Origin of the sequence: Teichococcus aestuarii (genome assembly GCF_003116135.1) — a bacterium.
GTDB classification, from domain to species: Bacteria; Pseudomonadota; Alphaproteobacteria; order Acetobacterales; family Acetobacteraceae; genus Pseudoroseomonas; species Pseudoroseomonas aestuarii.
In genome coordinates, this window is the sequence record NZ_PDOA01000010.1 from 1 (window position 1) to 54946 (window position 54946).

52 protein-coding genes, 3 tRNA genes and 2 pseudogenes (1 of these 57 cut by a window edge) are annotated in these 54946 nt (G+C 72.1%); 35 read left to right on the forward strand and 22 right to left on the reverse strand.

Annotation, left to right across the window (positions count from 1 at the left end; all coding sequences use genetic code 11):
- Positions 1–239 (forward strand): annotated as a pseudogene (locus tag CR165_RS14765) (TolC family outer membrane protein); the annotation flags it as partial.
- 57 nt (positions 240–296) lie between these two features.
- Here CR165_RS14765 and CR165_RS14770 read toward each other — a convergent pair.
- The gene (locus CR165_RS14770; RefSeq protein ID WP_109517774.1) at positions 297–1412 is read right to left on the reverse strand and encodes an NAD(P)/FAD-dependent oxidoreductase; all 1116 of its coding nucleotides are present in this window, start codon (positions 1410–1412) and stop codon (positions 297–299) included.
- A gap of 181 nt (positions 1413–1593) precedes the next feature.
- Between CR165_RS14770 and CR165_RS14775 the strand changes: the two genes are divergently transcribed.
- Positions 1594–3402 carry an ABC-F family ATP-binding cassette domain-containing protein gene (locus CR165_RS14775; protein ID WP_109517872.1) on the forward strand — a complete coding sequence of 603 codons (1809 nt, stop codon included), beginning with the start codon at positions 1594–1596 and terminating at the stop codon, positions 3400–3402.
- 12 nt (positions 3403–3414) lie between these two features.
- On the opposite strand, the gene CR165_RS14780 is transcribed toward CR165_RS14775, so the two are convergent.
- Complete coding sequence (locus tag CR165_RS14780; protein WP_109517775.1) at positions 3415–4950, reverse strand: sensor histidine kinase; 1536 nt, start codon at positions 4948–4950, stop codon at positions 3415–3417.
- Positions 4951–5189: 239 nt separating this feature from the next.
- Between CR165_RS14780 and greB the strand changes: the two genes are divergently transcribed.
- On the forward strand, positions 5190–5720 hold the full coding sequence (gene greB, locus CR165_RS14785; protein ID WP_219929762.1) for a transcription elongation factor GreB: 531 nt from the start codon (positions 5190–5192) through the stop codon (positions 5718–5720).
- Positions 5721–5844: 124 nt separating this feature from the next.
- Positions 5845–6777: a DMT family transporter gene (locus CR165_RS14790; RefSeq protein ID WP_109517777.1), complete on the forward strand. Its 933-nt coding sequence runs from the start codon at positions 5845–5847 to the stop codon at positions 6775–6777.
- 35 nt (positions 6778–6812) lie between these two features.
- Here the strand turns inward: CR165_RS14790 and CR165_RS14795 are convergent, their stop codons facing one another.
- From CR165_RS14795 to CR165_RS14805, 3 genes are all read right to left on the reverse strand, one after another.
- Positions 6813–8087 carry a M20/M25/M40 family metallo-hydrolase gene (locus tag CR165_RS14795; RefSeq protein WP_109517778.1) on the reverse strand — a complete coding sequence of 425 codons (1275 nt, stop codon included), beginning with the start codon at positions 8085–8087 and terminating at the stop codon, positions 6813–6815.
- A 167-nt stretch (positions 8088–8254) separates the two neighbouring features.
- The gene (locus CR165_RS14800) at positions 8255–9244 is read right to left on the reverse strand and encodes a tripartite tricarboxylate transporter substrate binding protein (RefSeq protein ID WP_109517779.1); all 990 of its coding nucleotides are present in this window, start codon (positions 9242–9244) and stop codon (positions 8255–8257) included.
- 96 nt (positions 9245–9340) lie between these two features.
- Complete coding sequence (locus tag CR165_RS14805; protein WP_109517780.1) at positions 9341–10162, reverse strand: aspartate dehydrogenase; 822 nt, start codon at positions 10160–10162, stop codon at positions 9341–9343.
- 98 nt (positions 10163–10260) lie between these two features.
- Here CR165_RS14805 and CR165_RS14810 point away from each other — a divergent pair, with 98 nt between their 5' ends.
- Complete coding sequence (locus tag CR165_RS14810) at positions 10261–11325, forward strand: LysR substrate-binding domain-containing protein (protein WP_181378181.1); 1065 nt, start codon at positions 10261–10263, stop codon at positions 11323–11325.
- A 115-nt stretch (positions 11326–11440) separates the two neighbouring features.
- Here the strand turns inward: CR165_RS14810 and clpA are convergent, their stop codons facing one another.
- From clpA to CR165_RS14825, 3 genes are all read right to left on the reverse strand, one after another.
- Complete coding sequence (gene clpA / locus CR165_RS14815; RefSeq protein WP_109517782.1) at positions 11441–13807, reverse strand: ATP-dependent Clp protease ATP-binding subunit ClpA; 2367 nt, start codon at positions 13805–13807, stop codon at positions 11441–11443.
- Positions 13808–13991: 184 nt separating this feature from the next.
- Entirely contained in the window at positions 13992–14378 is a 387-nt protein-coding gene (gene clpS, locus CR165_RS14820) for an ATP-dependent Clp protease adapter ClpS (protein WP_109517783.1), read from the reverse strand.
- A gap of 331 nt (positions 14379–14709) precedes the next feature.
- Complete coding sequence (locus CR165_RS14825) at positions 14710–15306, reverse strand: phasin family protein (RefSeq protein WP_109517784.1); 597 nt, start codon at positions 15304–15306, stop codon at positions 14710–14712.
- A 371-nt stretch (positions 15307–15677) separates the two neighbouring features.
- Here CR165_RS14825 and CR165_RS14830 point away from each other — a divergent pair, with 371 nt between their 5' ends.
- Positions 15678–16928: a D-alanyl-D-alanine carboxypeptidase family protein gene (locus CR165_RS14830; protein ID WP_245906450.1), complete on the forward strand. Its 1251-nt coding sequence runs from the start codon at positions 15678–15680 to the stop codon at positions 16926–16928.
- A gap of 124 nt (positions 16929–17052) precedes the next feature.
- Entirely contained in the window at positions 17053–17619 is a 567-nt protein-coding gene (locus tag CR165_RS14835; RefSeq protein ID WP_181378182.1) for an EF-hand domain-containing protein, read from the forward strand.
- A gap of 161 nt (positions 17620–17780) precedes the next feature.
- Here CR165_RS14835 and CR165_RS14840 read toward each other — a convergent pair.
- Positions 17781–17855, reverse strand: a tRNA-Val gene (locus CR165_RS14840).
- 104 nt (positions 17856–17959) lie between these two features.
- Here CR165_RS14840 and CR165_RS14845 point away from each other — a divergent pair.
- The gene (locus CR165_RS14845; RefSeq protein WP_109517787.1) at positions 17960–18733 is read left to right on the forward strand and encodes a DUF3108 domain-containing protein; all 774 of its coding nucleotides are present in this window, start codon (positions 17960–17962) and stop codon (positions 18731–18733) included.
- On the opposite strand, the gene gph is transcribed toward CR165_RS14845, so the two are convergent.
- A complete protein-coding gene (gene gph, locus CR165_RS14850; RefSeq protein ID WP_109517788.1) occupies positions 18706–19389 on the reverse strand; it encodes a phosphoglycolate phosphatase in 684 nt (227 codons plus the stop codon). The two genes, CR165_RS14845 and gph, sit on opposite strands and share 28 nt — an antisense overlap.
- A 90-nt stretch (positions 19390–19479) precedes the next feature.
- Here gph and glmU point away from each other — a divergent pair, with 90 nt between their 5' ends.
- From glmU to CR165_RS14865, 3 genes are all read left to right on the forward strand, one after another.
- Entirely contained in the window at positions 19480–20817 is a 1338-nt protein-coding gene (gene glmU, locus CR165_RS14855; protein ID WP_109517789.1) for a bifunctional UDP-N-acetylglucosamine diphosphorylase/glucosamine-1-phosphate N-acetyltransferase GlmU, read from the forward strand.
- Positions 20817–22640, forward strand: coding sequence for a glutamine--fructose-6-phosphate transaminase (isomerizing) (gene glmS, locus CR165_RS14860; protein ID WP_109517790.1), 1824 nt, complete (start codon positions 20817–20819; stop codon positions 22638–22640). Before glmU ends, glmS begins: the two co-directional genes overlap by 1 nt.
- Before the next feature lie 311 nt (positions 22641–22951).
- Positions 22952–23380, forward strand: coding sequence for a hypothetical protein (locus tag CR165_RS14865; protein ID WP_109517791.1), 429 nt, complete (start codon positions 22952–22954; stop codon positions 23378–23380).
- Between the two features lie 47 nt (positions 23381–23427).
- Here the strand turns inward: CR165_RS14865 and CR165_RS14870 are convergent, their stop codons facing one another.
- A complete protein-coding gene (locus CR165_RS14870; RefSeq protein ID WP_099094782.1) occupies positions 23428–23580 on the reverse strand; it encodes a DUF3309 family protein in 153 nt (50 codons plus the stop codon).
- 196 nt (positions 23581–23776) lie between these two features.
- Here CR165_RS14870 and CR165_RS14875 point away from each other — a divergent pair, with 196 nt between their 5' ends.
- Entirely contained in the window at positions 23777–25255 is a 1479-nt protein-coding gene (locus CR165_RS14875) for an NAD-dependent succinate-semialdehyde dehydrogenase (protein WP_109517792.1), read from the forward strand.
- Between the two features lie 172 nt (positions 25256–25427).
- Here the strand turns inward: CR165_RS14875 and CR165_RS14880 are convergent.
- Positions 25428–25501 (reverse strand) — tRNA-Gln (locus tag CR165_RS14880).
- Positions 25502–25681: 180 nt separating this feature from the next.
- Here CR165_RS14880 and CR165_RS14885 point away from each other — a divergent pair.
- The 9 genes from CR165_RS14885 to CR165_RS14925 all read left to right on the forward strand — a co-directional run bounded on the left by CR165_RS14885 (position 25682) and on the right by CR165_RS14925 (position 32968).
- Complete coding sequence (locus CR165_RS14885; RefSeq protein ID WP_245906452.1) at positions 25682–26740, forward strand: Ppx/GppA phosphatase family protein; 1059 nt, start codon at positions 25682–25684, stop codon at positions 26738–26740.
- Between the two features lie 58 nt (positions 26741–26798).
- A complete protein-coding gene (locus CR165_RS14890; RefSeq protein ID WP_408887540.1) occupies positions 26799–27464 on the forward strand; it encodes an RlmE family RNA methyltransferase in 666 nt (221 codons plus the stop codon).
- A gap of 171 nt (positions 27465–27635) precedes the next feature.
- Positions 27636–29159 carry an IMP dehydrogenase gene (gene guaB, locus CR165_RS14895; protein ID WP_109517795.1) on the forward strand — a complete coding sequence of 508 codons (1524 nt, stop codon included), beginning with the start codon at positions 27636–27638 and terminating at the stop codon, positions 29157–29159.
- A gap of 93 nt (positions 29160–29252) precedes the next feature.
- Positions 29253–30572, forward strand: coding sequence for an RsmB/NOP family class I SAM-dependent RNA methyltransferase (locus CR165_RS14900; protein ID WP_109517796.1), 1320 nt, complete (start codon positions 29253–29255; stop codon positions 30570–30572).
- Positions 30573–30613: 41 nt separating this feature from the next.
- Positions 30614–31177, forward strand: coding sequence for a GNAT family N-acetyltransferase (locus CR165_RS14905; protein WP_109517797.1), 564 nt, complete (start codon positions 30614–30616; stop codon positions 31175–31177).
- A gap of 172 nt (positions 31178–31349) precedes the next feature.
- A complete protein-coding gene (locus tag CR165_RS14910; RefSeq protein ID WP_109517798.1) occupies positions 31350–31658 on the forward strand; it encodes an integration host factor subunit alpha in 309 nt (102 codons plus the stop codon).
- 36 nt (positions 31659–31694) lie between these two features.
- Positions 31695–32135, forward strand: coding sequence for a MerR family transcriptional regulator (locus CR165_RS14915; RefSeq protein WP_109517799.1), 441 nt, complete (start codon positions 31695–31697; stop codon positions 32133–32135).
- 184 nt (positions 32136–32319) lie between these two features.
- Positions 32320–32393, forward strand: a tRNA-Pro gene (locus tag CR165_RS14920).
- A 305-nt stretch (positions 32394–32698) separates the two neighbouring features.
- Positions 32699–32968 carry a hypothetical protein gene (locus CR165_RS14925; protein WP_109517800.1) on the forward strand — a complete coding sequence of 90 codons (270 nt, stop codon included), beginning with the start codon at positions 32699–32701 and terminating at the stop codon, positions 32966–32968.
- Positions 32969–33046: 78 nt separating this feature from the next.
- Here CR165_RS14925 and cysK read toward each other — a convergent pair whose 3' ends face one another.
- Positions 33047–33976, reverse strand: coding sequence for a cysteine synthase A (cysK, locus tag CR165_RS14930; protein WP_109517873.1), 930 nt, complete (start codon positions 33974–33976; stop codon positions 33047–33049).
- A gap of 116 nt (positions 33977–34092) precedes the next feature.
- Between cysK and CR165_RS14935 the strand changes: the two genes are divergently transcribed.
- From CR165_RS14935 to CR165_RS14960, 6 genes are all read left to right on the forward strand, one after another.
- Positions 34093–34548 carry an Rrf2 family transcriptional regulator gene (locus tag CR165_RS14935; RefSeq protein WP_109517801.1) on the forward strand — a complete coding sequence of 152 codons (456 nt, stop codon included), beginning with the start codon at positions 34093–34095 and terminating at the stop codon, positions 34546–34548.
- 128 nt (positions 34549–34676) lie between these two features.
- Positions 34677–35453, forward strand: a complete 777-nt coding sequence (locus tag CR165_RS14940; RefSeq protein ID WP_219929764.1) for an ABC transporter ATP-binding protein — start codon at positions 34677–34679, stop codon at positions 35451–35453.
- On the forward strand, positions 35446–36150 hold the full coding sequence (locus CR165_RS14945; RefSeq protein WP_109517802.1) for an ABC transporter ATP-binding protein: 705 nt from the start codon (positions 35446–35448) through the stop codon (positions 36148–36150). The genes CR165_RS14940 and CR165_RS14945 overlap by 8 nt, the downstream gene beginning before the upstream one ends.
- Before the next feature lie 139 nt (positions 36151–36289).
- Entirely contained in the window at positions 36290–37546 is a 1257-nt protein-coding gene (locus tag CR165_RS14950) for an ABC transporter substrate-binding protein (protein ID WP_109517803.1), read from the forward strand.
- 87 nt (positions 37547–37633) lie between these two features.
- Positions 37634–38521, forward strand: coding sequence for a branched-chain amino acid ABC transporter permease (locus CR165_RS14955; protein ID WP_109517804.1), 888 nt, complete (start codon positions 37634–37636; stop codon positions 38519–38521).
- 3 nt (positions 38522–38524) lie between these two features.
- Positions 38525–39529: a branched-chain amino acid ABC transporter permease gene (locus CR165_RS14960; RefSeq protein ID WP_408887538.1), complete on the forward strand. Its 1005-nt coding sequence runs from the start codon at positions 38525–38527 to the stop codon at positions 39527–39529.
- A gap of 29 nt (positions 39530–39558) precedes the next feature.
- Here the strand turns inward: CR165_RS14960 and CR165_RS25405 are convergent, their stop codons facing one another.
- The 6 genes and pseudogenes from CR165_RS25405 to osmF all read right to left on the reverse strand — a co-directional run bounded on the left by CR165_RS25405 (position 39559) and on the right by osmF (position 44991).
- Complete coding sequence (locus CR165_RS25405) at positions 39559–40341, reverse strand: methyl-accepting chemotaxis protein (RefSeq protein ID WP_219929765.1); 783 nt, start codon at positions 40339–40341, stop codon at positions 39559–39561.
- A 106-nt stretch (positions 40342–40447) separates the two neighbouring features.
- Positions 40448–41053: pseudogene (locus tag CR165_RS26125) on the reverse strand (PAS domain-containing protein); the annotation flags it as partial.
- A 137-nt stretch (positions 41054–41190) separates the two neighbouring features.
- Positions 41191–41913: an ABC transporter permease gene (locus tag CR165_RS14970; RefSeq protein WP_109517806.1), complete on the reverse strand. Its 723-nt coding sequence runs from the start codon at positions 41911–41913 to the stop codon at positions 41191–41193.
- Positions 41910–42842: an ABC transporter ATP-binding protein gene (locus tag CR165_RS14975; RefSeq protein ID WP_109517807.1), complete on the reverse strand. Its 933-nt coding sequence runs from the start codon at positions 42840–42842 to the stop codon at positions 41910–41912. Before CR165_RS14975 ends, CR165_RS14970 begins: the two co-directional genes overlap by 4 nt.
- The gene (locus CR165_RS14980; protein ID WP_109517808.1) at positions 42839–44032 is read right to left on the reverse strand and encodes an ABC transporter permease subunit; all 1194 of its coding nucleotides are present in this window, start codon (positions 44030–44032) and stop codon (positions 42839–42841) included. The genes CR165_RS14975 and CR165_RS14980 overlap by 4 nt, the downstream gene beginning before the upstream one ends.
- Positions 44033–44034: 2 nt before the next feature.
- Positions 44035–44991, reverse strand: a complete 957-nt coding sequence (gene osmF, locus CR165_RS14985; RefSeq protein WP_109517809.1) for a glycine betaine ABC transporter substrate-binding protein OsmF — start codon at positions 44989–44991, stop codon at positions 44035–44037.
- A gap of 432 nt (positions 44992–45423) precedes the next feature.
- On the opposite strand from osmF, the gene CR165_RS25675 reads away from it, so the two are divergent.
- The 3 genes from CR165_RS25675 (at position 45424) to ada (ending at position 47686) form a co-directional block, all read left to right on the forward strand.
- Positions 45424–45768 carry a hypothetical protein gene (locus tag CR165_RS25675; protein WP_245906455.1) on the forward strand — a complete coding sequence of 115 codons (345 nt, stop codon included), beginning with the start codon at positions 45424–45426 and terminating at the stop codon, positions 45766–45768.
- Between the two features lie 181 nt (positions 45769–45949).
- Positions 45950–46525, forward strand: a complete 576-nt coding sequence (locus tag CR165_RS25680; RefSeq protein WP_109517810.1) for a tetratricopeptide repeat protein — start codon at positions 45950–45952, stop codon at positions 46523–46525.
- 63 nt (positions 46526–46588) lie between these two features.
- Positions 46589–47686, forward strand: a complete 1098-nt coding sequence (ada, locus tag CR165_RS15000; RefSeq protein WP_281262104.1) for a bifunctional DNA-binding transcriptional regulator/O6-methylguanine-DNA methyltransferase Ada — start codon at positions 46589–46591, stop codon at positions 47684–47686.
- 52 nt (positions 47687–47738) lie between these two features.
- Here the strand turns inward: ada and pyk are convergent, their stop codons facing one another.
- Positions 47739–49172: a pyruvate kinase gene (pyk, locus tag CR165_RS15005; RefSeq protein ID WP_109517811.1), complete on the reverse strand. Its 1434-nt coding sequence runs from the start codon at positions 49170–49172 to the stop codon at positions 47739–47741.
- Positions 49173–49259: 87 nt separating this feature from the next.
- On the reverse strand, positions 49260–50558 hold the full coding sequence (locus CR165_RS15010; RefSeq protein WP_109517812.1) for a glycerate kinase type-2 family protein: 1299 nt from the start codon (positions 50556–50558) through the stop codon (positions 49260–49262).
- Positions 50559–50736: 178 nt separating this feature from the next.
- Between CR165_RS15010 and CR165_RS15015 the strand changes: the two genes are divergently transcribed.
- Together CR165_RS15015 and CR165_RS15020 are read left to right on the forward strand one after the other, a co-directional pair.
- The gene (locus CR165_RS15015) at positions 50737–51045 is read left to right on the forward strand and encodes a con-10 family general stress protein (RefSeq protein ID WP_245906457.1); all 309 of its coding nucleotides are present in this window, start codon (positions 50737–50739) and stop codon (positions 51043–51045) included.
- A gap of 77 nt (positions 51046–51122) precedes the next feature.
- The gene (locus CR165_RS15020) at positions 51123–51452 is read left to right on the forward strand and encodes a hypothetical protein (RefSeq protein WP_181378184.1); all 330 of its coding nucleotides are present in this window, start codon (positions 51123–51125) and stop codon (positions 51450–51452) included.
- A 42-nt stretch (positions 51453–51494) separates the two neighbouring features.
- Here CR165_RS15020 and CR165_RS15025 read toward each other — a convergent pair whose 3' ends face one another.
- Positions 51495–52394, reverse strand: coding sequence for a branched-chain amino acid aminotransferase (locus CR165_RS15025; RefSeq protein ID WP_109517814.1), 900 nt, complete (start codon positions 52392–52394; stop codon positions 51495–51497).
- Between the two features lie 114 nt (positions 52395–52508).
- On the opposite strand from CR165_RS15025, the gene CR165_RS15030 reads away from it, so the two are divergent.
- The 3 genes in view from CR165_RS15030 to CR165_RS15040 are tightly spaced (each overlapping or abutting the next) and all read left to right on the forward strand, a layout consistent with a single transcriptional unit that may run on beyond the window.
- Positions 52509–53057 carry a MarR family winged helix-turn-helix transcriptional regulator gene (locus CR165_RS15030; RefSeq protein WP_109517815.1) on the forward strand — a complete coding sequence of 183 codons (549 nt, stop codon included), beginning with the start codon at positions 52509–52511 and terminating at the stop codon, positions 53055–53057.
- A complete protein-coding gene (locus tag CR165_RS15035; RefSeq protein ID WP_109517816.1) occupies positions 53054–53773 on the forward strand; it encodes a response regulator in 720 nt (239 codons plus the stop codon). The genes CR165_RS15030 and CR165_RS15035 overlap by 4 nt, the downstream gene beginning before the upstream one ends.
- On the forward strand, positions 53770–54946 hold the 5' portion of the coding sequence (locus CR165_RS15040; protein WP_109517817.1) for an ATP-binding protein. Its footprint extends 206 nt past the window's final position; 1177 of the gene's 1383 nt are visible here — the first part of the coding sequence; its start codon is at positions 53770–53772; the stop codon falls past the right edge of the window. Before CR165_RS15035 ends, CR165_RS15040 begins: the two co-directional genes overlap by 4 nt.

Sequence of the window (54946 nt, forward strand, 5' to 3'; positions counted from 1 at the left end):
TGGTGGGCAGCCGCACCACGCTCGACGTGCTGAACGCCGAGCAGGAGCTGCTCAACGCCCGCGTCACCCTGGTGCAGGCGCTCTCCAGCGTCGTCACCGCCAGCTACAACCTCGCCGGCGCCGTCGGGCGCCTCACCGCCCGCGACCTTGCCCTCCCCGTCGCCCAGTACGACATGGAGGCCTACTACAACACCGTCCGCTCCCGCTGGTTCGGCACAGGGGATTACTCGGGCCAGTGAGCCGCCCGGGCGGGAGGGCCACAGCCCCTCCCGCCGTTCATCCGGCTCCCGGCCGGGTCAGGCCGGCTCCATCACCAGCATCTCGCCCACCAGGGCGCCGATGGCCAGCGAGGCGGTCAGCCCCGGGCTCTCGATGCCGAACAGGTTCACAAGGCCGGGCTGGCCATGCGTCTCCGGCCCCTGGATGACGAAATCCTGCGCCGCCTGCCCGGGCGGCACGATCTTCGGGCGGATGCCGGAATAGCCCGGCTGCAGCGCGCCCTCCGGCAGGCCGGGCCAGTAGCGGCGGATGGCGGCGTAGAAGCTGTCCCCGCGGCGCGGGTCCACCTCGTATTCCACCTTCTCCACCCACTCGACATCCGGGCCGAAGCGGCACTGGCCGCCGAGGTCGATGGTCAGGTGGGTGCCGAGACCGCCCGGCACCGGCACCGGATAGATCAGCCGCGAGAAGGGGGAGCGCCCGGCCAGGGTGAAGTAGTTGCCCTTGGCGTAGTAGGCGGTGGGCACATGGCCGGCCGGCATGCCTTCCAGCGAGCCGGCGAGGCGCGGTGCGTAGAGGCCGGCGGCGTTCACCAGCAGGCGGCAGCGCAGCTCCATCGGCTCGGCGCCACCGACGCGGATCTCGGCGCCGCCCTCCGGCAGCAGCCGCCCGCCCAAAACCGGGCTGTGGAAGACGAACATGGCCCCCGCATTCTCGGCATCGCCCTGCAGCGCCAGCATGTAGGCGTGGCTGTCGATGATGCCGGTCGAGGGCGAGACGAGGGCGGCGGTGCAGGAGAGGGACGGCTCCATCTCCAGCGCCTCCTCGCGGCTGACCAGCCGCAGGTCCGGCACGCCATTGGCGGCCGCGCGCTCGCGGATGGAGGCGAGCTTGCCCGTCTCCTCCTCGTTGGTGGCGACGATCAGCTTGCCGCAGTTGCGGTGCGGCACGCCGCGCTCGGCGCAGTATTCGTAGAGCCGGTGCTTCCCCTCGACGCAGAGCCGCGCCATCAGGCTGCCCCTGGGGTAGTAGATGCCGGCGTGGATGACCTCGCTGTTGCGCGAGGAGGTCTCGGTGCCGATGCCCTCGGCCGCCTCCAGCACCAGCACCTCGCGGCCCGCGAGAGCCAGGGCGCGCGCCACGGCCAGCCCCACCACGCCCGCGCCGACGACCACGCATTCGACCTGATCCAAGGCCATTTCCTCCGGGGATGACAAGCGGGCCCTGGTTCTACCGCGCCGCCGCCCCGCCGTCGCGCGCCGGTTGAGGGAAAGGGCGCGGAAACCCGCTCAAAAATGCGATGGCGGGCTTCCGGCGGCTTCTTTGGGCGCAGGGCGCTTGACGCGCCGCCGCCGCCGCTCCACGCAGCCGGGCATGGCCGCTCCCCCGCTTCTGCTCCTCCAGGATATCCGCCTCGGCTTCGGCACCACGCCGCTGCTGTCGGGCGCCACGCTGTCCGTCTCGCCAGGGGAGCGCCTGGCGCTGATCGGCCGCAACGGCTCCGGCAAGTCCACCCTGCTGAAGATCGCGGCGGGGCTGGCGCAGCCGGATGGCGGCAGCCGCTTCCTCCAGCCCGGCGCCACGCTGCGCTACCTGGAGCAGGAGCCGGATCTCGGCACCTTCCCCTCCGTGCTGGCCTATGTCGAGGCCGGGCTGACGGCGGGGGACGACGAATACCGCGCCCGCTACCTGCTGGAGCAGCTCGGCCTCACCGGCGAGGAGAAGCCGGCCAACCTCTCGGGCGGCGAGGCGCGCCGCGTGGCGCTGGCCCGCGCGCTGGCGCCGTCCCCGGACATCCTGCTGCTGGACGAGCCGACCAACCACCTCGACCTGCCGGCCATCGAGTGGCTGGAGCAGGAGATCGGCGCCATGCGCTCGGCGCTGGTGCTGATCAGCCACGACCGCCGCTTCCTGGAGACGATGACGCGGGAGATGGTGTGGCTCGACCGCGGCACCACCCGCCGCCTCGGCCGCGGCTTCGCGCATTTCGAGGAATGGCGCGACGAGGTGCTGGAGCAGGAGGAGAAGGAGGCCCACAAGCTCGACCGCCAGATCGTCCGCGAGGAGGACTGGATGCGCTACGGCGTGACGGCCCGCCGCAAGCGCAACGTGCGGCGCGTGGGTGAGCTGGCCGGGCTGCGCCAGCAGCGGCGGGAGCGCCGCGCCGCCCAGGGCGGCGTGAAGATGGCGGTGGCCGAGGGCGAGGCCTCCGGCACGCTCGTCATCGCTGCCGACGGCATCAGCAAGAGCTTCGGCGAGCGGGCGGTGGTGCGGGAGTTCTCGACGCGCATCATCCGTGGCGACCGGGTCGGCATCGTCGGGCCGAACGGCGCGGGCAAGACCACGCTGCTCTCCATGCTGACCGGCGTTCTGGCGCCCGATTCGGGCGAGGTGAAGCTCGGCACCAACCTGCAGATGATCAGCCTCGACCAGCGCCGCGCAGCACTCGACCCCACCGCCACGGTGGCCGAGACGCTGACCGGCAAGCGTGGCGACCAGGTGTGGGTGAACGGCCAGCCGCGCCACGTCATCGGCTACATGAAGGACTTCCTGTTCCTGCCGGAGCAGGCGCGCACGCCGGTGGTGGCGCTCTCGGGCGGCGAGCGGGGGCGGCTGCTGCTGGCCCGCGCCTTCGCCACCCCCTCCAACCTGCTGGTGCTGGACGAGCCGACCAACGACCTCGACCTCGAGACGCTCGACCTGCTGCAGGAGCAGATCGCCGAGTATTCCGGCACCGTCATCGTGGTCAGCCACGACCGCGACTTCCTCGACCGGGTGGCGACCAACGTCATCGCCTGGGAGGGGGAGGGGCGCTGGCAGGACTATGCCGGCGGCTATTCCGACATGGTGACGCAGCGCGGCCATGGCGTGCGCGCCCGCGCCGAGACGGTGGCGAAGCCCGCCACGGCGGCGAAGCCGGCCGCCGCCCCGCCGCCGGCCGCCCGGAAGAAGATGTCCTTCAAGGAGCAGCACGAGCTGGAGACGCTGCCCGCCCGCATGGCCAAGCTGGAGGCGGAGGCGGCCAAGCTGCGGGAGATCCTGGCCGACCCTGGCCTCTATACGCGGGACCGGGCGCGCTTCGACAAGGCCACCGAGCTGCTGGCCCGCGCCGAGGTTGGGCTGGCCGAGGCGGAGGAGCGCTGGCTGGCGCTGGAGATGCTGCGCGAGGAACTCGGCGGCTGAGCCGCCGGGTGCTCAGGCGGCGCCCTTCTGCAGGGTGAAGGTGGAGGGCTGCACGCCGCCGGCGCGGAAGCTGACATCGTATTGCAGCCCCGCCTGCTCGAAGCGCAGCTCGGCCCGCGCGCCCTGGCCCAGATCATGCGCCAGGCCCCGCTCCAGGAAGCGGAGCCCGAAGCCGCGCTGCGCCGGCGCTTCCCGCAGCCGCAGCTTGCCATGCTCGTGCCAGGAGAAGTGGATCACGCCGTTCGGTGTCGCGCGCCAGGTCAGGGTGACGCGGCCATCATGCGCCAGCGCGCCGTGCCGGCTGGCATTGCTGGCCAGCTCGGAGATGGCGATGACCATGGCCTGCGCCTGGGCCGGGCGCACCACCACGCCGGAAGGCCCGTGCATCACGAGCTGCCCGGTGGCCAGCCACACCGCCTTCCAAGGGGCCAGCGCCGCCTCGATCGCGCCGTCGAGCGTGGCCTTGGACCAGCCGACCGAGGCGAGCAGCTCGTGCGAGCGGGAGAGCGCGCCCAGCCGCGCGCTGAAATCGGCGGCGAAGCGGTTGGGGTCCTGCCCCGCGCCGCGCATGGTCTGCGCCGCCAGGGACTGCACGGTGGACAGCGTGTTCTTCACCCGGTGGTTCAGCTCGGCCACCAGCTCCTTGCGCCAGCTCTCGATGGCCGCCTTGTCGCTGATGTCCATCACCACCAGCGAGAGGCGGGCCTCGGCCCCGCCGCCCAGCACCGGCTCCGCGGCGATGAAGTAGTGCTGGCTGCGCCCGCCCGGGGCCATCACCTGCACCTCCTGCCCCGGCAGCCCCTCGCCGCGGGCCAGGGCGCCGCGGAGCATGGGCAGCAACAGGCCGCCCAGCAGCGGCATCGCCTCCGCCAGATGGCGGCCGACCAGCCGCGCCTCCGGCTGCCCCGCCAGGGCGGCGAAGCCCGGGTTGATCTCGCGCAGGCGGCACTCGCCGTCCAGCAGCGCCAGCCCGGCCGGCGTGGCCTTGCAGATGGCGCGCAGCTCGGCCCCCTTGTGCTGTGCGCCGCGCGCCTGCTGCCGCTCCCGCCACCGCGCCGAAAACAGCCCCGCCAGCAGCAGGGAGCCACCCGCGCCCATGCCGGCCAGGCCCAGGGAAAGGCTGACGCGCTCCTGATGGCGCTCCTCGGCGCGCAGCCGCCGCATCTCCGTGCGGATGGTCCGCTCCAGCACCAGGCCCGCCATGTCGACCATGCCCGTGTCGGGAGCCCCCTGCAGCCGCGCGACGGCCGCGGCCAGGCCGCGCTGGGCGGGCGCCAGAGGCGGCTCCGCCGCCGCCAGGCGGGCCAGGGAGGCGAGCACCGCCTCGAGCGAGCCGCCACCTTCCCGTCGTTCGTCCAGCAGGGCGAGCAGACGCTCGGTGTCCTGCAAGCCGCCCTCCAGGCTTTGCAGCCGCTGCTCGTTCTCCCCGTTGCGGTAGAGCAGCTGGTAGCTGGTGGCCGCCATGCCGGCGAACAGCAGGCCCACGGCGAGCCCTGCCGTCAGCCAGAGCCGGGAGTCCTGGCCCGCCTGCTTCAGGAAGGGAGTCATGCGGGCCGCCGGAGGGCAGGACCACCTGCGGCACGGCGGGAGACATCCAGCCCGCATCCGCGTGGAATGTGGTCTGGTGCGGGTTCACTGGCCGTCGGCACGATCATGTGCTGCATGGCAGGGAGTGAAGCGCGATTTCGCCAACAACGCGATAGGGATGCCCTGCTTGTTTTACAAAATGTTGCATGAATGCACGGCCTTGCGGTAACCCCGCCCGCCACTGTGGGAAGGAAGCCGCCATGGACGAGGACGACGACGAAGCCCCGCCCGGCCTGCCCGCCGGCACGCCGTTCTACATGACGCCCGCCGGCCACGCCGCCCTGCAGGCGGAGCTGCGCGCGCTGTGGAGCGAGGAGCGGCCGAAGGTGGTGGAGATCGTCTCCTGGGCCGCCAGCCTCGGCGACCGCAGCGAGAATGCCGACTACCAGTACGGCAAGCGCCGGCTGCGCGAGATCGACCGCCGGGTGCGCTTCCTGCGCAAGCGGCTGGAGCGGGTGCAGGTGGTGGACGCGGCGACGCAGCCGCGGCGCGACCAGGTGTTCTTCGGCGCCACCGTCACCTATGCGCGGGAGGACGATTCGGAGGTCACCGTCACCATCGTCGGCGTCGACGAGACGGATCTCGACCGCGGGCACATCTCCTGGGTCTCGCCGGTGGCGCGGGCGCTGCTGAAGGCCCGGGTGGGGGATCTGGTGAAGCTGCGCACCCCGGCGGGGCCGGAGGAGCTGGAGGTGGTGGCGATCCGCTATCCGGCGCCGGGCGCAGCCTAGGCTCGCTTTCGCGCGAGACGGCGCAGGGGCGCGCCGTATTCCCCTGGCGGAGGCGGGCGGCCGGCGCCATGCTGCCCGGCGTGGCCTTGCCTGCCACCGATGGAAACGCCGGAACCTTCCAGCCATGTCGCAGCACGCCGTCCGCCCGCCCGCCACGCCGGGACTCCGGCTGCGCCTGGGCACCGCCTGGGGCGGCCTCTCGCCCACGCTGCGGGGCATGGTGTGGATGAGCCTCTCCGGCCTGCTGTTCAGCCTGCTCAACGCCATCATGAGCGGCATGACGCGGGAGATGCACTCCTTCCAGGCGCAGTTCCTGCGCTACGCCTTCGGCTTCGCGGTGATGCTGCCGCTGCTCTGGCGGGAGGGGCCGCGCGCCTATGCGCCGAACGGCCTCTCCGGCCAGCTCTGGCGCGGCGTGGTGCACACGGCGGGGCTGCTGCTGTGGTTCCTGGCGCTGCCGCACATCCCGCTGGCCGATGTCACGGCGCTGGGCTTCACCGGGCCCATCTTCATCATGGTCGGCGCCGTGCTGTTCCTGGGCGAGAAGGTGGTGGCGGCGCGCTGGGTGGCGGCGCTGGTGGGGCTGGTCGGGGTGGCCATCGTGCTGGCGCCCAAGCTCTCCGGCGGCGGCGGGCTGTGGAACCTGGTGATGCTCTCCGCCTCGCCGCTCTTCGCCGCCTCCTTCCTCATCACCAAGGCGCTGACGCGGCGGGACCGGCCGGATGTCATCGTCATGTGGCAGGCCATCACCATCTCGCTGTTCACGCTGCCCTTCGCGCTGGCCTCCTGGCAGGCGCCAACGCTGGTGCAGCTGGCCTGGTTCGCGGTGGCGGGGCTGCTCGGCACGCTGGGCCACTGGTGCCTGACGGAGGCGTTCCGCCTCGCGGACGTCTCCGCCACCCAGCCGATCAAGTTCCTCGACCTCGCCTGGGCGGCGATGCTGGGCTTCCTGCTGTTCGGCGACATCCCCGGCTGGACCACGCTGGCCGGCGCCCTGGTGATCTTCGGCTCGGCGAGCTGGATGGCCCGCCAGGAAGCGCGCGCGCCGAAAGCGTGAGGAGCGCGGGCCGCCGGCCACGCGCCCCCCGCGGCTCAGTTGCTGGCAACGCCCGCCAGGGTGAGGATGGTGCCGAGCGCCGTGGCGACCCCCTTCACGCTGGCCGTCTGCTCCACGTCGATCCATTCCTCCAGCGAGTGCTCCCGCCCGCCGCTGCCGCCGGTGCCCAGCGTCACGGCCGGGATGCCGAGGCTGATCGGGATGTTGCTGTCGGTCGAGGAGGCCTCGTGCTTCAGCGCGTAGCCCTGGGCGCCGATGGTGGCCGCCGCGACGCGGGCGATGCGGCTCTCGCGCGCCGTGGTGCCGGCCGGGCGGTCGCCGATCTGCTTCACCTCGACGCGGATCTCGCCGCGCGCCGTGTCGCGCGCCGCGTTCTCGTCCGCCGCCGCCTGGGGCAGCGTCTCCAGGAAGCGCGCCTCCAGCACCGCCAGCGCCTCGGCCGAGGCGGAGCGGAGATCGACCTCCATCCACATTGCTTCGGGGATGGCGTTGATCGAGGTGCCGCCGCCGATGCGGCCGATGGAGAAGGTGGTCTTGGGATGGCTGGGCACGCGGATGCGGCCGAGGTCGTCGGCCGCGCGGGCCAGGGCGAAGGCCGGGTTCACCAGCCCGAAGGCGCCGAAGGAATGCCCGCCGGGGCCGCGGAAGGTGATGCGGTAGCGCTTGCTGCCCACCGCCCCATGCACCAGCCGGGCGGGGTCGATGCCGTCCATGGCGATGAAGCCGGCCACCTGGTCGCGCCAGCGGTTGGCGCGGAAGAAGTGCTTCACGCCGCGCAGGTCGCCGGCGCCTTCCTCGCCCACCGAGGCCAGGAGCAGCAGCCCGGCGCGGGTGCGGATGCCCGCCGTGTCCAGCGCCCGCGCCATGGCCAGCAGCACGGCCAGGCCGCGCGTGTCGTCGCCGACGCCGGGGGCGCGCAGGATGGTGCCCTCGCGCTTCACCGTCACGTCGGTGCCCTCGGGGAACACCGTGTCGAGATGCGAGCAGAGCACGATGACGCCGGCCGAGGGGTCGGTGCCCGGGCGCAGCGCGGTGACGTTGCCTTCCTCGTCGGTCTCCACCTGCTCCAGCCCCTGGTCGCGCAGCAGGCCGGCATAGGCGGAGGCGCGCGCCGCCTCGCCGAAGGGGGGCGAGGGAATCTGAGTGAGCGCGATGAGCTGCTGCACGAAGCGGTCGTGGTCCGCCTCCAGCGCCGCCACGATGCGGGCGAAGGCGGGGCTGGCCAGCAGATCCTGCACCTCGGCGGCCGGGTCGGCGCCGCCGGTGGCGGAGAGCAGGGCGCGCAGGGCAGGGGCGGCGTCGTCGGGCATGGGAGTCGGGCCTCGGCAATCAGGGGTCGGAAAAGGGCGCGGACGTTCCGCCCGGGCGCGCGCCGGGTCAAGGGGGCGGGCCGGGGATGCGGCCGGCCCCCATGAGCCGGCCCCCATGAGCCGGCCCCCATGAGCCGGCCCTCGTGAGCCGGCGGGCGCCGCCCCGCTCAGCTCGCCTTGATGCCGGCGCGGACGATCAGCGCCTCCCACTTCTCGATCTCGGCGCGGAGGAAGGCAGCGCTGCTCTGCGGCGTGCTGTCGGACACGATGTCCATGGCCTGCTTGCGCAGCGTCTGCCGCACCCCTTCCTGCGCCATCACGGCGTTGATCGCGCGGTTCAGCGTGGCCACGGTCTCCGCGGGCGTGCCGGCGGGGGCCAGCACCATATGCCAGGTGAAGGATTCATAGCCCGGCACCGTCTCGGCCACGGTGGGCAGGTCCGGATAGAGGGGCGAGCGCTCCCGCGCCGTGATGGCGAGGCCGCGCATCTCGCCGCGCTCGATGAAAGGCATGCCGCTGGAGATGACATCGACCATCATCGAGACATTGCCGCTCAGCAGGTCCGGCATGGCGGCGGTGGAGCCGCGATAGGCCACGTGGTTGACCTCCAGCCCGCCGGCCATGGCGAGCAGCAGCTCGGTGGCGAGATGGATGGAGCCGCCATTGCCGTTGCTGGCGTAGTCGTACTTGCCCGGATTGTCGCGAAACAGCTTCAGCAGTTCGGGAAGGCTCTGCGCCGGCACCGCCTTGTTCACCATCACCACGTTGTGGATGCGGCCGATATGCGCGACGGGCTGGAAATCCGCGATCGGGTCGAAGGGCAGATGCGGGAAGAGGGCGCGCGCCACCGAATGCCCGACGGTGGTGTAGAGCAGGGTGTGGCCATCCTTCGGCGCCTTGGCCACCGCGTCGCTGGCGACGATGACGCCGGAGCCGGTGCGGTTCTCCACCACCACCCGCTGGCCGAAGGATTTCGAGAGTTCATCCGCCACGAGGCGGGCGGGCAGGTCGGTGGGGCCGCCGGCCGAGAAGGGCACCAGCAGGCGGATGGGCTGGCTCGGCCACGCGGCGGCCTGGGCGCGCGCGGCGGCGGGCCACAGGGCGGGCGCCGCCAGCGGGGCGAGGGCGGGGAGGCGCAGAAGCGTACGGCGATGCATTGGAAGGCCTTTGCGGTTCGGGAGTCGCGCGGGCCGTGTGGGGCGTGTTTTTTTATGGGTGGGCCGCGCCCCGGAAACGGGGCGCGGCCGGGCCGTTCAGGTGCCGACGCGCAGCGGCGCGCCCAGCTTGCGCAGGCAGGCGATGACAGAAAGCGCGGTGATCTTCCCCGTCTTGGGATTCTCGCTCGGGATGTTCTCGATGGTCATGGAGAAGCTGGCCGAATCCGCCTCCACCTCGATGCGGTGGGTGTTGCGGGTCAGCGCCGGGTCCGCCCAGATCTCCAGGCTGGTGCGGTCCGGCCCGATGCCGGCGAGCGAGAGGGCCACCGCCACGTTGAGGTTGGCGGGGAAGCCGATGGCGGCCTCCCGCGGCGTGCCCTGGAAGATCCGCAGCGGCTCGCGGATGTCCTCGATCCGGATGCCGTGCTCCTCCAGATAGGGGGCGCCCACCAGCCCGCGCACCGGCTTGCGGGTGATCATGCGTACCGCGTGGATCTCCCCCTCGGCGGCGGCGGAGACGGCATCCAGCCCGAGCAGCGCGCCGGTCGGCACGATGATCTGCCCGCCATGGCGGCGCGCCGCCTCGACCAGCCCCTCATGCGAGAGCAGCGCGCCGGCGCTCAGCACCACCGCCTTCTTGCCGGCCTCGACGAAGGGGCCGACGATCTGCGGCAGCAGCGCCGCCGGCGCGCATTCCACCACCAGGTCGGCCAGCGGCGGCAGCTCGGCGATGTCGACCACCGGCACAGGGTGGCGCAGCGTAGACAGGGTCCGCGCCGCCTTGGCCTTGTCCCGCGCCGCGACGGCGGACAACTCGCAGCCGGGAATGCCGGCATCCAGCGCCTCGGCCAGGCGCTGGCCCACCGCCCCGAGTCCGGCGATGGCGACCCGCAGCGGGCGGGGCCGCGGCTGTGACATGACATTCATCCTGTATACCTCTCGGTGGTGAGCAGAGCGCCGGGGCAGGATACTGGCAAACGAATTCCCGGTCGGCGATGCATGCGCTAGGCTCATGCATGGCCCGGCGAACCCTTCCCCCCCTGGCGGCGCTGCGCGGCTTCGACGCCGCGGCGCGCCACCTCTCCTTCACCGGCGCGGCGGCCGAGCTGGGGCTGACCCAGGGCGCCGTCAGCCGGCAGGTGAAGGCGCTGGAGGAGGATCTCGGCCAGCCCCTGTTCCGGCGCCTGACCCGCCGCATCGTGCTGACGCCCGAAGGCACGGCCTTCCACCGCACCGTGGAGGAGGCGCTGGCACTGCTGGCCGAGGGGGCGGGGCGGCTGCGTGGCGGGCCGCCGCGGCGGCTGACGCTCTCCGCCCTGCCGACCATCGCCTCTGCCTGGCTGATGCCGCGGCTGGATGGCTTCGCACGCCGGCATCCGGGGCTGGAGGTGCGGCTGCTCTCCTCCATCGAGCCGGTCTCGCTGGCGGGAGGGGAGGCGGACCTGGCGATCCGCGTCGGCCGGCTGCCGGGCCAGCCGCAGCACCGGCTGGCGCCGCGCATCGAGCTGGAGATGGTGCGGGACTGGCGCGGGCTGGAGGCCATGCCCTTCCTGCCGGATGTGCTGGTGCCTGTCTGCCGCGCCGAATGGCTGCCGAACGGTCCGCTGGAGCCCGCCGCCCTGGCAGCCCTGCCGCTGATCCATGTCTCCACCCGCCGCCATGCCTGGCCGGACTGGCTGCGCGCCCAGGGTGTGCGTCTGGCCCCGCAGCGCGTGCAAGGCGGCCTATCCTTCAGCCATTTCTTCATGGCGCTGGAAGCGGCGCGGAAGGGGCAGGGGGTGGCGCTGGTGCCGGACATCCTGCTGCCCGGCAACCTTCCGCAGGAAGGACTGGCCGTGGCCGGCACGGCGCGTATCGCCAGCGCGGGAAGCTATGTGCTGCTGCGGCAGGACAGCCGCAAAGGAGAGGGGCCGCTCGATGCGCTGCATGGCTGGCTGCTGGCGGAAGCGTGGCGGAGCCTGATGGATACGCACCCGGGCGGCGGCCTGGGGCCGCCGCCCGGGGATATCCCGGGCCGCGAGGGAAGCGAAGCCCAAGGAAATTACGCCGCCAATGGGGGGGCAGGACGTAATTTTCGGTAAGCTAACGGCCTCGGAAGGATTTGCCAAGGCCAAGCAAGGCCAAGACAGCAACCCACGCGAAAACGGCCCGGCGGCAATGCCACCGGGCCGTTCTTTCGCTACGCTGCGTCAGGCCTTAGCTGGCCGCCTCTGGCGCGTGCTCATTCTCTCCGTCGCCGTCCGGCCGGCCGTCATCGGGCTTGGGCAGGGCGGGGAGGGGCGCCTCGATGAACTCGAAGGTGAGGCTGTCATCCTTCTTGCCCACCTTGACCGCGCCACCCTTGGCCAGCTTGCCGAAGAGCAGCTCCTCGGCCAGCGGCTTCTTGATGTATTCCTGGATGACGCGGGCCAGCGGCCGCGCGCCGTACAGGCGGTCATAGCCCTTCTCGGCCAGCCACTCCTTGGCGGCGGAGGACAGCTCGATGGTGACGTTGCGATCCGCGAGCTGGGCTTCCAGCTGCATCACGAACTTCTCCACCACGCTGCCGACGATCTCCGGCGTCAGGTTGCCGAAGGGCACCACGGCGTCCAGGCGGTTGCGGAACTCGGGGGTGAACAGGCGCTTCACCGCCTCCTCATCCTCGCCCTTCCGCTCCTCGCGGCCGAAGCCGATGCCGTTCTTGGCCATGTCGGCGGCACCGGCATTGGTCGTCATGATCAGGATGACGTTGCGGAAATCGACCGTCTTGCCGTTGTGGTCGGTCAGCTTCCCGTGGTCCATTACCTGCAGCAGGATGTTGTAGAGGTCCTGGTGGGCCTTCTCGATCTCATCCAGCAGCAGCACCGCATGCGGATGCTGGTCGATGCTGTCGGTCAGCAATCCGCCCTGGTCGAAGCCGACATAGCCCGGCGGCGCGCCGATCAGCCGGCTGACGCTGTGCCGCTCCATGTACTCGGACATGTCGAAGCGGATCAGCTCGATGCCGAGCGTCTTGGCGAGCTGCTTGGCCACCTCGGTCTTGCCGACACCGGTGGGGCCGGAGAAGAGATAGTTGCCGATCGGCTTCTCCGGGTCACGCAACCCGGCGCGGGACAGCTTGATCGCGGCGGAGAGGGCCTCGATCGCGTTGTCCTGGCCGAACACCATGGCCTTGAGGTCGCGCTCCAGGTTCCGCAGCGTCTCCTTGTCGTCGGTGGAGACGCTCTTGGGCGGGATCCGGGCGATCTTGGCGACGATGTCCTCCACATCCTTCAGGGTGACGGTCTTCTTCCGCTTCCCCTCGGGCTGGAGCATGCGCGAGGCGCCGACCTCGTCGATGACGTCGATCGCCTTGTCCGGCAGCTTGCGGTCGTGGATGTACTTGGCCGAGAGCTCGACGGCGGCGCGGATCGCCTCCGGCGTGTACTTGACCTTGTGGTGCTTCTCGTAATTGACCTTCAGCCCCGTCAGGATCTTCACCGCGTCCTCGACCGTCGGCTCGTTGACGTCGATCTTCTGGAAGCGGCGGACCAGGGCGCGGTCCTTCTCGAAGTAGGTGCGGTATTCCTTGTAGGTGGTGGAGCCGATGCAGCGCAGCGTGCCCTGGGCCAGGGCCGGCTTCAGCAGGTTGGAAGCATCCATCGCGCCACCGGACGTCGCGCCCGCACCGATCACGGTGTGGATCTCGTCGATGAACAGGATGGAGCCGGGCTGCTGCTCCAGCTCGTTCACCACGGCCTTCAGCCGCTCCTCGAAGTCACCGCGGTAGCGGGTGCCGGCGAGCAGGCTGCCCATGTCGAGCGCGAAGATGGTGGACTTGGCCAGCACCTCCGGCACGTCGCCCTCGATGATCCGCTTGGCCAGCCCCTCGGCGATGGCGGTCTTGCCGACGCCCGGGTCGCCCACATAGAGCGGGTTGTTCTTGGTGCGGCGGCAGAGGATCTGGATGGTCCGCTCGATCTCGGAGTCGCGCCCGATGAGCGGGTCGATCTTGCCCTGCTGCGCCTTCTTGTTGAGGTTGACGCAGTAGTTGGAGAGCGCGTCCTGGCCACGGCGGCCCTGCGGCTTCTCCTCCTTCTCCGCGCCTTCCTCGGCACCCGAGGCGGTGCTGGGCGGGTTGCCCTGCACCGGGCGGCTGGTGCTGCGGCCAGGAGCCTTGGCGATGCCATGGCTGATGAAGTTCACCGCGTCCAGCCGCGTCATGTCCTGCAGCTGCAGGAAGTAGACGGCATGGCTCTCCCGTTCGCTGAACAGGGCGACGAGCACATTGGCGCCCGTCACCTCGTCGCGGCCCGAGGATTGCACATGGATGGCGGCGCGCTGCACCACCCGCTGAAAACCAGCGGTCGGCTTCGGGTCGCCGGAGCGTTCGGTGACGAGCCCGGCGAGATCCTTGTCCAGGAACTCGGCCAGGTCGCGCTTCAGCTTGTCCTGGTCGACCCCGCAGGCGCGCAGCACGGTGGCGGCGTCGGTGTCGTCGACGAGGGCAAGGAGCAGGTGCTCCAGCGTGGCGTATTCGTGGCGGCGTTCATTGGCCAGCGCCAGCGCACGGTGGAGCGTCTGCTCAAGGTTGCGGGACAGCATGCGGTGTGACGCTCCCCTTCCAGGAACGGCACCGGGTATGGAAGGGTCCGGCGCCGCAAGACAGGGTCTTTCGACCCAGGATAGCCGTAATGTGGTCTCGCTCCCCTATGACGGCGAGGGGTATTCTAAGTTTCACTAGGTTACACAGAGATGATCATGCCCCGCATCATTCCTTTTTGCCCCATCATTCCTTTTCGATGGTGCACTGCAGCGGGTGCTGGTTCTGCCGGGCGAGGTCCATCACCTGGGTGACCTTGGTCTCGGCCACCTCGTAAGTATAGACGCCGCACACCCCCACGCCACGGCGGTGGACATGCAGCATGATGCGCGTCGCCTCCTCGCGGTTCTTCTGGAAGAAGCGCTCGAGCACGTGCACCACGAACTCCATGGGCGTGTAGTCGTCGTTCAGCATCAGCACCTTGTACATGGCAGGCTTGCGCGTGCGCGGGCGTGCCTTGACCACGACGCCGGTATTCGTGCCGTCCTGCGAGCCGCCCTGGCCGCCATTGCCATTGTTGCCGGGGCCGTTGTTGTCGCTGTCCTGATCCGGGCGCTTGTCCTGGTCCGTCATGTCACTGCTGCCGGCTTGCCGGTTGTCTGCTGCACCCAATGGGCTGTCCGTCCGTAATCGGGGGGAGGGGTCTGGAATCCGCCACTGGACCCCGCTCCTCGCGCCCATGATGCCCGAGAATATCGGACGGGCGGGGCCAAGGTGAAGGGCCGAGCATGTCGATGACGATGGAAAAGCGCCACCACGCCGTAAAAGCGCCAGGGCATGGGCCGGGCTGGCGGGCGCGGGGCGGGCGCGGCGCGCACGCCTGCGGCCACCCCCTGCGAGGCGGCGGAAGCCGGGGCAGGGGGGGCTTGGCCGGCGGTGCCCAGGGCGCCGCCGGCATGGTCGGTCAGGCGAAGGCGGCGGGGCGGGTCATCCGCTCCATCGCCAGCGTCATGCGCGCGGCGATCGGGGCGGAGGCCTGCTCGGCCAGCTTGAAGGCGGCCTCGTTCAGGCGGGTCGCCTCGGACATGGACTTCTCCAGCTGCGCCTTGGCGAAGGTGGTCTGCAGCTCGGCGGCCTCCTTCAGGCTCTTGGCGGAGGCCACGGCCTTGGCGTTCTGCATGGCGTGCTCGTTCATCGCCTGCATCACCGCGAAGGCCTGCTTGCTCAGGTCCTGCAGGCCGCTGACATAGGCCTGGGTGGCCTTGCTGAAGGCCTCCATGTTGCCACGGCCGAACTCCATGGCATCCTCGGTGGCCTTGTAGAGGCCTTCGGTCGAACGGGTCGTCTGGTCCATCGTCTTCTCCATCGCCGTGCGGGTCTGTGCCGCGCTGTCCTTGGTCATGCTCGCCAGCGCCTGCGCCGGCTCGCTCGCCGGCGCCGGAGCCGCATCCGCCGCCGTCTCGGCGATGGCGGAAACATTCTCCACCACCGCTTCGATCGCCTTGTCCTTGGGTGACGACGGCTTCGTGTTCAGCTTCGTCACCTTGGGCTCATTGGCCATTCAATGTTCCTCCTCGGTCTCGCGCGCTTCCTCCGCAGGGGAAGGGAACGCTGGTTCCGGTAGGCCTCAAGACCCGCCCGAAACGAGGTCCAGGTCGGCAGCCGGGTTTTGTTGCACCGCAGCATTTGGGCGGTATGGCAACGAATTTCAGGGGAGTCCAGTAAAATTTTTGCGGTGCAGCAACCAGCGTGAAACACTCTCGGGGAAGGCTCGGGAAGGCGCCGTTCCGTTCATGGGACCGCGCATAAACGAAAGGGGTTAAGCCCTTGTTGAAAGGGCATGTTCCTCATGAGTTCTCGATGACAGCGCCGCGAGCCCCCGCCTAGTATGTGGCACCTCACTGGGGGGTGAGGCCATTTCGGGGGATGGACATGTCACTTGTCCGCGCGATGCGCCGGCTCGGCTTGCTGGCCGCATCGGCTTTTTTTGCCGCCACCCTTCCGGGGGCGGCGCAGGCACAGATCGGCAGTGCCCGCTATGCGGCGGTGGTGATCGAGCCGGGCACCGGCCAGGTCCTGTTCGGCGCCAATGCCGACGCACCGCGCCATCCGGCCTCGCTGACCAAGATGATGACGCTCTACATGGTCTTCGAGGCGCTGCGCTCCGGCGAGCTGCAGCTCGACCAGCGGCTCTACATGACGGAGACCGCCGCCAGCCGGCCGCCCTCCAAGCTCGGCCTGCCGCCCGGGCGCAGCCTGACGGTGGAGAACGCCATCTACGCTCTCGTCACCAAATCCGCCAACGATGTCGCCTCGCTGCTGGGCGAGACGCTGGGCGGCGGCAGCGAGGCGCGCTTCGCGCAGATGATGACGCTGCGCGCCCGCGCCATCGGCATGACCTCCACCACCTTCCGCAACGCCTCCGGCCTGCCGGATGTGGAGCAGATCACCACCGCGCACGACATGGCCACCCTTGGCCGCCGCCTGCAGCGGGACTTCCCCGAGCGCTACCATTACTTCGGCACCCGCGTGCACCGCATGGGCACCATCGCCCTGCGCAACCACAACCGCATGCTCGACGAGTATGAGGGCGTGGACGGCATCAAGACCGGCTACATCAACGCCAGCGGCTTCAACATCGTCAGCAGCGCGCGGCGCGACAATGTGCGGCTGATCGTCGCGGTGTTCGGCGGCAGCTCCTGGGTGGAGCGCGACCGTCACGCGGCGGCGCTGCTGGAGCGCGGCTTCGCGCAGATGGGGGTGGGTGGCGGCTACGGCGCGATGGCCTCGCAATCCGCGCCGGCGGCCTCCCTGGCCATGGCCGCGGTGGGCGGCACGGCGGCGGCCACGGCGCTGCGCCGGGTGCGCGGGACGGCCCAGGCCCGCGCCATGCCCGGCCGGGGCGTCGCCGGCAGGGTGGTGCCCAGCCGCGTGGCCCCGGCCCGTGCGGTGCCGGCACGCGCCGCCACGGCGGCCGTGGCGCGGCGTGCCACGCCTGCGCCGACGCAGAAGGCGGCGGCGCGGGTGGCGCGGCAGTCCGCGCCGGCCCGCAGCGCCGGGCGGCTTTCGGTGGCCCGCCGCGCCACGGCCACGGTGATCGAGCAGGGCGATGGCGGCAGCCGCGTGCGCGCCACGCCCGAGCGCAGGCCGGCGCGGCGCAACCCGGCCCGGCCGGCGCGCTGAGCGCCGGCTTCCGTCACACTTCATCACGGGCGTAGGGGGAGGGCGCAATGCGCCCGTAACATTCCCCTCCCATCTCTCTCCTCATGCGGCGCTGTTCGCCGCCCATCCCGAGGGGAGAGCCACGATGACTTCCAAGCTTGCCATGGGCCTGTTCGGCGCCGCGCTGGCCGCCGCCGCCCTTCCGGCCCTGGCGCAGCAGCCGGGCCAAGGCGGTCCGCGCCACGGTGGCCCGGCCCGGATGCTGCAACAGGCCGATGCCGACCGCGATGGCCGCGTCAGCGAGACGGAGGGGCTGAACTTCCTCTCCGCCCGCTTCGCCGAGGCGGATGCCAACAACGATGCCGCGCTGGAACGCAACGAAGTGCGCGACTACCTGCAGGCGCGCCGCGCCGCCCATGCGCCGGGTGGCGAGCGCCGCCCCATGCCGGAGCGCGTCCGCAACGCCATGGAAGGCCGCATGGATGCCATCTTCCGGGCCGCCGACGCCAACCGCGACGGGCGCGTGACGATGCAGGAGGTGCAGCCGATCGCGGTGGCGATGTTCCGCGCCGCCGATGCCAATGCCGATGGCGCGCTGGAGGCGTCCGAGCTGCGTGGCCCGCGCCACCACCGTCATCAGCGCGGCTCCGGGGCGCCCGCGCCGCAGGCTCCCTCTCCCGAGGCGCAGCCCGCCCCCCAGGCGCCGCGCTGAGGCGGCGCGGCCCGGCGGCACTTCCCCACCCCCCCGCCGCCGGGCCCGCCGCGCTTCTCCGCGGCCCTGGGCCGCTCATGCCACGCGCGAGAAACGACAACGGGGCCGTGCGATGCACGGCCCCGTTGGCAGCCTGACGATCAGGAAATTCGAGGACCCGATGGTGGGTGCGACAGGGATTGAACCTGTGACCCCCGCCGTGTGAAGGCGATGCTCTACCGCTGAGCTACGCACCCATCGGGTGTGGGCGGGGAAATAACGGGCGGCCGGAAAGGTGTCAAGCAGGGGTCACAATCATTCCTCATCTACAAACACCCGCCCGGCGCATCATCTGAACGGGATGCGCCGTCTCCTCCTGCCGCTCCTCGCCGCCGCGCTTTTCCTGCCCCTGCCGGGGCGGGCGGAACCGTTGCGGGCCGTCTATGGCGTGCAGGCGGCGGGCATGCAGGTGATGCGGGTGGAGGTGATGTTCGACCTGGATTCGCCACGCCACTACCGCATCGAATCCGCCGTGCACCTGACCGGGCTGGCGCGCTGGTTCAGCGCCGGGCGGCAGGTCAACCGTGTCGAGGGGCTGTGGCGGGAGCATCGCGCCCAGCCGGTGCGTTTCGTGGGGGATGGGGTGTGGCGTGGCAAGCCGCGCCAGGTGGTGCTGGAATACCCCGACGGTCAGGCCACGCTGCGCCACCTCGTGCCGGCCGAGGACCCGGAGCGGGAGCCGGTGCCGCCCGCCCTGTGGCGCGGCACGGTGGACGCGCTGACGCCGGTGGCGCAGATGGCGCGCAACCTGGCCCGCACCGGCCGCTGCGAAGCCGAGGCCACGGTGTTCGACGGCCGCCGCCGCGCCGAGTTCACCGCCCGCACCCTGGGGCGGGACCGCCTCGCCCCCTGGCGCGAGGCCTGGAGCGGCGAGGCGGTGCGCTGCGGCTTTACCGGCCGCCAGACCGCCGGCTTCCGCCACGATGACGAGCGGGACCTGCGCGAGCCGCAGGAGGCCATCGCCTGGATGGCCAGCCCGCGCCCGGGTGCCCCGGTGCTGCCCGTGCGGGTGGAGATGCCGGGCCGCTGGCTGGGTCCGCTGACCGCCTATCTGCTGGAGCTGGGCCCCGCCTGAGGCCTCGGCGCCGCCAGCGCCTGCCGCAGCAGCGCGGGCAGGGCGGCGGGGCCGTCCGCCACCGGCGCGCCTTCCGCCATCTCCGGCAGGCCGTAGCCCCAGCCGCAATAGACCACCGGCAGGCCGGCGGCGCGGCCTGCGGCGATGTCGTTGTGGTGGTCGCCCACCATCACCGCCGCCCCTGGCGTGCCGCCGGCCGCGGCCAGCGTGGCCAGCACATGCGCCGGGTCCGGCTTGCGGACGGGGAAGCTGTCGCCGCCGCCCAGCGCCGCGAAGCGGCCATCCAGGCCGAGCGCCCCCAGCAGGAGGCGTGCGGCCTTCTCCGGCTTGTTGGTGCAGACGGCCATCGCCCAGCCTTCGGCCGCCAGCCCGTCCAGCACCGCCGCCATGCCGTCGAACAGCTTCGTGTGGACGGCGGCGTGGGCCTCGTAATCGGCCAGGAAGGCGGGCTGGGCGGTGGGGTCGGCCGGCAGGCCGCGCGCGGCGAAGGCGCGGGCGAGCAGCACCGGCACGCCGTCGCCGATGAAGCGCGTCACCTCCGCCAGGGTGAAGGGGGCGAGGCCGCGCGCCTGCATTAGCCGGTTGAGCGCCGCGTGGATGTCCGGCCGGCTGTCCACCAGCGTGCCGTCCAGGTCGAAGATCACGGTTCGTTGCATGGCGCCGGTTCATGCCATGTTTCGTGCGGCAATGCGAAGTGACGCCGGAAACCCTTGCCGGGCCTTGGCTTTCCCAGGCAGAAGCGGGGCATGAATGCTGCCGCCATCCTGCTCGCCGCCGGCCTCGGCACCCGCATGAAGAGCCGCCTGCCCAAGGCGCTGCATCCCATTGCCGGGCGCCCGATGCTCAGCCACCTCATCGCCGCCTGCGAGGGGGTGTTCGACCGCCTGGTGGTGGTGGTGGGCCCCGACATGCCGGCGCTGGAGCGCGCCGCCGCGCCGCACGCCACCGTCGTGCAGGCCGAGCGCCTGGGCACCGGCCATGCCGCCCTGCAGGCGGCGCCGCTGCTCGACGGCTTCGCGGGCGACGTGGCGGTGCTCTATGCCGACAACCCGCTGATCAGCCCCGCCACGCTGCGCCGCCTGCGCGCGGCGCGCGGCGCGGAAGGCGGCGAGGGGGCCGGCCTCGCGCTGCTGGCCATGCGGCCGGAGGACCCGGCGAAGTATGGCCGGGTGATGCAGGACGGGAGCGGCAACGTCACCCGCATCATCGAGTACGCCGACGCCACGGAGGCCGAGCGCGCCGTCGGGCTGTGCAATGCCGGCGTGCTCTGCGCCCCGGCGGCCGACCTGTTCCGCTGGCTGCGCGGCGTGCGCAACGAGAACCGGGCGGGCGAGTACTACCTGCCCGACGTGGTGCCGCTGGCCGTGGCCGAGGGGAAGCGCGTCGTTGCGGTGGAAGCGCCGGAGGCCGAGCTGCGCGGCATCAACAGCCGCGTCGAGCTGGCCGCCGCCGAGGCCACGGTGCAGCAGGCGCTGCGCCGCGCCGCCATGGAAGGCGGCGCCACCCTGACCTGGCCGGAGAGCGTGGTGTTCAGCCACGACACGCGGCTCGGCCAGGATGTGACAGTGGGCCCGCATGTGGTGTTCGGCCCCGGCGTGACGGTGGAGGACGGCGCCGAGATCCGGGCCTTCAGCCATCTGGAGGGCTGCGTGGTGCGCGCCGGCGCGCTGGTCGGCCCCTATGCGCGGCTGCGGCCGGGCACGGATGTGGGGCCCGCCGCGCATGTCGGCAATTTCGTCGAGCTGAAGAACGTGGCGCTGGGCCAGGGGGCCAAGGCCAACCACCTGACCTATCTGGGCGACGCCTCGGTGGGGGCGGGCACCAATGTCGGCGCCGGCACCATCACCTGCAACTATGACGGCTTCGCCAAGCACCGCACGGAGATCGGCGCCGGCGTGTTCGTGGGGTCCCACACCACGCTGATCGCGCCCATCGCGCTGGGCGACGGCGCGATGACCGCCGCCGGCTCGGTGCTGACCAGGGATGTGGCGCCGGATGCGCTGGCCTTCGCCCGCGCGCGGGCGGCTGAGAAACCCGGGGCGGCCGCGGCCTTCCGCGCCGCCCGCCGGAAGGAGAAGGGCTGATGTGCGGGATCGTCGGTGTGGTGGGGCGGGACGATGCCGCCCCGCGCCTGCTGGAAGGGCTGCGGCGGCTGGAATACCGGGGCTATGACAGCGCCGGCATCGCCACGCTGGTGAACGGGCACATCGAGCGCCGCCGCGCCGAGGGCAAGCTCGTCAACCTGGCGAATGTGCTGGAGGCCCAGCCGCTGGCGGGCACCATCGGCATCGGCCACACCCGCTGGGCGACGCATGGCGCGCCGACCGAGCGCAATGCCCATCCGCATGGCACCGCCCGCGTCTCCGTCGTGCACAACGGCATCATCGAGAATTTCTCCCAGCTGCGCGCCGAGCTGGAAGCCGAGGGCGTGGAATTCGAGACGGAGACCGACACCGAGACGGTCGCCAAGCTGCTCGACCACCTGCTGGCCGGCGGTGCCACGCCGGAGCAGGCCGTCTCCGCCACGCTGAAGAAGATCCATGGCGCCTTTGGGCTGGCGATGGTCTTCGCCGGCCATCCCCGCACCCTGATCGCCGCGCGGCAGGGCAGCCCGCTGGCCGTGGGCTATGGCGAGGGCGAGATGTTCGTGGGCTCCGACGCCCTGGCGCTCTCGCCCATGACGCGCCGCGTCGCCTATCTGGAGGAGGGCGACTGGGTGGTGCTCTCCGATCGCGATGCCCGCTTCTTCGACGCCGATGACCGGCCGGTGGAGCGCGCCATCAAGCTCACCGCCTATTCCGGCGCCGCGGTGGGCAAGGGCAACTACCGGCACTTCATGGAGAAGGAGCTGCACGAGCACCCCGTCGTGCTCGGCGACACGCTGCGCCAGTATATCGACCCGGCCAGCCGCGCCGTGGCCCTGCCGGCGCTGCCCTTCGACCCGGTGGCGGTGCCCAAGATCTCTTTCAGCGCCTGCGGCTCGGCCTATCTGGCGGCGCAGGTCGGGCGCTACTGGATCGAGCAGGTGGCGCGCATCCCGGTCGATGCCGATATCGCCAGCGAGCTGCGCTACCGCGACCCGCCGCTGCCCGAGGGCGGCGCCGCGCTGCTCGTCAGCCAGTCCGGCGAGACGGCGGACACGCTGGCGGCGCTGCGCCTGCTGCGCGAGCGCGGCCAGCGCATCCTCTCGGTGGTGAACGTGGCCGAGAGCAGCATGGCGCGGGAGAGCCATGGCACGGTGCTGACCGTGGCGGGGCCGGAGATCGGCGTCGCCTCCACCAAGGCGTTCACCGCGCAGCTCGCGGTGCTGGCCAGCCTGGCGCTGGGCTTCGGCCGGGCGCGCGGCACGCTGCCCGCCACCGAGGAGGCGCGCCTGACCGCCGCCCTGCTGGAGGTGCCCGCCCATGCCGCCGCCCTGCTGGAGGACAGCGCCGAGATCCTGGAGCTGGCGCGCGAGGTGGCGCAGGCGCGGGACGTGCTGTTCCTCGGCCGCGGCAGCCTCTACCCGATCGCGCTCGAGGGCGCGCTGAAGCTGAAGGAGCTGAGCTACATCCACGCCGAGGGCTATGCCGCCGGCGAGATGAAGCACGGACCCATCGCGCTGATCGACCCGACGGTGCCGGTGATCGCCCTCTGCCCCTCCGGCCCGCTCTTCGAGAAGACCGCATCCAATTTGCAGGAGGCGGCGGCACGCGGCGGCCGCATCATGGCCTTCACCGACGCGGTGGGGGCCCCGGCGCTGCGCCGCTTCGCCGAGCGGGTGGTGGTGCTGCCCACGGTCGATCCCTTCGTGGCGCCCATCCTGCACGCGATACCGGTGCAGCTGCTGGCCTACCACGTGGCGGTGCTGAAGGGCACCGATGTGGACCAGCCGCGCAACCTGGCCAAGGCGGTGACGGTGGAGTGAAGGTCGCCCGTCCCTGGCCGGGGCGCAGTCCGGTGGTGGCGGCCGCTCCGGCCGCGGCCCGGCCCGATATCCTAGGGCCTGCCGGGCCGGGTGCGGCGTGATGATGCGGCTTGTTCCGCCGGTTATTCCACCGGGCGACGGAACTGCGCCATGCCATGCGGAGTTCCCAGTGGCAGGGCGCGCCGCTCCGGCGGAGAGGGCGGCCGGCCCCTTCCTCCACCACCGGATCCGAGGCGCTTTCCATTGCTTGGCGGTCACGGCAACCTGAGACTATGCTGCGTCGCAGCACAACCTTCCGGAGCCGTCATGCCATGAGTCGGACCCGCCTCGCCCGCACCGAACTGCTCGCTCGCCGCTATCTGGCCAGCCGCGGCGGTGCGCCGATGGTCGAGGACCCGCTCCGGGTGGCGCTGCCCCGGCTGCAGGCTGAGGTCGCCGCCGCCTCCCGCCTGGCACGGCTGGATCTGACGATCGCGCTCGGATTGTTCGTGGCGGCGCTGACCATGGTGCTGACAGCCTGGCTGGCCCCGCTGCATGGCGGTATCCTGGTGGCGCTCCTGCACCTGCATCTGGCGCCGCTGGCGGGGCTCGCGGTGGCCGTGTGGGCCGCCATCGTGCTGGAGAAGTCGGGGCCGCGGCTGTTCGTGACGCGCCGCATCGCCCGCGCCCTGAAGGCGGGCGCATGGCTGGAGGCGCTGGACCTCGCGGTGCAGGGCCTGCCCGCCCCCAGCGCCGCCTGAGCCGGCCATCCCCCTCTCCCGAAAGGAGAGGGGAATGGCCGCCGGCGTCAGATCCGGCCCATCAGCAGCAGCACGATCAGGATCAGCAGGATCAGGCCAAGGCCACCCGAGGGCCCGTAGCCCCAGCCGCGGCTGTAGCCCCAGCTCGGCAGCGCGCCGATCAGCAGCAGAATGACGATGATCAGCAGGATCGTACCCATGGCGTTCTCCAGCCTTGTAGCCTGCGCCTGCGGTTGCCGGCGTGCCGGGTCAACGCCCGGGCGGCGGAAAGTGTTGCGCTCAGGTTTCAGCGATCATCGGCAGGTGGGCTGACAGCGGGGCATCGCACGCCTACCTTTCCCGGAACGCCCGGTCAGCCGCCTTCCGGCGGGCCGGAGAAAAGGGAAGGAGAGCCCGATGCTCGACACCGTTGCCAAGCTGCCGCTGAAAGACCCCGACCTGTTCCGGCAGGCCAACCTGATCGACGGCGAATGGGTGCAGGCGGACAGCGCCAAGAGCCTGGAGGTTCGCAACCCGGCCACGGGCGAGGTGGTGGGCACCGTGCCCGCCATGGGCCAGGCCGAGACCCGCCGCGCCATCGAGGCGGCCAATGCCGCCTGGCCGGCCTGGCGCGCCATGCTGGCCAGCGAGCGGGCGGCCATCCTGAAGAAGCTGGCCGCGCTGATGCTGGCCAACACCGACGACCTGGCCGCCATCATGACCGCCGAGCAGGGCAAGCCGCTGGCGGAGTCGAAGGGCGAGATCGGTTACGCCGCCAGCTTCATCGAATGGTTTGCCGAGGAGGCGCGCCGGGTGAATGGCGAGACCATTCCGCAGAACGCCAAGGGCCGCCGCATCCTGGTGACCAAGGAGCCGGTCGGCGTCTTCGCCGCCATCACGCCCTGGAACTTCCCGGCCGCCATGATCACCCGCAAGGCCGGCCCCGGCTGGGCGGCGGGCTGCACCGGCGTCATCCGCCCGGCCAGCCAGACGCCCTTCTCGGCGCTGGCCATCGGCGTGCTGGCCGAGCGCGCGGGCATGCCCAAGGGCGTGTGCAACATCATCACCGGCCCGTCCTCCGGCACCGGAAAGGAGCTGACCGGCAACCCGCTGGTGCGCAAGCTCTCCTTCACCGGCTCCACCGAGGTCGGCCGGGTGCTGCTGGAGCAATGCGCCGCCACCATCAAGAAGACCTCGATGGAGCTGGGCGGCAACGCGCCCTTCATCGTGTTCGACGATGCCGACCTTGACGAGGCGGTGAAGGGCGCCATCGCCTCGAAGTACCGCAACACCGGGCAGACCTGCGTCTGCGCCAACCGGGTGCTGGTGCAGGAGGGCGTCTACGAGGCGTTCAGCCAGAAGCTGAAGGCGGCGGTGGAGAAGCTGAAGGTCGGCAACGGCATGGAGGACGGGGTCACCCAGGGCCCGCTGATCAATGCCGACGCGGTCAAGAAGGTGCAGGACCACATCGCCGACGCGCTGTCGAAGGGCGCCAGCATCGTCACCGGCGGCAAGCCGCACGAGAAGGGTGGCAATTTCTTCCAGCCCACCGTGCTGGCCAACGTGCCGCATGATGCCGTGATCTTCCGCGAGGAGACCTTCGGCCCGGTGGCGCCGCTCTTCCGCTTCAAGACGGAGGAAGAGGCCATCAGGCTGGCCAACGACACCGAGTTCGGCCTCGCCGCCTATTTCTATTCGCGGGATGTGGGGCGGATCTTCCGCGTCGCCGAGGCGCTGGAATACGGCATCATCGGCATCAACGAGGGCATCATCTCGACGGCCGAGGCGCCGTTCGGCGGCTTCAAGCAGTCGGGCCTCGGCCGCGAGGGCAGCAGCCACGGCATCGAGGAATATCTGGAGACGAAGTATCTGGCGCTGGGCGGCATCGGCGGCTGAGCGACCGGGCCGGGGAGGGGTGCTTCCCCGGCCTTTCCTGCGCGCGAAATGGCCGCAGGAAGAAGGAAGGATGCCGGCTTTCCGCGGCATGAGTGCCGCAGTCGAATACAAAAAAGGCCCCGCACGGAATGCCGTGCCAGAGCCTGGGAATATTTCAGCATGTTGGAAAACTTGGCTGGGGAACCTGGATTCGAACCAAGACTGCCCGAGTCAGAGTCGGGAGTTCTACCGTTAAACTATTCCCCAACGGCGTTGGCGGCGATATAGCGCCGGCCAGATTGGCTTGCAAGGGGGGTGTTGAACCATTCCGCTTTGCGGCGCGAAATCGCTTGCCCCGGGCGCCGGCAGGCCGGATCATTGGCAAGCCCCCCTTCTGCCCCTGCCCGGGCGGAGCCGGGAAAGGCCCCGAATATCATGCCAGATGCCGTGTCGAATCCTGCTGTCGCCCGCTTCCACCCGCCCTCCGCGGCCGCTGGCGGTGCATTCGCGGCCATTGATCTCGGCACCAACAACTGCCGCCTGCTCGTCGGCACCCCCACCCAGTCCGGCACCTTCCGGGTGCTGGACAGCTACAGCCGCGTCGTCCGCCTCGGCGAAGGGCTGGCGGGGGAGGGGCGCCTGTCCGAGGGCGCGATGGAGCGGGCGCTGCTGGCGCTCCAGACCTGCGCCCAGAAGCTGCTGCGGCGGCCGCTGCGGCGGCTGCTCGCCGTCACCACCGAGGCCTGCCGCCAGGCGAGCAACGGCCGCGCCTTCGTCGCCCGCGCCCAGGCCGCCACGGGCCTGCCCATCCGCATCATCACGGCGCGGGAGGAGGCGGAGCTGGCGATGGAATCCTGCGCCCCCCTGCTGCGCCCGCAGGACCGCCGTGCCCTGCTGTTCGACATCGGCGGCGGCAGCACCGAGATCGCCTGGATCCGCGCCGGCGCGGGGGGGCAGGCGGAGCTGATCGGCTATGTCTCTCTCCCGCTCGGCGTCGTCACCCTGGCGGAGCGGGCGGGGCTGTGCTGCTACACGCCGGAGGGTTTCGGCCGGGTGGTGGACGAGGTGACCGAGCAGCTCACCGAGTTCGACCGGGTGCACAGCATTGGCCGCGAGATGCGCGCCGGCGGCGTGCGGCTGATGGGCACCAGCGGCACCGTCACCACCCTGGCCGGCGTCGCCCTGTCGCTGCCGCGCTATTCCCGGCCGCTGGTCGATGGGCGCGTGCTGGACATCGAGGTGGCCGACCAGGCGCTGCGCGACCTGTTCCATCTCGGGCGGGAAGGGCTGCGGGCGCATCCCTGCATCGGCCCCGAACGGGCGGATTTCGTCCTGCCCGGCTGCGCCATCTATGCCGCCATCCGCCGGTTGTGGCCCTCCTCCTGCGTCACCGTCGCCGATCGCGGGCTGCGGGAGGGGATGCTGCTGCGCATGATGCGGCAGGAGCGCGCGCCGCCGCGCCGTGCCGCCCACCCGCCCCGCTGGGCCGCCCACCCGGCGCCCTGAGACACCGCTTCTTGAGGAATTGCCTGTCGTGAAGACTCCGACCGGAGCCGGGCGTGGCCTGACCACGCGCCTCCGCACCGCCAAGGGCCGCACCACCGCCAGCCAGAAATGGCTGGAGCGGCAGCTCAACGACCCCTATGTGCGCGCCGCCAAGGCGGCCGGCTGGCGGTCCCGTGCCGCCTTCAAGATCATCGAGCTGGATGAGAAGTACGGCCTGTTCCACCCCGGCCAGCGCGTGGTCGATCTGGGCGCCGCGCCCGGCGGCTGGACCCAGGTGGCGGTGCAGAAGGCGGGCGAGCGCGGCAAGGTGGTGGGGCTCGACCTGCTGCCGATGGATGTGATCGCCGGCGCCACCCTGCTGCAGGGCGACTTCCAGGACGCGGCGGTGGAGCAGGCCGTGCTGGACACGCTGGACGGGCCGGCCGACCTCGTCCTGTCCGACATGGCGCCCAACACCACCGGCCACAACGCCACCGACCACCTGCGCATCCTGGGACTCGTCGAGCTGGCGCTGGATTTCGCGGGCAAGGTGCTGGTGCCGGGCGGCGGCTTCGTCGCCAAGGTGTTCCAGGGCGGCACGGAGCGCGACCTGCTGAACCGGCTGAAGCGGGACTTCGCCAGCGTGAAGCACGCCAAGCCTCCCTCCAGCCGCAAGGACAGCGCGGAGATGTATGTGGTGGCCCAGGGCTTCCGCGGCGGGGCCGAGGCTGGCGGGGAGGCGTAGGGCGCGGGGCAGGGTCGCCCGCAGGGCGCGGGGCGGGGTCGCCCGCAGGGCGCGGGGCAGGATCCCCCAATCGTCACGCGCTCGCGGCTTGCGGCGCGTGGCGAATCTGGGGTAGGGGGACGCGCCAAGGCTGCGGAACGCGCCGCAAGAGTTGTCCGAAAGGCTCCCGCCATGGCTCCCGACACCATCCCGACCGACGGCCCCGCCGAGCGCGGCGCCGCGCCGCGCCGCACCCTGATCGCCGAGGCCTATGCCTTCGACGACGTGCTGCTCGTCCCGGCCTACTCCACCGTGCTGCCGAACCAGACGGATGTTCGCACCCGCCTGACGCGCGAGATCACGCTGAACATGCCGGTCATCTCGGCCGCCATGGACACCGTCACCGAGGGGCCGATGGCCATCGCCATGGCGCAGGCCGGCGGCATCGGGGTCATCCACAAGAACCTGACGCCGGAAGACCAGGCCGCGCAGGTGCGGCAGGTGAAGAAGTTCGAGAGCGGCATGGTGGTGAACCCCGTCACCATCCACCCCGACCAGACCCTGGCCGAGGCGCAGGCGCTGATGGCGGCGCACCGCATCAGCGGCATCCCCGTGGTGGAGCGCGACAGCAAGCGCCTCGTCGGCATCCTCACCTACCGCGACGTGCGCTTCGCCAACGACCCGAATGTGCGGGTCTACGAGCTGATGACGCGGGAGAACCTCGTCACCGTCACCGCCGACGTCTCGGCCGAGAAGGCGCGCGGCCTGCTGCACAAGCACCGCATCGAGAAGCTGCTGGTGGTGGACGATGCCTATCGCTGCATCGGCCTGATCACCGTCAAGGACATGGACAAGGCGCAGGCCAACCCGAACGCGGCCAAGGACGCCATGGGGCGCCTGCGCGCCGCCGCCGCCACCGGCACCGGCGAGGACGGCTTCCGCCGCGCCGAGCTGCTGATCGCCGCCGAGGTGGACGTGATCGTGGTGGACACGGCGCATGGCCACTCCGCCGGCGTGCTGAAGGCGGTGGAGAAGATCAAGCGCCTGTCCAACAGCGTGCAGGTCATCGCCGGCAACGTGGCGACGCCCGAGGCGGCCGAGGCGCTGGCCGAGGCGGGGGCGGATGCGGTGAAGATCGGCATCGGGCCGGGCTCCATCTGCACCACGCGCATTGTCGCCGGCGTCGGCGTGCCGCAGCTCACCGCGGTGATGGAGAGCGCGGCGGCGGCGCATGAGAAGGGCATCCCCGCCATCGCCGATGGCGGCGTCCGCTCCTCCGGCGACCTCGCCAAGGCGATCGCCGCCGGCGCCGACTGCGTGATGATGGGCAGCCTCTTCGCCGGCACGGACGAGGCGCCGGGCGAGGTGTTTCTCTACCAGGGCCGCTCCTACAAGTCGTATCGCGGCATGGGCAGCCTCGGCGCCATGGCGCGCGGCTCGGCCGACCGCTACTTCCAGGCCGAGGTGCAGGACCAGCTCAAGCTGGTGCCGGAAGGCATCGAGGGGCGCGTCGGCTACAAGGGGCCGGTGGGGCCGGTGATCCACCAGCTCGTGGGCGGGCTGAAGTCGGCCATGGGCTACACCGGCAATGCCACCATCGCCGACATGCAGCGCAACTGCACCTTCCGCCGCATCACCGGCGCCGGGCTGCGCGAGAGCCATGTGCATGATGTCGCCATCACGCGCGAGGCGCCGAACTACCGGCAGGACGGCTGAGCGCGACACAAGGCCGGGGGAAGGAATTCCCCCGGACCCCCATCTTTTTTCTTCGAGTCTGGGCGTCTGCGCCTGGGGTGAGTACATTCCGACATGACACCTTCCGCGCGGATCGCCGCCACGGTGGCGCTGCTGGCCGAGGTGGCCGCCGCGCCGCGCCGCCCGGCCGACGCCACGGCCAACAGCTTCTTCCGCGAGCGCCGCTACATTGGCAGCGGCGACCGCCGCGCGGTGGCCGAGCGCGCCTGGGGCGTGCTGCGCCAGCGCATCCGGCTGGAGTGGCACCTGGCGGCGGGCGGCGTGCCGGTCACGCCGCGCCTGCTGGTGATGGCCCACCTGCTGCTGGTGGAGCGCTGGACGCGCGACGGCGTGCTGCAGGCCTTCTGCGGCGGCCGCTTCAACCCCGCGCCGCCCGACCCGGGCGAGATGAGCGTGATCGAGGCGCTCGCCGGCGCACCCCTGCTCGATGAGGACATGCCCGAGGCGGTGCGCCACAACCTGCCGGGCTGGGCGCTGCCCGGCTTCCAGGCCCGCTTCGGCGCCGAGCTGCCGGCGGCGATGGCGGCGATGGAGCTGGCGGCGCCGCTCGACCTCCGCGCCAACCTGCTGCGCACGACGCGTGAGGCCGCCGCCGCCGCCCTCGCCGCCGAGGGCGTGCCCACCGAGCCGATGCCGTTCTCGCCCTGGGGGCTGCGCATCGCCGACCGCCGGCCGATCCTGGCCAGCAAGGCCTATACCGAGGGGCTGATCGAGATCCAGGACGAGGGCAGCCAGCTCATCGCCCTGCTGACCGGCGCGCGGCCGGGCATGCGCGTGGTCGATTACTGCGCCGGCGCCGCCGGCAAGACGCTGGCGGTGGCCGCCACCATGGGCAACCGCGGCCGCATCGTCGCCTGCGACGTCTCGGCCATGCGGCTGGAAGGTGCGGTGAAGCGCCTGCGCCGCGCCGGCGTGGACAATGCCGAGCGCCACCTGCTGCAGGCCGGCGACCGCTGGGTGAAGCGCCGCGCCGGGCAGTTCGACCGCGTGCTGGTCGATGCGCCCTGCACCGGCACCGGCACCTGGCGCCGCAACCCCGATGCCCGCACCCGCACGCAGCCGCGCGATCTCGAGGAGCTGGTCACCAAACAGCGAGATATCCTCGAAACCGTCGCGGAACTGGTGCGCCCGGGCGGGCGGCTGGTCTACGCTACCTGCTCGGTGCTGCCCGAGGAGAACGGATTGCAGGTCGAGGCCTTTCTGGCGCGTCACGGCGAGTATGAGGCTGTCCCGGTCGCTGAGGCCTGGAGCGATGCCTTCGCGCCGGCCACGCCGCCTGGCCCGCCGCCTTGCGATGGCCGCTGGATGGAACTCGCGCCACACAGCCATGGCACGGACGGCTTCTTCGCCGCCGTGCTGCGCCGCAAGGAATAGCCCGGCTGGGCGGCGGAACGGGAAGGGATGGGGGCACGCCGATGATCCGCATCCGCAAGGCCCGCCCGGCCGATGCCGCCGCCATCGCCGCCGTCCATATCGAGACCTGGCGCAGCACCTATCCCGGTATCCTGCCCGAGGCCTATCTCGCTGGCCTGTCTCTGCCGCGCGTCGCCGCCTTCTATCAGCGTGGCCTGCTGGAGCGGCGGGAAGGCTCCGCCATGTTCGTCGCCATCGCGGAGCCGGAGGCCGGCTGCGGCCCGTCGCAGGTGGTGGGCTTCGCTTCCGGTGCCCGCGCGCGCCGGCCGACCCTGGCGCAGGGCGAGATCGAAACCCTCTACCTGCTGGAGGATTGGCGCGAGCGCGGCGTGGGCCGGCGCCTGATGCGCGCCACGGCGGCGCATCTGGCTGCCATCGGCTGCCGCTCCGCCATGCTCTGGGTGCTGAGCGAGAATCCCGCCCGCTGGTTCTACCAGCATCTCGGCGGGCGCCTGGTCGGCACGGATATGGTGCGAGTCGGCGGCGTGTCCGTGCCGCAGACCGCCCTGCTCTGGGACCCCATCCAGACCCTTCTCCTCTCCACCGCGCGCGCGGATGGTGCCTGAGCCCATGCCCCCGGTCTGCCCGTTTGGGAGAGGGGGTGTTGCAAAAATGTCTCGCCCGATTGAAGCTTCTGCGCCACACCCCGCCGCATGGTTGACGCCAGCGACCCATCCCGGTTCTCTTTTAACCAGAAGGGGTTGCGAGGAGTTAGACAGCCATGGGCCGCGCTCGGTCATGAACACCATCACCCGCGCGCAACTGGCCGAGGCGATCTATGCCCAGGTCGGCCTGTCGCGAAACGAAAGTGCTGCGCTGCTGGAGGATGTGCTGGAGCGCATCTCGGCTGCGCTGGAATCCGGCCGCCCCGTGAAGATTTCCGCCTTCGGCACCTTCTCGGTGCGGCAGAAGGGGATGCGAGTCGGTCGCAACCCGAAAACGGGAGTCGAGGTGCCGATCATGCCCCGGCGCGTCCTGTCCTTCCGCCCCAGCCAGGTGCTCAAGGCCCGGCTCAACGGCGAGGCGGTGCGCGCGGGTGATGAGTGATGCCGGCCATGCCGGCCGCAATGTGGAATTGACCGCATGAATGACGGGGTGCATCCGATGCCAGAGGATCCGGAGGCCACCGGCCGACCGCGCAAGGCCCCGACGGCATTCCGCACCATCAGCGAGGTGGCGGAGGATCTGCAGATTCCGCAGCACGTGCTGCGTTTCTGGGAGACCAAGTTCCCGCAGCTCAAGCCGCTGAAGCGCGGAGGCGGGCGGCGCTACTACCGGCCCGAGGATATCGCCCTGCTGCGGCGCATCGGCGACCTGCTCTACACCCAGGGATACACCATCAAGGGCGTGCAGCGCCTGCTGCGCGACAATGGCGGCGAAGGGGGCGGGGAGGCGGAGGCCGACCTGCCCGAGGCGGAGGGCGCGCCGCACGAGCCCGCAGCGACGGCGCTGCGCGATGCGGTGGCGGAGCTGGAGGCGCTCGCGGCCGAGCTGCGCATCCTCGCCGCCCGCATGGGCCGCTAGCCGCCCCGGGCCAGGGCGGCGGACGGCCGGTGCCCCGTGGCGGTTTCGCGGGCAGAATAACCCCATCTTCTTCGGGGCGGGGGGTTGAGGCGGGGCGGCACGGGTGCTATGCCCCCGGTCGTCGGAGCCGATACGCTCCAGCCGCCCCGGCTGGTGCTGAAGGCCAGCCGGCATCCTGGCACAGCGGGCAGTAGCGCAGCCTGGTAGCGCATCAGTCTGGGGGACTGGGGGTCGTGGGTTCGAATCCCGCCTGCCCGATACGCCAAGCCAAGGATCGCCGGCCGGTATGCCCTTTCGGGCATCTCCGGCTTCCTGAATGCCCGGCCGCCCTCGCAGGTGGCCGGGCTTTTTCATGTCGCTTTTTCACCTCCGGGGCGCGGCCGGGGGCGGCGTGCCGGCAGGCGCCGCGCCGCGTCGCTCCGCCTTCTCAGCCCTCGCGCAAGCGTGTCATGCTGCGGTGCTTCCAAGACTAGCCACAGAATTGCCGCAAAGTCGGGAATCGTCTAAAATCATTGTCGGTGCACAATGAAGTGCCAGGGATGGTTGCAATGATTCGCGGAGGCATGGTGTTCGATCAGATCGGCCACGAGATCCATGCACGTATTTCCGAGGATACCGCCCCGGCGCGGGCACGCGACCTGGGGCGGGTGGCGGCGGAGCGGGCCATCCAGCAGGTTCTGGCGGGGCAGGAATCGCCGCAGCGGCGGCGGTGGATCGACATCCTGAAGACCGACTTCCGCAACTACGGCTACGACCTGGTGCACGAGTTCGGCCACCATCATGCGGCGCGGGACGCATGGGAGGCGGTGCACAGCTATCTCCGCCGCCTGTGAGCGGCGCACCGGCCGGCGGCCCCCGCATTCCCCGCCCGCAGATCCTCCCGCGGCGGGCGGGCGCCGCCTGAGGCGGCGCTACAGGCCGGCGAAGAGGTCGGTGGAGAGGTAGCGCTCGGCGAAGGAGGCGGCGATCCCGACGATCAGCTGCCCCTCCATGGCCGGCTCCGCGCCCAGTTCCAGCATGGCATGCAGCACCGCGCCGGAGGAGATGCCGATGGGCAGCCCCTCGGTGCGTGCACAGAGCCGGGCGGCCGCGAAGCTCTCCCGCTCCGTCACCCGCCGCACCGCGTCCAGACGGTGCAGCTCCAGCACCGTGGGGCGGAAGCCCGCGCCGATGCCCTGGATCTCGTGCGGGCCCGGGTCGTCGCCCGAGAGGACGGCGGATTCGGCCGGCTCCACCCCGATCACGCGCATCCCCGCGCGGCGCGGCTTCAGCGCGCGGGCGATGCCGGTGAGGGTGCCACCGGTGCCGACGCCCCCCACCACCACATCCACCAGCCCCGCGCTGTCGGCCCAGATCTCCTCGGCGGTGGTCGCGGCATGCACCGCCGGGTTGGCGGGGTTGTCGAACTGCCGCGGCATCCAGGCGCCCGGCGTCGCCGCGACGATCGCCTCGGCCCGGGCGATGGCGCCCGACATGCCCTGGCCGGCGGGCGTCAGCTCCACCTCGGCACCCAGCAGGCGCAGCATCTTGCGCCGCTCCACGCTGGCGCCGTCCGGCATGGTGACGATCAGCCGGTAGCCCTTGGCGGCGGCGACGAAGCCCAGCGCGATGCCGGTGTTGCCCGAGGTCGGCTCCACCAGCACCGACTCGCCCGGGTGGATCAGCCCCTCCCGCTCCGCCGCCTCGATCATGGCGAGGCCGATCCGGTCCTTCACCGAGCCGAGCGGGTTGAAGAATTCCAGCTTCAGCGCCAGCCGCGCCTTCAGGCCACGCGCTGCCTCCAGCCGGGGCAGCCGGACCAGGGGGGTGTTGCCGATGGTGCTGAGGATGCTCTCGTGCATCCCGCCGGGCCGGGTGGCGCCGGGCCGGGTGGCGCCGGGAATGGCGCGGGGGGTGTTTCCTTCGGGCATGGGGAGGCTATACCACGTATCGGATGCGTGGTTCAGGGGTGAATGCGATGTTGTTGCGGCGGGATCGGGCGATGACGGCGGTGTCGATCGTGCTGGACGTGGCTTTCCACGCGGGGCGCGGCAGCACCGTGCCGGCGGGCGATATCGCCGACCGCCTGGGCGAGGCGCGCCGGGGTATCGAGCCGGTGCTGCAGGCCCTCTCGCGCGCCGGCATCCTGGGCAGCACGCGCGGGCCGAAGGGCGGCTACCGGCTGGGCCGCGCGGCGCGCGACATCACCCTGGCGGAGGTGGTGGCGGCCGCCACCGGCGGAGACACCGCCGCCGAGCCGGCGCCGCCGCCGCCCTCGCCCCTGCAGGTGCGGGTGATGATGCCGCTGTGGGAGGAGCTGGAGGCGGGGCTGCTGGAGGCGCTTTCGGGCCGCACCGTGGCCGAGCTGCTGCGCCGCGCCGCCCTGGCCGGCCTGCAGCGCCCGACGCCGGAGGCGCTGAACTTCGCCATCTGAGGCGGCCGCGAGGCCGCGCGGCAGACCCTGAAAGCTTTGCTTGCAGAGGGCTTTGCGCCTCGTCCATTGTGCGTCGCAATGGTCCCGGAACGGGATCTCGGGGAGCGTGCAATGAAAGGGAGCACAGGGTGACGGACACCATCCTGGAGACGCGCGGCATGACCAAGGAGTTCCTTGGCTTCGTGGCCGTGGGCGACGTGTCGCTCCAGATCCGGCGGGGAAGCATCCATGGGCTGATCGGGCCCAACGGCGCCGGCAAGACGACCTGCTTCAACCTGCTGACCAAGTTCCTGCCGCCGACGCGCGGCGAGATCCGCTTCGACGGGCGCGACATCACCCGCATGAAGCCCGCCGAGGTGGCGCGGCTCGGCCTGGTGCGCAGCTTCCAGATCTCGGCCGTGTTCCCGCACCTGACGGTGCTGGAGAATGTGCGCGTGGCGCTGCAGCGGCAGCGCGGCGGCAGCTTCGATTTCTGGCGTTCCGACCGCGTGCTGCGGCAGTACGATTCGCGGGCGCGGGAGCTGCTCGAGGATGTCGGCCTCTCCTCCTACGCCGCGCTGACGGCGGGGCAGCTGCCCTATGGCCGTAAGCGCGCGCTGGAGATCGCCACCACCCTGGCGCTCGACCCGGTGATGATGCTGCTCGACGAGCCCACCGCCGGCATGACGGCCGAGGATGTGGACCGCATCGTGGCGCTGGTGAAGCGCGTGGCGCAGGGCCGCACCGTGCTGATGGTGGAGCACAACCTGAAGGTGGTCGAAGGTCTGTGCGACACCATCACGGTGCTGACGCGCGGCCGCGTGCTGGCGGAGGGGGACTACGCCACCGTCTCCCGCAACCCCGAGGTCGTCGCCGCCTATCTCGGCACCGATCCCTCCATCGCCGGAGCCGCCGCCCATGGCTGAGCCGCTGCTGAAGGTCGAAAACCTCCAGGCCTGGTATGGCGAGAGCCACATCCTGCACGGCATGGACATCGAGGTGCGGGAAGGGGAGGTGGTGACGCTGCTCGGCCGCAACGGCGCCGGCAAGACCACCACGCTGCGCGCCATCATGGGGCTGGTCGGCCGCCGCAGCGGCAGCGTGCGCTTCGAGGGGCAGGAACTGGTGGCCGCGCGCAGCGACCGCATCGCCCGCGCCGGAATCGCCCTCTGCCCCGAGGAGCGCGGCATCTTCGCCAGCCTCGACGTGACGGAGAACCTGATGCTGCCGCCCAAGGTGCGGGAGGGCGGCATGGAGCTCGAGGCCATCTACGCCCTGTTCCCGAACCTGAAGGAGCGGGCGCGCAGCCCCGGCACCAAGCTCTCGGGCGGCGAGCAGCAGATGCTGGCCATCGCCCGCATCCTGCGCACCGGCGCGAAGCTGCTGATGCTGGACGAGCCGACGGAGGGCCTCGCCCCCGTCATCGTGCAGCAGATCGGCCGCACCATCCGCGAGATCAAGGCGCGTGGCTTCACCGTGCTGCTGGTGGAGCAGAATTTTCGCTTCGCCCAGACGGTGGCGGACCGGCACTACGTGGTGGAGCATGGCCGCGTGGTCGATGCGGTGAGCAATGCCGAGCTCGCCGGCGCGATGGACCGGCTGCACGACTACCTCGGCGTCTGACTTCTCGGCGTCCGGCCGGCGCCCCGGCCCGGACCGCCACAGGCTTGCACGCCTCCGCCCGGCCGGCGGCGCACTGCGCCGGCGGAGGCACCAGACCCGGCCCCGGGGGACGACAGGGGCATTGGGAGAGAACCGAGACATGGCACAAGATCGCCGCAGCCTGCTGAAGACCGCCGCCGCCGCGGCCATCGCCCCCGCCCTGGGGGCGGGGCTCGCCGGCCTGCCCGGCCGCGCCCGCGCCCAGGGCGCCAACACGCTGAAGATCGGCGTGCTGAACGACCAGTCCGGCGTCTACCGCGAGATCTCGGGGCCCGGTTCCGTGGCCTGCGTGCGGCAGGCGATCCAGGATTCCGGCATCGCCCAGCGCGGGGTGAATGTCGAGGTCGTCTTCGCCGACCACCAGAACAAGGCGGATGTCGGCTCCACCATCGCCCGCCAGTGGATCGACCGCGACGGTGTCGATGTCATCGTCGACGTGCCGAACTCGGCGGTGGCGCTGGCGGTGAACGCCGTCGTCCGCGAGAAGAACAAGGCCTACTTCAACTCGACCGGCGCCACGACAGACCTCACCGGCGCGCAGTGCAGCCCGAACACGGTGCACTGGACCTACGACACCTACATGCTCGCCAAGTCCACTGGCGGCGCCATGGTGAAGACGGGTGGCGACAGCTGGTTCTTCATCACCGCCGACTACGCCTTCGGCCATGCGCTGGAGCGCGACACCACCCGCTTCGTGCAGGCGGCCGGCGGCAAGGTGCTGGGCAATGTGCGCCACCCGCTGCAGTCGACCGACTTCTCCTCCTACCTGCTGCAGGCGCAGCAGAGCCGCGCCAAGGTGATCGGCCTGGCCAATGCCGGCACGGACACCATCAACAGCGTGAAGCAGGCGGCGGAGTTCGGCGTCACGCGGCGCGGCACCAAGATCGCCGTGCTGCTGATGTTCATCAACGACGTGCACAGCCTCGGGCTGAAGGCGGCGCAGGGCCTCGTCTGCACCGAGAGCTTCTACTGGGACCTGAACGACCGCACCCGCGCCTTCACCGGCCGGGTGAAAGGCGCCATGGGCGGCAACTACCCCGCCATGTCGCATGCCGGCTGCTACGCCTCCGTGCTGCACTACCTGAAGGCGGTGGGCGACATGGGCGTGGCGGCGGCCAAGGCCAGCGGCGCCGAGGCGGTGGCGCGCATGAAGGCGATGCCGACCGACGATGACTGCTTCGGGCAGGGCCGCATCCGCGAGGATGGCCGCAAGCTGCACCCCGTCTACCTCTTCGAGGTCAAGAGCCCCGAGGAATCGAAGGGCGCCTGGGACTACTACAAGGTGCTGCAGACCACCCCGGCCGACGAGGCCTGGCGCCCCCTCTCCGAGGGCGGCTGCAGCCTGGTGAAGAGCTGATCCAGCCTCTCCGCCGCCACTCCGGCCGGGCACGCCACGGTGCGCCCGGCCGGACCCTGAAGCCGCTCGCCACGGGAAGTCTCGCCGGTGCTTGAGGAATTGCTCTTCCAGATTGAGCTCGGCCTGCCGCAGATCGTGCTCGGCCTGGTGAACGGCGCCTTCTACGCGCTGCTCTCGCTCGGCCTCGCCGTCATCTTCGGCATGCTGAACGTCATCAACTTCGCCCACGGCGCCCAGTTCATGATGGGCGCCTTCGTCGCCTGGATGCTGCTGAACTGGGTGGGCATCGGCTACTGGCCGGCGCTGGTGCTCTCGCCGCTGATCGTCGGCGCCTTCGGCGTGCTGATCGAGAAGACGATGATCAGCCGCCTCTACAAGCTCGACCACCTCTACGGCCTGCTGCTCACCTTCGGGCTGGCGCTGATCATCGAGGGCATCTTCCGCAACCAGTTCGGCTCCTCCGGCCTGCCCTACGCGCCGCCCGAGGCGCTGGGCGGCCCGCCGGTCGATCTCGGCTTCATGTTCCTGCCGAAGTACCGCCTCTGGGTGGTGGTGGCGGCGCTGGGGATGAGCCTCGCCACCTGGCTCGTCATCGAGAAGACGCGGCTCGGCGCCTATCTGCGCGCGGCCACCGAGAACGCGGCGCTGGTGCAGGCCTTCGGCGTCAACGTGCCGCGCATGGTCACGCTCACCTACGCGGCGGGGGTGGGGCTCGCCGCCTTCGCCGGGGTGCTGGCGGCGCCGATCTACTCGGTGAACCCGCAGATGGGGTCGAGCCTCATCATCGTCGTCTTCGCCGTGGTGGTCATCGGCGGCATGGGCTCCATCCTGGGCTCGGTGGTCACCGGCTTCGGCCTCGGCCTGGTCGAGGGGCTGACCAAGGTGTTCTACCCCGAGGCCAGCTCCACCGTCATCTTCGTCATCATGGCCATCGTGCTGCTGGCGCGGCCGGCCGGCCTGTTCGGGAGGGCCTGAGCCATGGCCGGTGGTCACGCATCCACGGCGCCGGCGATGCTGGCGCCCGAAGCCCCCGGGCTGCTCGGCCTCTCGGGCTTGGGCTTCAACCGGGCGCAGAGCATCGCCTTCCTGGTGATGCTGGCGGCGCTGCTGGTGGGGCCGTTCCTGCTCTACCCCGTCTTCCTGATGAAGCTGCTCTGCTTCGCCCTCTTCGCCTGCGCCTTCAACCTGCTGATCGGCTATGTCGGGCTGCTCTCCTTCGGGCACGCCATGTTCTTCGGCATGGGCGGCTATGTCGCGGCCCATGCCGCCAAGGTGTGGGGCCTCACGCCGGAGCTGGCCATCCTGGCCGGCGGCGTGGTGGGGGCGGGGCTCGGCGTGGTGGCGGGCTGGATCGCCATTCGCCGCCAGGGCATCTACTTCGCCATGATCACCCTGGCGCTGGCGCAGATGGTCTATTTCTTCTGCCTCCAGGCGCCCTTCACCGGCGGCGAGGACGGCATCCAGCGCGTGCCGCGCGGCGCGCTGCTCGGCGTGGTGGACCTCAGCCGCGACATGTCGCTCTACTGGGTGGTGGCGGCGGTCTTCCTGGCCGGCTTCCTGCTCATCAACCGCATCGTCCACTCGCCCTTCGGCCAGGTGCTGACGGCGATCCGCGAGAACGAGCCGCGCGCCACCTCGCTCGGCTACCGGACGGACGACTACAAGCTGGTGGCCTTCACCCTCTCCGCCACGCTGGCCGGCATCGCCGGCGGCACCAAGGCGCTGCTCTTCGGCATCGCCACCCTCACCGATGTCTACTGGGCGATGTCCGGCGAGGTGGTGCTGATGACGCTGGTGGGCGGGCTCGGCACGGTGTTCGGCCCGGTGGTGGGGGCGGCCGTCATCGTCACCATGCAGAACTACCTGGCCGAGTTCGGCGCCTGGGTGACGGTGATCCAGGGCGTCATCTTCGTCGCCTGCGTGCTGGCCTTCCGCGCCGGGGTGGTGGGCGAGCTGGGCCGGGTGCTGAAGGTGCGCCTGTAGGCGGCGGGCGGGGCGGCGCGCCCCGCCCCTCAGGAGATCAGCGCCTGCGACAGGTCGGCGGCGTTGCGGATGTTGCTCTGCATCTGCTGCGCCGCCTCGTTGATGCCCTGCAGGCTCTGGCTGATGGCCCCCACCGCCCCGGCGGCCTGCGTCATGTTCTCGGCCATCTGCCGCGTGGTCATGCTCTGCTCGTCCACCGAGCTGGAGATGGCGGTGGCGATGTCCGAGATCGCCTCGATCCGCTGCGCCACGGAGCGGATCGCCCCCACCGTCTGCTCCACCGCGCTGCGCATCTGGCCCACCTGGCTGCTGATCTCGCCGGTGGCCTTGGCGGTCTGGCTGGCGAGGTTCTTCACCTCGGAGGCCACCACGGCGAAGCCCTTGCCGGCCTCGCCGGCGCGGGCCGCCTCGATGGTGGCGTTCAGCGCCAGCAGGTTGGTCTGCCCGGCGATGGCGGCGATCAGCCCCAGCACCTCGCCGATGCGGTCGGCCGCCTGCACCAGATCGGCCACCGTCACCGAGGCGCGCTCCGCCTCCGCCTGGCCGGCGAGAGACACCTCCGAGGCGCTGCGCACCTGCCGGTTGATCTCGGAGACGGAGTTCGCCATCTCGTCCGCCGATTGGGCGATGGTCTGCACCTTGCCCAGGGTCTCGCCGGTGGAGCGGGCCGCGGCCTCCGCGCGGTGCAGCGTCGTCTCGGCCGCCCTGGAGATGCCGGACAGCTCCCCGGCCACCTCCTGCCCCATCTGCAGGCGGCGCTGCCGGGCCTGTACCGTGGCGGTGATGTCGGTGGCGTATTTCACGATCTTCATCAGCCGGCCGCAGGGCGCGAAGATCGGGTTGTAGATGGCCTGGATCCAGATCTCGCGGCCGCCCTTGGGCCCGGCGCCGGAACTCGGCCGCCTGGTACTGGCCGTTGCGCAGCGCCTGCCAGAAGGCCTCGTAGGCGGGCAGGCGCTGCTCCTCCGGGTGCATGAACATGGAGTGGTGCTGGCCCACGATCTCGTCCAGCCGGTAGCCCGTGGCGGCGAGGAAATTTTCGTTCGCGGTGAGCACCTTGCCCGACAGGTCGAACTCGATGACGGCGCGGGAGCGGTGGATGGCGGCGATCTGCCCCGCATGGTCCGCCGCGAGCATCTTGCTGGCCGTGATGTCGGTGGCGAACTTCATGATGCGCGCCGGCCTGCCGCAGCGGTTGAGCACCGGGCAGTAGGAAGCCTGGATCCAGACCTCGCGCCCGCCCTTGGCGATCCGCCGGAACTCGGCGCTCTGGAAGCGGCCCGCCCGCAACTCCCGCCAGAACAGCTGGTAGGCGGGGTCCGACTGCGCGCCCGGCTCCATGAACATGCTGTGCGGCCGGCCGCGAATCTCCTCGATCGTGTAGCCCATGGCCCGCAGGAACAGGTCGTTGGCCCCGAGGATGGTGCCGTCGAGCTGGAATTCGATCACCGCCTGGCTGGCCTGGACGGCGGCCATGCGGGCCGCCGCGCTGGGGGGGAGGGCGGCGCAGATCGTATCGAGCATGGCTACCTCGGGGGAGAGAAAGTGGCGCGAGGCTATGCCCGGGGACGGTAAAGGATTCTGAACGTGTGGCGCTTGAGCCTCCGGCAGGTGTGGCGCATGGGCCTCCGGCCCGGCAGTCCTGGTGCTGCCCGCCGCGCCTATCCCGTGCTCCGCGCCAGCACCAGCCGCAGCGCCCGGTCCGCCAGCAGCGCCAGCCAGGCGGTGAACACGGCGCCCTGCGCCACCCAGGCCATGTTGCCATTGGCTAGCCCGGTGACGATGGGCGTGCCCAGGCACTGCGCCCCGGCCACGGCCCCCACCGCCGTGGTGGCGATCGAGAGCACGACGGCGACGCGCAGCCCCGCCTGGATCACCGGCAGCGCCAGCGGCAGCTCCACCCGCGCCAGGATGCCCGCACGCCCCATGCCGGTGCCGCGCGCGGCATCCAGCACGCCGGGCGGCACGGCGTCGAGCCCGGCCACGGCGCCGCGCATCACCGGCAGGCTGGCATAGAGCACCAGCGCCAGCAGGGTGGGCGCCGCGCCGAAGCCCAGCAGCGGCAGGGCGAGCGCGATGACCGCCACGGGCGGGATGGCCTGGGCCAGGGAGAACACCGCGTCCAGCAGCGGCCGCAGCCGCTGCCCGCCCGGCCGCGTGGCCAGGATGCCGGCGCCGAGGCCGATGGCGCCGGCGATGGCCGCGGCGCCGAGCGAGAGCATCAGGTGCTCGCCCAGCAGGGTGAACCAGCCCTGGCTCTCCCACACGGGCCGGGCGATGCCGGGGAACAGCCAGCGCCATAGCCCCTCCGCGCGCGGCGCCGCCCACAGCGCCAGCAGGAAGGCGGCGGCCTGCGCCAGCAGCCAGAGGAGCGGCCGGCTCACGCCGCGCGCACCAGGTCGGCCCAGTGCAGCGTGCCGCCGGGGAAGCCGGCCTCGGCCGGCACGGCGAGGCGGTCGGCGCCCTGTTCCAGCATCAGCATCAGCGCCTGCTTCAGCGAGGCGGCGGCGGGCAGCACGGGCAGGCCGTCCTCCGCATCCTCGTCGCGGGCGAGGCGGGCGGCGGGCAGGGTGCCGAGGCGGTGGAAGGCCAGGCTCTCCTCGCCGAACAGGCGGCGCACGCTGCGGTCCGAGCCATCCTCCAGCACCCGCGCCGGGCGGCCATGCGCGGCGAGCCGGCCCTCCTCCAGCACCGCCAGATGATCGGCCAGCGCCAGCGCCTCCTCCACGTCATGGGTGACGAAGAGGATGGTCTTGCCGGTGCTGGCATGGATGCGGCGCAGCTCCGCCTGCAGGTCGCGCCGCGTGCCGGGGTCGAGGGCGGAGAAGGGCTCGTCCATCAGCAGCAGCGGCGGGTCGGCGGCCAGCGCCCGCGCCAGCCCCACGCGCTGCGCCTGCCCGCCCGAGAGCTCGTGCGGGAAGCGGGCGCGGAAGCGCTCCGGCTCCAGCCCCACCAGCGCCAGCAGCTCGTCCACCCGCGCGGCGGCGCGCTCCGGCGCCCAGCCCAGCAGGCGCGGCACGGTGGCGATGTTCTCCGCCACCCGCCAGTGCGGGAACAGCCCGACCGACTGGATGACATAGCCGATGCCGCGCCGCAGCGCCTCCGGCTCGGCCTGCGCCACGTCCCGCCCCGAGACCAGCACGCGGCCGGCGCTGGGCTCGACGAGGCGGTTGACCATGCGCATCAGCGTGGACTTGCCGGAGCCGCTCTCGCCGAGCAGCACGCAGATGCTGCCTGTGGGCACCTCCAGCGTCACCCGGTCCACCACGGCGCGGTCGCCATAGCGGCGGGAGACTCCCTCGAAGCGGATCATCGCGGCACCTCCAGCGCCGATTGCAGCGCGGCCAGCAGGGCGTCCACCAGCAGCGAGAGCGCCACCACCGGCAGCACGCCGAGCAGGATGAGGTCGGTGGCGAGCTGGCCGATGCCCTGGAACACCAGCGCGCCGAGGCCGCCGCCGCCGATCAGCGCCGCCAGCGTGGCCAGCCCCACCGCCTGCACCGCCGCCACCCGCAGCCCGCCCAGGATGACGCCGCGCCCGAGCGGCAGGCGCAGGCGCAGCAGGGTCTGGCGCGCGGTCAGCCCCTGGCCGCGCGCGGCATCCAGCAGCGCGGGCCCCGCGACGCGCAGCCCGGCCAGCAGGGCGCTGGCCAGCGGCAGCAGCAGGTAGGCCGAGATGGCCAGCATCGCCGGCGCCGGCCCGATGCCGCCCACCCCCCAGGCGCGCAGCCCGGGGAAGGCCGCCGCCAGCGCCGCCAGCGGCCCCATCAGCAGGCCGAACAGGGCGATGGAGGGGATCACCTGGAAGCCGTTGGCCACCGCCATCAGCACCGCCTCCAGCCGCGGGCGGGAGAGCGCCAGCAGGCCGAGCGGCACCGCCAGCGCCAGGGCGAGCGCCAGCGCGCCGCCGGCCAGCAGCAGGTGCTGGCCGAGGGCGGCACGGATCTCGGCCCCACGCGCCGCCGCCTCCCGCACCACGGAGAGGCCGTCGAGCAGCCCGGCCGCCAGCAGCCCGGCGGCCCCCAGCGCGGAGAGCAGCAGGAAGCGCGCCGGCGTGCCGCCGCGCCCGGCGGCGCAGCTTCCCGCCGCCAGCGCCAGCAGCAGCACCGCCAGCCACGGCCCGGCTGCCGGCATGGCGCGCGCCAGCGGCGAGACGCCCTCCAGCGCCATGCCGGCGCCGAGGCCGAGGGTCGCCAGCAGCGCCGTCAGCGCCAGGGCGGCGGCGGCCTCGGCCCAGGGCAGCAGCCGCTCCCGCCGCGCCAGCAGCAGCACGGCCAGGCAAGCGAACAGGAAGGCTCCCAGCCCCAGCGTCACGCCCGGCGTCATCGGCAGGGCGGCGGGGCGGGGGCTGAGCAGCCGGTTCGGCGCCAGCGAGAGCCAGCCGAGCAGGAAAGGGCACAGCGCCGCCCCCGCCGCCAGCAGCGCCACGGCGGTGGCCTCGCGCGGCGGGGCGGCGGGCTCGGGCGCGGCGCGGGCGGCGAGGGCGGCCGGTCGCGGCGGCATGGTCAGCGCGCGAGGCCGAGGCCGCGCAGATGCGCCGCGGCCACCTGCCGCGCCGGCTGCCCCTCCACCACGATGCGGGCGTTCAGCGTCTGCAGCGTCTCCAGCGAGAGCGAGGCGAAGAGCGGGTCGAGCCATTCGCCGAGCTTCGGCAGCCGCTCGGCCACCGCCTGCCGCACCACGGGGGCGGGCTGGTAGACGATCTGCGCGCCCTTCGGGTCCTCCAGCACCACCAGCTCCAGCGCCTGGATGGCGCCGTCCGTGCCATAGACCATGGCGGCGTTGACGCCGTTGAGCTTCTCGGCCGCGGCGCGCATCGTCACCGCCGTGTCGCCGCCCGAGAGCACCAGCAGCCGCTCGGGCGGCAGGGTGAAGCCATAGGCCTTCTGGAAGGAAGGCAGCGCCGCCGGGCTCTCGACGAACTCGGCCGAGGCGGCGAGCTTGAAGGCGCCGTCGGCCTTCAGGTGTCGCGCCAGATCGTCCAGGCTCTTCAGGCCGGCCTGCTTCGCCAGGTCCTGCCGCACGGCGATGGCCCAGGTGTTGTTGGCCGCCGCAGGCTTCAGCCAGACCAGCTTGTTCCGCTCGGCGTCCAGCCGGCGCACCGTCTCGGCCGCCTGGGCGGCGTTGTGCCAGGCCGGGTCGTCCTCCCTCTGGAAGAAGAAGGCGCCATTGCCGGTGTATTCGGGGTAGAGGTCGATCTCGCCAGCGATCAGCGCCTCGCGGACGATGCGCGTCGGGCCGAGTTGCAGGCGGCGCTGCACCGGCACCTTCTGCGCCTCCAGCACCTGGGCGATCATCTCGCCGAGCAGCGCGCCCTCCGTGTCCAGCTTGGAGCCGATGGTGACGGGGCGGTCCTGCGCGCGCGGCGCGCGGGGCAGGGCGAGCGCGAGGCCGGCGGCGGCCAGCCCCAGCGCGGCGCGGCGCTTGAGGGGGGCGGAGGGCAGGGCGGGCGGCAGGGTCATCGGGTCGTCTCCGGAAGCGGTGGGGGCGGTGCCGCTGCGGCAACGCGGCGGCGGCGCGGGAGTGTCAGGCCGCGTCGGCGGAGGCGGCTTCCCGCGAAGTGGTGGCGAAACGGCGGCAGGGAAGCCTCCTCGTCCTGCCCCCTGCCTGCCATGCTGGTGCTGGCTATGCCGGCCGGGGGCGGATGCATCCTGCCATGCTGCCGGGCGCCCCCCCGCCTTGCCAAGCCGGAGCGCGGCCCGGCCGTGGCCCGGATTGTGCAAGTTTCCGGCACCATGCCCCTGCCTCTCCCCCTTCCAGCCGGCGCCGGTGCCGGCCCATGAACTCGCCGGCGCCCGAGGTCATCGACCTCTCCATTACCTTCCGCCTCGCCGGGAGGGAGATCGGCGAACTGCCGGCCGAGGCGCGGCGCCGCCATCGCCGCGCCCGAGCAGGTGCGCATCCCCGAGGCGGCGCGGCGCGCGGCGGAATATCCGCGCCAGCTCTCGGGCGGCATGCGGCCGGCCGCCTGGCCATGGCCGGGCTTGCTGGCGGGGCTGGTGTTCATCGCCGTGGCGCTGCCGGCCATCGCCATCTCGGCCACGCCGATCTTCATGCGCCTGGCGCGCGGCATGGCGTTGGCGGCCAAGGCGATGGACCGGGGGGAGGCCGTCCGCGCCATGGGCAACCCGCCGCTGCTGGTGCGGGGCACGCTGGCCATCGCGGAGGCGATCATCGCCGAGGCCTCGTTCTCCTTCCTCGGCCAGCAGCCGCCCGTGCCTCCTGGGGCTCGATGCTGAACGCGGCGCAGCGCATCCTCACCCAGGCGCCGTGGATGTCGGTCTATCCCGGCCTCGCCATCTTCCTGGTGGTGCTGGCCTTCAACCTTGTGGGCGACGGGCCACGCGCCGCGCTGGACCCGCGCGGCGGCCGGGCGGATTTTGCTTGCGGAGCACCGCCCGGCCACCGGACCATGGCGCCATGCGCGCCGCATTGCTGCCCCTGCTCCTGCTGGCCCTGCCGCTGCTGCCCCCCGGGGTGGCGGAGGCGCAGCGCCCCGCCACCGCCGAAGCCCGCAAGGCGGAGGTCGAGCGCCTGCTGGACGCACTGCCCGCGGCGCCGGACGAGGTGGCGGGCGCCGCCCTGGCCGCGCGCATCCGCACCCTCTGGGCGCAGGGTGCCTCGCCCGCCGTGACGCTGCTGCTCCAACGCGGCCGGCGCAACCTGGAGGCCGAGGCCCCGGCCGACGCGGTGGAGGATTTCGACGCCGCCATCACCCTGCAACCCGGCCATGCCGATGCCTGGCTGATGCGCGCCCAGGCGCTGGCCGCCCTGGGCGACATGCAGGCCGCCATGAGCGACCTGCAGCAGGTGCTGGTGCTGCAGCCGCGGCACTTCGTGGCGCTGGCGCTGCTCTCCTCGCTGCGCGAGCAGGTGGGGGACAGGCAGGGCGCGCTGCGCGCGATGGAGGAGGCGGTGAGCCTGCACCCGACCCTGCCGGGCGCGGCGGAGCGGCTGCGCGCCCTGCACGACAAGGTGCACGGCACCGGCACCTGAAGCGCCGTGCCGCGGCAACGGCCGGATGGCCGCTCCCGCCCGGCCCGTGCGACACAGCCTGCCATGAGCCCCGACACCGGAACCTCCACGGACATCGCCATGGACAGCGTCACGGACCTCCCGGCGGCTTTGCAGGCCGACCGGCTCTGGTCCGCCCTGCAAGGCCGCCAGCCCAATCCCGGCATGCTCTATGCCGTGACCACGCAGGGCGTCTATTGCCGGTTCGGCTGCCCCTCCCGCCTGCCGCTGCGGCGGAACGTGCGCTTCTTCGCCGATTGCGCGGGCGCCGAGGCGGCGGGCTTCCGCGCCTGCCGCCGCTGCGACCCGCGCGGCGAGCGCGCCGCCCTGCAGGCCGAGGCGGTGCGCGCCGCCTGCGCGCTGATCGAGGAAGCGGAGACCCTGCCGCCCCTGGCGGTGCTGGCCGCCCGCGCCGGCTACGCGAAGCACCACTTCCTGCGCCTGTTCCGCGCGGTGACCGGCCTCACCCCCGGCGCCTATGCCGACGCGGTGAAGGCACGCCGCCTGCAAGCCGCCCTGGCCGGGGGCACCCGCGTGGCCGATGCGGTGGCGGAGGCCGGCTTCGGCAGCGAGAGCCGTGTCTATGAGCGACCCGGCCGGCTGCTCGGCATGACGCCCGGCGCCGCCCGGCGTGGCGGGGCGGGGGAGGAGATCCGCTACGCCTTCACGGAATCGCCGCTCGGCCTGCTGCTGGTGGCGCGCACGGAGAAGGGCCTCTGCCGCATCGCCTTCGGCCCGGATGAGCCGACGCTGGAGGGGGAGCTGGCCGCCCGCTTCCCACAGGCGCGATTGCTTCCGGGCGACGGAGCCATGGCGGCGGAACTGCGCGCCGTGGTCGCGCTGATCGAGGAGCCGCACGCGGCCCACGCCCTGCCGCTGGATCTGCGCGGCACCGCCTTCCAGCACCGCGTCTGGCAGGCGCTGACGGACATCCCGCCCGGCCACACCACCACCTATTCCGATCTGGCGGCGCGCATCGGCCAGCCGCGCGCCGTGCGGGCGGTGGCGGCGGCCTGCGGCGCCAACCCGGTGGCGCTGGCGGTGCCCTGCCACCGCGTGATTGGCCGGGACGGCAGCCTCACCGGCTACCGCTGGGGCCTGCCGCGCAAGCGCGCCCTGCTCGACCGCGAAGCGGCAAGCTGACAGAAAAAAGATGGGGGTCCGGGGGGAATTCCTTCCCCCGGCCTTGCCTTTTCTACTTCACCACGGCCACGCGCAGCGCGTTGGTCGTCCCCGGCGTCCCGAAGGGCACGCCGGCGGTGACCACCACCTCATCCCCCGTGCTGGCGAAGCCTTCCGCCTGGGCCGCGCGCACTGCCTTGTGCACCATGTCCGTCATCGAGTGCGGCTCGGCCGAGAGCAGGGGGTGGACGCCCCACACCACCGCCATGCGGCGCGAGGTGGCCTCGCTGGAAGTCAGGCCCAGGATCGGGCTGCCGGGCCGCTCCCGCGCCACGCGCAGCGTGGTGGAGCCGGTGGCGGTAAAGGTGGCGATCACCTCCGCCTCGATCGTCTCGGCCACCTGGCGGGCGGCTGCGGCGATGGCGCCGGCCGAGTTCTTCTCCGGCGCTGGGCGGGCGGCATCGGTGATCTGGCGCCAGCCATCATCCTGCTCCACGCGGGTCAGGATGCGGTCCATCATGTTCACCGCCTCGAAGGGGAACTGACCGGCGGCGCTCTCGGCCGAGAGCATCACCGCGTCCGCCCCGTCGAACACGGCGGTGGCGACGTCCGATGCCTCGGCGCGGGTGGGGGCGGGGGCGGTGATCATGCTCTCCAGCATCTGCGTCGCCACCACCACCGGTTTGCCGAGGGCGCGGGCGGCGCGGACGATGCGCTTCTGGATCAGCGGCACCTCCTCGGGCGGGCATTCCACGCCGAGGTCGCCGCGCGCCACCATGACGCAGTCGGTGAGCGCCAGGATGCCCTCGAGATTCTCGACCGCCTGGGGCTTCTCCATCTTCACCATCACCCAGGCGCGGCCATCGGCGATGGCCTTGGCCTCGGCCACGTCCTCGGGACGCTGCACGAAGGAGAGGCCGACATACTCGATGCCGAGCGGCAGCACGAAGTCGAGGTCGGCGCGGTCCTTCTCGGTCAGCGCCGGGATGGGCAGCGCCACGTCCGGCACGTTCACGCCCTTGCGGTCGGAAAGCGGGCCGCCGACCAGGATCTCGGTCTCCAGGTGGTCGTCCCGCTTGTGCACCACGCGCAGGCGCAGCTTGCCGTCATCGAGCAGCAGGGTGGTGCCGATGCGGGCCGCGTCCATGATCTCGGCATGCGGCAGCTGCACGCGGCGCACGTCGCCCGGCGTGGCGCTCATGTCGAGGCGGAAGCGCTGGCCGGTCTGCAGCTGCACCCGCCCGCCCTGGAAGCGCCCGACGCGCAGCTTCGGCCCCTGCACGTCAGCCAGGATGCCGATGGGCCGGCCCACCTTCTTCTCCAGCGCGCGGATCATCTCGATGCGCGCCGCGTGGTCCTCGTGGCTGCCATGGCTGAAGTTGAGCCGGAACACGTCGGCGCCGCCGCGGTAGAGGCGCTCCAGCACCTCCGGCGTGGAGCTGGCCGGGCCCAGCGTGGCGACGATCTTGGTGCGGCGGTGGCGGCGGAGCGGGATGCGCGGCGGCAAGGGAGTATCCTTCTGTCTCGGGCTTCAGCCCGGCATGAGAGGAAAGGCCGGGCAGTTTGAGCCCGGCACATGGCGGCAGAGGCGCCGTCAGGCAATCAGGATGGCACGGAAGTCGTTAACATTCGTCAGTGTCGGCCCGGTGACGATGGTATCGCCCAATCCGTGAAAAAGGCCGAAGCTGTCATGCGCCGCCAGCAGCGCGCGCGCGTCGAGCCCGGCCGCCGTGGCGCGGGCCAGCGTGTCGGGCGCGGCGATGGCGCCGGCATTCTCCTCCGAGCCGTCGATGCCGTCCGTGTCGCCCATGAGCGCCCAGGTGCCGGGCTGGCCGGCGGCGGCGAGGGCGAAGCCCAGCAGGCATTCCCCGTTGCGCCCGCCGCGCCCGCCACCGGGGCGCCCCTGGGGCGTGCCGGGGCGGATGGTCACCGTGGTCTCGCCGCCCGAGAGCAGCAGGGCGGGCGCCGCCACCGGGTGGCCATGGGCGCGCACGCTGCGGGCGATGCCGGCCAGCGCCGTGCCCAGCACCGCCGCCTCGCCCTCCAGCGCATCGCCCAGCAGCAGGGGGGTGAGGCCCAGGGCGCGCGCCTCGGCGGCGGCGGCTTCCAGCGCCATCTGCGGCGTCGCGATCATGCGGAATTCGGCGCCGGCCAGGCGCGGGTCGCCGGGCTTGGGCGTCTCGTCGGCGGCGGCCGCGAGATGCGCGGCCACGGCGGGCGGCAGGCCGATGCCGTAATGCGCCACGATGCCACGCGCCTCGGCGAAGCTCGACGGGTCCGGCACGGTGGGGCCGGAGGCGATGACGGTGGGATCGTCCCCCGGCACGTCGGAGATGGCCAGCGTCAGCACCCGCGCGGGATGCGCCGCCGCCGCCAGCCGCCCGCCCTTGATGGCGGAGAGGTGCCGGCGGACGCAGTTCATCTCGTGGATGGTGGCGCCGGAGGCGAGCAGGGCGCGGTTGACCGCCTGCTTGTCCTCCAGCGTCAGCCCCTCGGCGGGCAGCGCCATCAGCGAGGAGCCGCCACCCGAGATCAGCGCCAGCACCAGGTCGTCCGCCGTCAGGCCCTGCACGGCGCGCAGCACCTCGGCGGCGGCGGCGGCGCCGGCGGCGTCCGGCACCGGGTGGCTGGCCTCGACCACGCGGATGCGCGCCGTGGGCACCGCATGCCCGTAGCGGGTGATGACGAGGCCGGAGAGATCGGCCCCCGGCCAGGCGGCCTCCACCGCCGCCGCCATCACCGCGGCCGACTTGCCGGCGCCCACCACCACCACGCGGCCCCGGGGCTGCGGCGGCAGGTGGCCGGCCAGGATGGCGCGCGGGTCGGCGGCGCGGATGGCGGCGTCGAACACGCGCCGCAGCGCGGCTCGGGCGGTGGCGTCGGTCCAGTTCATCGGTGGTGGGTGCTCCCTGGCGTGGCGGCGCATTCTGGCCCCTGGGCTCCGCGAGCGGAAGCCGTGCCGGCCATGGCGGGCAGGGCGGGGCGGAAAAGGCCGGGGGCTTTTCCGGGAACCGGAGCGCGGGAGGGCCGGTTCATCGTCGGCGACTGTTCACAACGGAAGGGACAACCCCGTGACCAACCAGAACAGTTCGAACCGTGGCTTCGCGTCGATGGATTCGGACAGGCAGCACGAAATCGCCTCCAGGGGCGGGCAGAGCGTGCCGCCCGGGCAGCGCAGCTTCTCCCGGGACCCTGCGCTGGCCGTCGAGGCGGGCCGCAAGGGCGGCCAGAAGAGCGGGGGCAACTTCGCCAACAACCCGCAGCGGGCTTCTGAGGCGGGGCAGAAGGGCGGGCAGGCCAGCGGCGGCAATTTCGCGCAGGACCGGGAACGGGCTTCGGAAGCCGGCCGCAAGGGCGGGCAGAACAGCGGCGGCCGCTGACGGCGGCCTGCCTGCGGCGGAAAGCGGAAAACGGCAAAGGGGGCACGACGCCCCCTTTTCGCATGGAGAACAGGGCGATGCGCGAGAAAGAGGCACCGGTGCAGACCGACCGCCTGCGGCACGAGATCGACAGCGGCCGCACCGGAGACAAGGTGGCGTTCCACGACCCCGCCGCCGCGCCGCTCGGCGCCGATGACGAGGCGGCCGGCGTTTCGCCCACCCTCGAGCAGGTGGCGCAGGCCCGGAGGCTGGAGACGCAGCAGCCCGGCAATGCCGTCGGGCTGGCGCGGGGCGGCAGCATCGAGCAGACCGTCGGCCCGGGCAGCCGCTCCCGGCTGGGCCTCGCCCTGATCGGGGGCGGAGGCGCGATCCTGATCCTGGTGGCCCTGGCCCTGATCATCGGCTGACGGCCCGCCGCACGGGCGGGCCGCCGGCCGTCGCCGGCCCGGTCAGGCGGCGCGGCGCGCCACCTCCTCCGGGCTCAGGCGCACCAGCGCCTCGTAGTCGCGCAGCAGCGTCTCGGTGATGGCGCCGGGCGTGTAGCTGTGCTCGCCGATCACCCGCACCGGAGTCACCTCGGCCGCCGTGCCGGCCAGGAACACCTCGCTGGCCTGCCCGATCTCCTCCAGCCGGATGGTGCGCTCCACCACCTTGATCTGCTTCTGCCGCGCCAGCCCCATCACCGTGCGGCGGGTGATGCCGTCGAGGAAGCAGATGGGCGTCGGCGTGTGCAGCTCGCCGTCGAAGACGAAGAAGGCGTTGGCGCCGGTCGCCTCCGCCACATCCCCCTTGTAGTCCAGCATCAGCGCGTCGTCGTAGCCCTGCGCCTCGGCGGCGTGCTTCGACAGCGTGCCGATCATGTAGAGGCCGGCGGCCTTGGAGGCGGTCGGCGCCGTGTCGGGCGCCGGGCGGCGCCAGGGCGCCATGCCGAGGCGCACGCCCTTCATGCGGTTGTCGCCGAACAGGTTCGGCCAGGCCCAGGTGGCGATCGCCAGATGGATTTTCGTCTGCTGCGCCGAGACCGCCAGCATCTCCGAGCCGCGCCAGGCGAGGGGGCGGACATAGGCGTCGGTCAGGCCGTTCTTCTGCATCACGGCGATGCAGGCGGCGTCGATCTCCTCGGCGGTGTAGGGGATCTCGAAGCCGAGGATGCGGCCGGAGGCGATCAGCCGCTCCGTGTGCTCGCGCAGCTTGAAGATATTTCCGCCATAGGCCCGTTCGCCCTCGAACACACCGCTGGCATAATGCAGGCCGTGGGTCAGGACGTGCAGCTTGGCATCCCGCCAGGGGACCATCTGGCCGTCCATCCAGATCCAGCCGTCACGGTCGTCAAAGGGAACCAGCGCCATGTGTGCCATCCTCCGGCTCTTGTCTGCGCAACATAATTGCGCTGAATAAGGCGACGGTAAAATTACCCGTTCGATGTGTCAATGACGCTGACCCAACAGGGAAGCATGACTGCAATGCCTGAAGCACCGGACGCGAAGCCCGTGGGCGCTGGACGCCAGCTCCTGTTCCTGCGCGAGGAGGAGCTCCGGCTCGCCCAGGACCTGCTGTTCTTCGGCTATCGCGACTTCACCGCCGGCCCCGACGCCATCCTGGCCGAGCTCGGCATGGGCCGGGCGCATCACCGCGTGCTGCACTTCGTCGGCCGCCGCCCCGGCATCACGGTGGGCGAGTTGCTGGCGATCCTTGGCATCACCAAGCAGTCGCTGGGCCGGGTGCTGAACCCGCTGGTGGAGGAGGGCTATGTGGTGCAGGCACCCGGGCGCAACGACCGCCGCCAGCGCCTGCTTTCGCTGACCGAGAAGGGCGAGGCGCTGGAGAAGCGCCTGTTCGAGCGGCAGCGGGAATGGGTGATGCGCGCCTACCGCGAGGCCGGGCCGGTGGCGGTGGAGGGGTTCCGCCGCGTCATGCGCGGGCTGATGGGCCCCGAGGCCCGCGCCCAGCTCGACCGGGCCCTGCCCGAGGCGGCGCGCCCGATCGGCACCAAGCCCCGGAGCGCGGCATGAGCGGGGCAGGGCCGGGCGGCGGCGCCGAGCCGCACCTGCTGGTGGTGGATGACGATGCGCGGCTGCGCAACCTGCTGCAGCGCTTCCTCTCGGAGCAGGGCTTCCGCGTCAGCGCGGCGGCCGATGCCGCGGCGGCGCGCCAGGCGTTGCAGGCCATGGCCTTCGACCTGCTGGTGGTGGATGTGATGATGCCCGGCGAATCCGGCCTCGACCTCACCGAGGGGCTGCGGCGGGAGGGGCACGAGGTGCCGATCCTGATGCTCACCGCCGCCGGCGCGCCGGACGACCGCATCGCCGGCTTCGAGCGCGGCGCGGACGACTACCTGGCCAAGCCCTTCGAGCCGCGCGAGCTGGCGCTGCGCATCCGCACCATCCTGCGGCGGGTGGCGCCGGCGCTGCCGGCCAGCCTGCCGCTGGCGCCGGTGCAGCTCGGCCCCCACTGGTTCGACCCCGAGCGCGGCGAGCTGCGCGGCCCCGATGGCAGCCAGCGCCTGACCGGCGGCGAGGCGGCGCTGCTCTCGGCGTTGGCCCGCCGCGCCGGCGAGGTGCTGACGCGCGAGGAGATCGCCGCCGCCCTCGGCACGCCAGAGGCGGGGGAGCGCGCCATCGACGTGCAGGTGACCCGCCTGCGCCGCAAGATCGAGCCCGACCCGCGTGAGCCGCGCTTCCTGCAGACGGTGCGGCACCGCGGCTATGTGTTGAAGCCCGGCATATGAAGCCCGCCCCGCCCCTGATGCGCCGCGCGCTGCGGAAGCTCGGCACGCCGCTGCGCGGGCTGCTGCCCCGCGGCCTGCTGGGGCGCGCCCTGCTCATCATCCTGCTGCCGCTGCTGATCCTGCAGGGCGTGGCGCTGCAGCTTTTCTATGGCGGGCATCTCGACGTCATCTCGCGCCGGCTGGCGGGAGGTGTGGCGGGGGATGTCGGCATGGTGGTGGAGCTGCTCAGCCGCCACCCGCGCGAGGTGGAGCGGGGCTGGATCTTCCGCGAGGCGGCCTGGCGGATGGACCTCTCCCTGGCCTTCGAGCCGGACGCCACCATCGCCATTCCCGGCCAGCGGCAGAGCTGGCTGCCGATCCTGCCGCTGGAGGGGGACCTGGCACAGGCGCTGCGCGAGCGCGTCGGCCTGCCCTTCGACACCGACTGGCAGTCCGACCCGCGCAGCGTCATCATCCGCGTGCAGATGCCGGATGGGGTGCTGCATGTGGAGGCGCCGCGCAAGCGGCTGTTCTTCGGCACGCTCTACCTGTTCGTCATCTGGCTGGTCGGCACCTCGCTGCTGCTGTTCTTCGTCGCCGCCCTGTTCATGAAGAACCAGGTGCGCGCCATCCGGCGGCTGGCCAGCGCCGCCGAGGCCTTCGGGCTGGGCCGCGAGGTGGGGCCGATCAAGCCCGAGGGGGCCTCCGAGGTGCGGCAGGCGGCGGCGGCCTTCAACCAGATGCAGGCGCGCATCCGCCGCTTCATCGGCCAGCGGACGGAGATGCTGGCCGGCATCAGCCACGATCTGCGCACGCCGCTGACGCGGCTGCGCCTCAGCCTGGCCATGCTGCCCGCCGGCGCCGAGGAGGATGCCGCCGCCATGACCGAGGATGTGGCGGAGATGGAGCGGATGATCGCCACCTACCTCGCCTTCGCGCGCGGGGAGGGGACGGAGCAGTCGCAGCCCGCCGACCTCACCGAGCTGGTGCGCGACCTCGCCGCGCGGACGCAGCGGGACGGCGCCATCGTCTCGGTGGAGGCGCCGGAGGCGCTGGTGCTGCCGCTGCGGGTGGATGCGCTGCGCCGCTGCCTCGGCAACCTGCTGGACAATGCCCGCCGCCATGCCCGCCGCATCGCTGTGGCCGTTACCGAGGCGCCGCGCGAGGAAAGCGGCCGCTCCACCGGCCGGTGGG

Excerpts from the sequence above, each read along its gene's own strand:
- CR165_RS14775 (WP_109517872.1), top strand. The coding sequence starts at position 1,594 with ATGGCCGCTCCCCCGCTTCTGCTCCTCCAGGATATCCGCCTCGGCTTC.
- CR165_RS14780 (WP_109517775.1), bottom strand. The coding sequence starts at position 4,950 with ATGACTCCCTTCCTGAAGCAGGCGGGCCAGGACTCCCGGCTCTGGCTG.
- greB (WP_219929762.1), top strand. The coding sequence starts at position 5,190 with ATGGACGAGGACGACGACGAAGCCCCGCCCGGCCTGCCCGCCGGCACG.
- CR165_RS14790 (WP_109517777.1), top strand. The coding sequence starts at position 5,845 with ATGTCGCAGCACGCCGTCCGCCCGCCCGCCACGCCGGGACTCCGGCTG.
- CR165_RS14795 (WP_109517778.1), bottom strand. The coding sequence starts at position 8,087 with ATGCCCGACGACGCCGCCCCTGCCCTGCGCGCCCTGCTCTCCGCCACC.
- CR165_RS14800 (WP_109517779.1), bottom strand. The coding sequence starts at position 9,244 with ATGCATCGCCGTACGCTTCTGCGCCTCCCCGCCCTCGCCCCGCTGGCG.
- CR165_RS14805 (WP_109517780.1), bottom strand. The coding sequence starts at position 10,162 with ATGTCACAGCCGCGGCCCCGCCCGCTGCGGGTCGCCATCGCCGGACTC.
- CR165_RS14810 (WP_181378181.1), top strand. The coding sequence starts at position 10,261 with ATGGCCCGGCGAACCCTTCCCCCCCTGGCGGCGCTGCGCGGCTTCGAC.
- clpA (WP_109517782.1), bottom strand. The coding sequence starts at position 13,807 with ATGCTGTCCCGCAACCTTGAGCAGACGCTCCACCGTGCGCTGGCGCTG.
- clpS (WP_109517783.1), bottom strand. The coding sequence starts at position 14,378 with ATGACGGACCAGGACAAGCGCCCGGATCAGGACAGCGACAACAACGGC.
- CR165_RS14825 (WP_109517784.1), bottom strand. The coding sequence starts at position 15,306 with ATGGCCAATGAGCCCAAGGTGACGAAGCTGAACACGAAGCCGTCGTCA.
- CR165_RS14830 (WP_245906450.1), top strand. The coding sequence starts at position 15,678 with ATGTCACTTGTCCGCGCGATGCGCCGGCTCGGCTTGCTGGCCGCATCG.
- CR165_RS14835 (WP_181378182.1), top strand. The coding sequence starts at position 17,053 with ATGACTTCCAAGCTTGCCATGGGCCTGTTCGGCGCCGCGCTGGCCGCC.
- CR165_RS14845 (WP_109517787.1), top strand. The coding sequence starts at position 17,960 with ATGCGCCGTCTCCTCCTGCCGCTCCTCGCCGCCGCGCTTTTCCTGCCC.
- gph (WP_109517788.1), bottom strand. The coding sequence starts at position 19,389 with ATGCAACGAACCGTGATCTTCGACCTGGACGGCACGCTGGTGGACAGC.
- glmU (WP_109517789.1), top strand. The coding sequence starts at position 19,480 with ATGAATGCTGCCGCCATCCTGCTCGCCGCCGGCCTCGGCACCCGCATG.
- glmS (WP_109517790.1), top strand. The coding sequence starts at position 20,817 with ATGTGCGGGATCGTCGGTGTGGTGGGGCGGGACGATGCCGCCCCGCGC.
- CR165_RS14865 (WP_109517791.1), top strand. The coding sequence starts at position 22,952 with ATGAGTCGGACCCGCCTCGCCCGCACCGAACTGCTCGCTCGCCGCTAT.
- CR165_RS14870 (WP_099094782.1), bottom strand. The coding sequence starts at position 23,580 with ATGGGTACGATCCTGCTGATCATCGTCATTCTGCTGCTGATCGGCGCG.
- CR165_RS14875 (WP_109517792.1), top strand. The coding sequence starts at position 23,777 with ATGCTCGACACCGTTGCCAAGCTGCCGCTGAAAGACCCCGACCTGTTC.
- guaB (WP_109517795.1), top strand. The coding sequence starts at position 27,636 with ATGGCTCCCGACACCATCCCGACCGACGGCCCCGCCGAGCGCGGCGCC.
- CR165_RS14900 (WP_109517796.1), top strand. The coding sequence starts at position 29,253 with ATGACACCTTCCGCGCGGATCGCCGCCACGGTGGCGCTGCTGGCCGAG.
- CR165_RS14905 (WP_109517797.1), top strand. The coding sequence starts at position 30,614 with ATGATCCGCATCCGCAAGGCCCGCCCGGCCGATGCCGCCGCCATCGCC.
- CR165_RS14910 (WP_109517798.1), top strand. The coding sequence starts at position 31,350 with ATGAACACCATCACCCGCGCGCAACTGGCCGAGGCGATCTATGCCCAG.
- CR165_RS14915 (WP_109517799.1), top strand. The coding sequence starts at position 31,695 with ATGAATGACGGGGTGCATCCGATGCCAGAGGATCCGGAGGCCACCGGC.
- CR165_RS14925 (WP_109517800.1), top strand. The coding sequence starts at position 32,699 with ATGGTGTTCGATCAGATCGGCCACGAGATCCATGCACGTATTTCCGAG.
- cysK (WP_109517873.1), bottom strand. The coding sequence starts at position 33,976 with ATGCACGAGAGCATCCTCAGCACCATCGGCAACACCCCCCTGGTCCGG.
- CR165_RS14935 (WP_109517801.1), top strand. The coding sequence starts at position 34,093 with ATGTTGTTGCGGCGGGATCGGGCGATGACGGCGGTGTCGATCGTGCTG.
- CR165_RS14945 (WP_109517802.1), top strand. The coding sequence starts at position 35,446 with ATGGCTGAGCCGCTGCTGAAGGTCGAAAACCTCCAGGCCTGGTATGGC.
- CR165_RS14950 (WP_109517803.1), top strand. The coding sequence starts at position 36,290 with ATGGCACAAGATCGCCGCAGCCTGCTGAAGACCGCCGCCGCCGCGGCC.
- CR165_RS14960 (WP_408887538.1), top strand. The coding sequence starts at position 38,525 with ATGGCCGGTGGTCACGCATCCACGGCGCCGGCGATGCTGGCGCCCGAA.
- CR165_RS25405 (WP_219929765.1), bottom strand. The coding sequence starts at position 40,341 with ATGAAGATCGTGAAATACGCCACCGACATCACCGCCACGGTACAGGCC.
- CR165_RS14975 (WP_109517807.1), bottom strand. The coding sequence starts at position 42,842 with ATGATCCGCTTCGAGGGAGTCTCCCGCCGCTATGGCGACCGCGCCGTG.
- CR165_RS14980 (WP_109517808.1), bottom strand. The coding sequence starts at position 44,032 with ATGCCGCCGCGACCGGCCGCCCTCGCCGCCCGCGCCGCGCCCGAGCCC.
- osmF (WP_109517809.1), bottom strand. The coding sequence starts at position 44,991 with ATGACCCTGCCGCCCGCCCTGCCCTCCGCCCCCCTCAAGCGCCGCGCC.
- CR165_RS25680 (WP_109517810.1), top strand. The coding sequence starts at position 45,950 with ATGCGCGCCGCATTGCTGCCCCTGCTCCTGCTGGCCCTGCCGCTGCTG.
- ada (WP_281262104.1), top strand. The coding sequence starts at position 46,589 with ATGAGCCCCGACACCGGAACCTCCACGGACATCGCCATGGACAGCGTC.
- CR165_RS15010 (WP_109517812.1), bottom strand. The coding sequence starts at position 50,558 with ATGAACTGGACCGACGCCACCGCCCGAGCCGCGCTGCGGCGCGTGTTC.
- CR165_RS15020 (WP_181378184.1), top strand. The coding sequence starts at position 51,123 with ATGCGCGAGAAAGAGGCACCGGTGCAGACCGACCGCCTGCGGCACGAG.
- CR165_RS15025 (WP_109517814.1), bottom strand. The coding sequence starts at position 52,394 with ATGGCGCTGGTTCCCTTTGACGACCGTGACGGCTGGATCTGGATGGAC.
- CR165_RS15030 (WP_109517815.1), top strand. The coding sequence starts at position 52,509 with ATGCCTGAAGCACCGGACGCGAAGCCCGTGGGCGCTGGACGCCAGCTC.
- CR165_RS15035 (WP_109517816.1), top strand. The coding sequence starts at position 53,054 with ATGAGCGGGGCAGGGCCGGGCGGCGGCGCCGAGCCGCACCTGCTGGTG.